This window comes from Litoribrevibacter albus (assembly GCF_030159995.1).
Classification (GTDB): Bacteria; Pseudomonadota; Gammaproteobacteria; order Pseudomonadales; family Litoribrevibacteraceae; genus Litoribrevibacter; species Litoribrevibacter albus.
Genome location: NZ_BSNM01000015.1, coordinates 230,686 through 288,356 on the forward strand (window position 1 = coordinate 230,686; position 57,671 = coordinate 288,356).

At 45.2% G+C, this 57,671-nt stretch carries 50 protein-coding genes and 1 tRNA gene (2 of these 51 only partly in view); 37 read left to right on the forward strand and 14 right to left on the reverse strand.

What is annotated here, in order from left to right:
- From argF to QQL66_RS13480, 5 genes are all read left to right on the forward strand, one after another.
- On the forward strand, positions 1 to 75 hold the 3' portion of the coding sequence (gene argF, locus QQL66_RS13460) for an ornithine carbamoyltransferase (RefSeq protein WP_284382070.1). It extends 927 nt beyond the left edge of the window; only the last 75 of its 1,002 coding nucleotides appear in the window; its start codon lies off the left edge, out of view; its stop codon occupies positions 73 to 75.
- An 8-nt stretch (positions 76 to 83) separates the two neighbouring features.
- Positions 84 to 881 carry a PhzF family phenazine biosynthesis protein gene (locus tag QQL66_RS13465; RefSeq protein ID WP_284382072.1) on the forward strand — a complete coding sequence of 266 codons (798 nt, stop codon included), beginning with the start codon at positions 84 to 86 and terminating at the stop codon, positions 879 to 881.
- Positions 882 to 1,366: 485 nt separating this feature from the next.
- Positions 1,367 to 1,849 carry a DUF3015 domain-containing protein gene (locus QQL66_RS13470; protein WP_284382073.1) on the forward strand — a complete coding sequence of 161 codons (483 nt, stop codon included), beginning with the start codon at positions 1,367 to 1,369 and terminating at the stop codon, positions 1,847 to 1,849.
- A gap of 156 nt (positions 1,850 to 2,005) precedes the next feature.
- Positions 2,006 to 3,844 carry an Lnb N-terminal periplasmic domain-containing protein gene (locus QQL66_RS13475; RefSeq protein ID WP_284382074.1) on the forward strand — a complete coding sequence of 613 codons (1,839 nt, stop codon included), beginning with the start codon at positions 2,006 to 2,008 and terminating at the stop codon, positions 3,842 to 3,844.
- 54 nt (positions 3,845 to 3,898) lie between these two features.
- Positions 3,899 to 4,741, forward strand: coding sequence for an alpha/beta hydrolase (locus tag QQL66_RS13480; protein ID WP_284382075.1), 843 nt, complete (start codon positions 3,899 to 3,901; stop codon positions 4,739 to 4,741).
- A 215-nt stretch (positions 4,742 to 4,956) separates the two neighbouring features.
- Here the strand turns inward: QQL66_RS13480 and rimO are convergent, their stop codons facing one another.
- Positions 4,957 to 6,297 (reverse strand): 30S ribosomal protein S12 methylthiotransferase RimO, encoded by a 1,341-nt coding sequence (gene rimO / locus QQL66_RS13485; protein ID WP_284382076.1) that lies wholly within the window; start codon positions 6,295 to 6,297, stop codon positions 4,957 to 4,959.
- Positions 6,298 to 6,839: 542 nt separating this feature from the next.
- Between rimO and QQL66_RS13490 the strand changes: the two genes are divergently transcribed.
- The 9 genes from QQL66_RS13490 (at position 6,840) to choV (ending at position 17,737) form a co-directional block, all read left to right on the forward strand.
- The gene (locus QQL66_RS13490) at positions 6,840 to 7,673 is read left to right on the forward strand and encodes an HDOD domain-containing protein (RefSeq protein ID WP_284382077.1); all 834 of its coding nucleotides are present in this window, start codon (positions 6,840 to 6,842) and stop codon (positions 7,671 to 7,673) included.
- A 194-nt stretch (positions 7,674 to 7,867) separates the two neighbouring features.
- Positions 7,868 to 9,601, forward strand: a complete 1,734-nt coding sequence (gene argS, locus QQL66_RS13495; RefSeq protein WP_284382080.1) for an arginine--tRNA ligase — start codon at positions 7,868 to 7,870, stop codon at positions 9,599 to 9,601.
- A 221-nt stretch (positions 9,602 to 9,822) separates the two neighbouring features.
- Positions 9,823 to 10,338: a chalcone isomerase family protein gene (locus tag QQL66_RS13500; protein WP_284382081.1), complete on the forward strand. Its 516-nt coding sequence runs from the start codon at positions 9,823 to 9,825 to the stop codon at positions 10,336 to 10,338.
- Positions 10,339 to 10,703: 365 nt separating this feature from the next.
- Positions 10,704 to 11,282, forward strand: coding sequence for a transcriptional regulator BetI (betI, locus tag QQL66_RS13505; RefSeq protein ID WP_284382082.1), 579 nt, complete (start codon positions 10,704 to 10,706; stop codon positions 11,280 to 11,282).
- A gap of 83 nt (positions 11,283 to 11,365) precedes the next feature.
- A complete protein-coding gene (gene betB / locus QQL66_RS13510) occupies positions 11,366 to 12,829 on the forward strand; it encodes a betaine-aldehyde dehydrogenase (RefSeq protein ID WP_284382084.1) in 1,464 nt (487 codons plus the stop codon).
- A gap of 9 nt (positions 12,830 to 12,838) precedes the next feature.
- The gene (gene betA / locus QQL66_RS13515) at positions 12,839 to 14,560 is read left to right on the forward strand and encodes a choline dehydrogenase (RefSeq protein ID WP_284382086.1); all 1,722 of its coding nucleotides are present in this window, start codon (positions 12,839 to 12,841) and stop codon (positions 14,558 to 14,560) included.
- A gap of 88 nt (positions 14,561 to 14,648) precedes the next feature.
- Positions 14,649 to 15,590 (forward strand): choline ABC transporter substrate-binding protein, encoded by a 942-nt coding sequence (locus QQL66_RS13520; RefSeq protein WP_284382088.1) that lies wholly within the window; start codon positions 14,649 to 14,651, stop codon positions 15,588 to 15,590.
- Positions 15,591 to 15,673: 83 nt separating this feature from the next.
- A complete protein-coding gene (gene choW / locus QQL66_RS13525) occupies positions 15,674 to 16,501 on the forward strand; it encodes a choline ABC transporter permease subunit (RefSeq protein WP_284382089.1) in 828 nt (275 codons plus the stop codon).
- 57 nt (positions 16,502 to 16,558) lie between these two features.
- Entirely contained in the window at positions 16,559 to 17,737 is a 1,179-nt protein-coding gene (gene choV, locus QQL66_RS13530) for a choline ABC transporter ATP-binding protein (RefSeq protein ID WP_284382090.1), read from the forward strand.
- A gap of 19 nt (positions 17,738 to 17,756) precedes the next feature.
- Here the strand turns inward: choV and QQL66_RS13535 are convergent, their stop codons facing one another.
- Positions 17,757 to 17,948, reverse strand: coding sequence for a hypothetical protein (locus tag QQL66_RS13535; RefSeq protein WP_284382092.1), 192 nt, complete (start codon positions 17,946 to 17,948; stop codon positions 17,757 to 17,759).
- Positions 17,949 to 18,024: 76 nt separating this feature from the next.
- Positions 18,025 to 18,210, reverse strand: coding sequence for a hypothetical protein (locus QQL66_RS13540; RefSeq protein WP_284382094.1), 186 nt, complete (start codon positions 18,208 to 18,210; stop codon positions 18,025 to 18,027).
- 228 nt (positions 18,211 to 18,438) lie between these two features.
- On the opposite strand from QQL66_RS13540, the gene QQL66_RS13545 reads away from it, so the two are divergent.
- Entirely contained in the window at positions 18,439 to 18,690 is a 252-nt protein-coding gene (locus QQL66_RS13545) for a YkgJ family cysteine cluster protein (RefSeq protein ID WP_284382095.1), read from the forward strand.
- Between the two features lie 26 nt (positions 18,691 to 18,716).
- On the opposite strand, the gene QQL66_RS13550 is transcribed toward QQL66_RS13545, so the two are convergent.
- Positions 18,717 to 22,118: a proline dehydrogenase family protein gene (locus QQL66_RS13550; protein ID WP_284382097.1), complete on the reverse strand. Its 3,402-nt coding sequence runs from the start codon at positions 22,116 to 22,118 to the stop codon at positions 18,717 to 18,719.
- Positions 22,119 to 22,216: 98 nt separating this feature from the next.
- Here QQL66_RS13550 and QQL66_RS13555 point away from each other — a divergent pair, with 98 nt between their 5' ends.
- Positions 22,217 to 22,987, forward strand: coding sequence for a sulfite exporter TauE/SafE family protein (locus QQL66_RS13555; RefSeq protein ID WP_284382099.1), 771 nt, complete (start codon positions 22,217 to 22,219; stop codon positions 22,985 to 22,987).
- Between the two features lie 15 nt (positions 22,988 to 23,002).
- On the opposite strand, the gene QQL66_RS13560 is transcribed toward QQL66_RS13555, so the two are convergent.
- A tRNA-Arg gene (locus QQL66_RS13560) sits at positions 23,003 to 23,078 on the reverse strand.
- Between the two features lie 230 nt (positions 23,079 to 23,308).
- Between QQL66_RS13560 and arsS the strand changes: the two genes are divergently transcribed.
- From arsS to QQL66_RS13575, 3 genes are read left to right on the forward strand one after another with little or no spacing between them, the layout of a single operon-like run.
- On the forward strand, positions 23,309 to 24,277 hold the full coding sequence (gene arsS, locus QQL66_RS13565) for an arsenosugar biosynthesis radical SAM (seleno)protein ArsS (protein ID WP_284382101.1): 969 nt from the start codon (positions 23,309 to 23,311) through the stop codon (positions 24,275 to 24,277).
- Positions 24,222 to 25,010, forward strand: a complete 789-nt coding sequence (locus QQL66_RS13570) for a TIGR04283 family arsenosugar biosynthesis glycosyltransferase (RefSeq protein WP_284382103.1) — start codon at positions 24,222 to 24,224, stop codon at positions 25,008 to 25,010. The genes arsS and QQL66_RS13570 overlap by 56 nt, the downstream gene beginning before the upstream one ends.
- Positions 25,011 to 25,013: 3 nt before the next feature.
- The gene (locus tag QQL66_RS13575) at positions 25,014 to 25,691 is read left to right on the forward strand and encodes a TIGR04282 family arsenosugar biosynthesis glycosyltransferase (protein WP_284382104.1); all 678 of its coding nucleotides are present in this window, start codon (positions 25,014 to 25,016) and stop codon (positions 25,689 to 25,691) included.
- 91 nt (positions 25,692 to 25,782) lie between these two features.
- Here the strand turns inward: QQL66_RS13575 and QQL66_RS13580 are convergent, their stop codons facing one another.
- The 4 genes from QQL66_RS13580 to flgA form a co-directional block, all read right to left on the reverse strand.
- On the reverse strand, positions 25,783 to 26,493 hold the full coding sequence (locus QQL66_RS13580) for a flagellar brake protein (RefSeq protein WP_284382105.1): 711 nt from the start codon (positions 26,491 to 26,493) through the stop codon (positions 25,783 to 25,785).
- 127 nt (positions 26,494 to 26,620) lie between these two features.
- Positions 26,621 to 27,106, reverse strand: a complete 486-nt coding sequence (locus QQL66_RS13585; protein WP_284382106.1) for a flagella synthesis protein FlgN — start codon at positions 27,104 to 27,106, stop codon at positions 26,621 to 26,623.
- 73 nt (positions 27,107 to 27,179) lie between these two features.
- Complete coding sequence (gene flgM / locus QQL66_RS13590; RefSeq protein WP_284382107.1) at positions 27,180 to 27,479, reverse strand: flagellar biosynthesis anti-sigma factor FlgM; 300 nt, start codon at positions 27,477 to 27,479, stop codon at positions 27,180 to 27,182.
- Between the two features lie 119 nt (positions 27,480 to 27,598).
- Positions 27,599 to 28,375, reverse strand: a complete 777-nt coding sequence (gene flgA, locus QQL66_RS13595; protein WP_284382109.1) for a flagellar basal body P-ring formation chaperone FlgA — start codon at positions 28,373 to 28,375, stop codon at positions 27,599 to 27,601.
- Between the two features lie 278 nt (positions 28,376 to 28,653).
- Between flgA and QQL66_RS13600 the strand changes: the two genes are divergently transcribed.
- Positions 28,654 to 29,607 carry a chemotaxis protein CheV gene (locus QQL66_RS13600; RefSeq protein ID WP_284382111.1) on the forward strand — a complete coding sequence of 318 codons (954 nt, stop codon included), beginning with the start codon at positions 28,654 to 28,656 and terminating at the stop codon, positions 29,605 to 29,607.
- Positions 29,608 to 29,640: 33 nt separating this feature from the next.
- Entirely contained in the window at positions 29,641 to 30,477 is an 837-nt protein-coding gene (locus tag QQL66_RS13605) for a CheR family methyltransferase (RefSeq protein ID WP_284382112.1), read from the forward strand.
- Here the strand turns inward: QQL66_RS13605 and QQL66_RS13610 are convergent.
- Positions 30,374 to 30,898, reverse strand: a complete 525-nt coding sequence (locus QQL66_RS13610) for a hypothetical protein (protein ID WP_284382113.1) — start codon at positions 30,896 to 30,898, stop codon at positions 30,374 to 30,376. The two genes, QQL66_RS13605 and QQL66_RS13610, sit on opposite strands and share 104 nt — an antisense overlap.
- A gap of 137 nt (positions 30,899 to 31,035) precedes the next feature.
- Here QQL66_RS13610 and flgB point away from each other — a divergent pair, with 137 nt between their 5' ends.
- The 10 genes from flgB to QQL66_RS13660 all read left to right on the forward strand — a co-directional run bounded on the left by flgB (position 31,036) and on the right by QQL66_RS13660 (position 40,553).
- Positions 31,036 to 31,431 carry a flagellar basal body rod protein FlgB gene (gene flgB, locus QQL66_RS13615; RefSeq protein WP_284382115.1) on the forward strand — a complete coding sequence of 132 codons (396 nt, stop codon included), beginning with the start codon at positions 31,036 to 31,038 and terminating at the stop codon, positions 31,429 to 31,431.
- Positions 31,432 to 31,441: 10 nt separating this feature from the next.
- Positions 31,442 to 31,882 (forward strand): flagellar basal body rod protein FlgC, encoded by a 441-nt coding sequence (flgC, locus tag QQL66_RS13620; RefSeq protein ID WP_284382117.1) that lies wholly within the window; start codon positions 31,442 to 31,444, stop codon positions 31,880 to 31,882.
- Between the two features lie 64 nt (positions 31,883 to 31,946).
- Positions 31,947 to 32,624, forward strand: coding sequence for a flagellar hook assembly protein FlgD (locus tag QQL66_RS13625; RefSeq protein ID WP_284382118.1), 678 nt, complete (start codon positions 31,947 to 31,949; stop codon positions 32,622 to 32,624).
- 168 nt (positions 32,625 to 32,792) lie between these two features.
- Positions 32,793 to 34,793, forward strand: a complete 2,001-nt coding sequence (locus QQL66_RS13630; RefSeq protein ID WP_284382121.1) for a flagellar hook protein FlgE — start codon at positions 32,793 to 32,795, stop codon at positions 34,791 to 34,793.
- Positions 34,794 to 34,967: 174 nt separating this feature from the next.
- Entirely contained in the window at positions 34,968 to 35,714 is a 747-nt protein-coding gene (gene flgF / locus QQL66_RS13635) for a flagellar basal-body rod protein FlgF (protein ID WP_284382122.1), read from the forward strand.
- A gap of 124 nt (positions 35,715 to 35,838) precedes the next feature.
- Positions 35,839 to 36,624, forward strand: a complete 786-nt coding sequence (gene flgG / locus QQL66_RS13640; RefSeq protein WP_284382123.1) for a flagellar basal-body rod protein FlgG — start codon at positions 35,839 to 35,841, stop codon at positions 36,622 to 36,624.
- An 87-nt stretch (positions 36,625 to 36,711) separates the two neighbouring features.
- Positions 36,712 to 37,419, forward strand: a complete 708-nt coding sequence (flgH, locus tag QQL66_RS13645) for a flagellar basal body L-ring protein FlgH (protein ID WP_284382124.1) — start codon at positions 36,712 to 36,714, stop codon at positions 37,417 to 37,419.
- A 123-nt stretch (positions 37,420 to 37,542) separates the two neighbouring features.
- On the forward strand, positions 37,543 to 38,631 hold the full coding sequence (locus QQL66_RS13650; protein WP_284382428.1) for a flagellar basal body P-ring protein FlgI: 1,089 nt from the start codon (positions 37,543 to 37,545) through the stop codon (positions 38,629 to 38,631).
- A 10-nt stretch (positions 38,632 to 38,641) separates the two neighbouring features.
- Entirely contained in the window at positions 38,642 to 39,802 is a 1,161-nt protein-coding gene (gene flgJ / locus QQL66_RS13655) for a flagellar assembly peptidoglycan hydrolase FlgJ (RefSeq protein WP_284382125.1), read from the forward strand.
- A 52-nt stretch (positions 39,803 to 39,854) separates the two neighbouring features.
- Positions 39,855 to 40,553 (forward strand): glycosyltransferase family protein, encoded by a 699-nt coding sequence (locus QQL66_RS13660; protein ID WP_284382126.1) that lies wholly within the window; start codon positions 39,855 to 39,857, stop codon positions 40,551 to 40,553.
- A 132-nt stretch (positions 40,554 to 40,685) separates the two neighbouring features.
- Here QQL66_RS13660 and QQL66_RS13665 read toward each other — a convergent pair whose 3' ends face one another.
- Both QQL66_RS13665 and QQL66_RS13670 read right to left on the reverse strand, forming a co-directional pair.
- Positions 40,686 to 41,018: a PBPRA1643 family SWIM/SEC-C metal-binding motif protein gene (locus QQL66_RS13665; protein WP_284382127.1), complete on the reverse strand. Its 333-nt coding sequence runs from the start codon at positions 41,016 to 41,018 to the stop codon at positions 40,686 to 40,688.
- Positions 41,019 to 41,135: 117 nt separating this feature from the next.
- On the reverse strand, positions 41,136 to 42,641 hold the full coding sequence (locus QQL66_RS13670) for a DEAD/DEAH box helicase (RefSeq protein WP_284382128.1): 1,506 nt from the start codon (positions 42,639 to 42,641) through the stop codon (positions 41,136 to 41,138).
- 424 nt (positions 42,642 to 43,065) lie between these two features.
- Between QQL66_RS13670 and flgK the strand changes: the two genes are divergently transcribed.
- From flgK to cysQ, 3 genes are all read left to right on the forward strand, one after another.
- Positions 43,066 to 45,726, forward strand: coding sequence for a flagellar hook-associated protein FlgK (gene flgK, locus QQL66_RS13675; protein ID WP_284382130.1), 2,661 nt, complete (start codon positions 43,066 to 43,068; stop codon positions 45,724 to 45,726).
- 14 nt (positions 45,727 to 45,740) lie between these two features.
- Entirely contained in the window at positions 45,741 to 46,979 is a 1,239-nt protein-coding gene (gene flgL / locus QQL66_RS13680) for a flagellar hook-associated protein FlgL (RefSeq protein WP_284382131.1), read from the forward strand.
- 119 nt (positions 46,980 to 47,098) lie between these two features.
- Positions 47,099 to 47,893, forward strand: a complete 795-nt coding sequence (gene cysQ / locus QQL66_RS13685) for a 3'(2'),5'-bisphosphate nucleotidase CysQ (protein WP_284382133.1) — start codon at positions 47,099 to 47,101, stop codon at positions 47,891 to 47,893.
- Between the two features lie 147 nt (positions 47,894 to 48,040).
- Here cysQ and QQL66_RS13690 read toward each other — a convergent pair whose 3' ends face one another.
- Positions 48,041 to 50,107 (reverse strand): class I SAM-dependent methyltransferase, encoded by a 2,067-nt coding sequence (locus QQL66_RS13690; protein ID WP_284382135.1) that lies wholly within the window; start codon positions 50,105 to 50,107, stop codon positions 48,041 to 48,043.
- A 522-nt stretch (positions 50,108 to 50,629) separates the two neighbouring features.
- On the reverse strand, positions 50,630 to 52,897 hold the full coding sequence (locus QQL66_RS13695) for a flagellin N-terminal helical domain-containing protein (protein ID WP_284382136.1): 2,268 nt from the start codon (positions 52,895 to 52,897) through the stop codon (positions 50,630 to 50,632).
- 440 nt (positions 52,898 to 53,337) lie between these two features.
- Here QQL66_RS13695 and QQL66_RS13700 point away from each other — a divergent pair, with 440 nt between their 5' ends.
- The 3 genes from QQL66_RS13700 to fliD form a co-directional block, all read left to right on the forward strand.
- Entirely contained in the window at positions 53,338 to 55,536 is a 2,199-nt protein-coding gene (locus tag QQL66_RS13700) for a flagellin N-terminal helical domain-containing protein (RefSeq protein WP_284382138.1), read from the forward strand.
- An 87-nt stretch (positions 55,537 to 55,623) separates the two neighbouring features.
- A complete protein-coding gene (locus tag QQL66_RS13705) occupies positions 55,624 to 56,055 on the forward strand; it encodes a flagellar protein FlaG (RefSeq protein WP_284382141.1) in 432 nt (143 codons plus the stop codon).
- A 160-nt stretch (positions 56,056 to 56,215) separates the two neighbouring features.
- Positions 56,216 to 57,671 carry the 5' portion of a flagellar filament capping protein FliD gene (fliD, locus tag QQL66_RS13710; RefSeq protein WP_284382144.1) on the forward strand. Its footprint extends 623 nt past the window's final position, so 1,456 of the gene's 2,079 nt are visible here — the first part of the coding sequence; it begins with the start codon at positions 56,216 to 56,218; its stop codon lies off the right edge, out of view.

The following is a 57,671-nucleotide window of genomic DNA, read 5'->3' on the forward strand; positions in this document are numbered from 1 at the left end:
TCTATTGTCTTTGATCAGGCGGAAAACAGAATGCATACCATCAAAGCCGTTATGGTTGCTACTTTAGGGGATTAAGATAAGTCATGAGTAATTGGTTAACGATTTATCAGGTTGATGCCTTCACTAATCAACTGTTTAAGGGTAATCCTGCTGCTGTAGTTCCGTTGACGGAGTGGTTGGATGATGAGCTATTACAAAAAATAGCTGCTGAAAATAACCTGTCAGAGACGGCTTTCTTTGCTTTAGATGAGCAAGGCGAGTTGCTTTTGAGATGGTTTACTCCCACCAGCGAAGTAGAGCTTTGTGGTCATGCAACCTTGGCTACGGCCCATGTGCTTTTTGAAGAAATGGGCTTTGGTGATGATCAGATTACTTTCCAAACCAAATACAAAGGTCCACTGACTGTGACTAAGGAATCGGAAGGCTACAGTATGGCATTTCCGAATCTAAAGCCGGAAGCTGTGGCAGAGGTTCCTCAGGCTATTTCTTCAGGCCTGCAATTAGAAATCTCCGAGACTTTGGTTTCTGATGATTATCTGGTGGTTTTGCCTTCGGAAGAGGATGTACGTGCAATATCTCCTGACTTTAAAATCCTTGCTCAACTGGATCGACGAGGAGTCATTGTGACTGCACCAGGAAAAGATGTGGATTTCGTATCTCGCTATTTTGCGCCAGCGTTTGGCATTGATGAAGATCCTGTGACGGGGTCGGCGCACTGTGTGTCAGCACCTTTTTGGGCGGAAAAACTGGGTAAGCAGACGTTAACAGCCCGACAGGTTTCTGAGCGGGAAGGTGAGTTAGCTTGCATCGTGTCAGATCAGGTGGTCACTCTAAAGGGTGATGCTGTGTTGTATATGAAAGGCTCCATCCTGGTAGCCTAGGTAAATCTCTAAAGCGTGTAATTACTCCTGTGTAGGTAATTTGTATTAGTCCGGTTTTCTGTTTCTTAGAGCCGGACGTTGCTTTTTACACGCTAATATCTATTTATCAAACCAGCTTTTTTGTTGAATTATTCTTAGTTAAGTCAATAAATTAGCTATTGATGTCATGTTTTTGTTAACTCCGTCTAATAAAAAAAATCAAAGATTCTTGATTTAGGAATCAAGTTTTATTTTAATCGGGGCTCGCTCCATACTTGTAACCTTGTATAAACAAAGTTGTAATGTTGAGTATTGTTAGTGTTCGTGTGGATATATGAACTCTAAAAATGGAATCTGGTTCTTAAACGAGTGTTTACTTTTTGAAACAAAGATTTTTATCTCATTTCTGAGATTTTTATCTAAAGTAGAAAAGGTTCGAATCAAAATTTGAAATTCTATGTAGTCATTTTTAAGACGAATAGATTAAGTTAGTAAGAGGAATTACTATGAAAAGATCTTTATTGGCAGCAGGTTTCTTGGCAGCTTCTTTCTCAGCTTCAGCAGTAGTACCTGGTGGTGATAGCTGTGGTTGGGGTAACATGTTGTTCGAAGGCCAGTCTGGTCTACCTATGCATGTTGTTGCTTCAACTACAAACGGTACTTCAGGTAATGCGTCATTCGGTATGACTTCTGGTACTAACGGCTGTTCTGCTGACGGTACTTTGACATACGGTGGCAAGCCTATGATCGATCTTGGCGCTATCATGGATGAGTTCTCAGAAGACGTTGCTCGTGGTCATGGTGATGCACTACGTACTGTTGCTGTTGCATTGAACATCGAAGCTCAAGACCGCGCAACTTTCGACGAAGTAATGCACGAAAACTTCGCAGTTATCTTCCCAAGCGAAAACGTAACTGCTGAAGAAGCAATGACTGCTGTTCTTGATGTTATGAAAGCTGACGCTCGTCTAAGCAAATACGCTGCTTAATTGAGTGGTTATAAAGAATGCCTCCTTGAGGCATTCTTTAGTTAGATTTTTTATCCTGTCCTACTCTTATTTTCCCTCCAAAAGTTGTCCATTAGTTTCTTAAATATGCCCCATTTTATTTTCCTGGTTCTGGGTGTTTTCCTTAGTACAGGCTTAATGTCTTCGTATGCTCGGGCCAATGACAATCAATATCTTGTTCAGTTAAAAGAACAAGCAATCAAAGCAAAATTGTCTGAAGACTCTACCTGGCGTGCTTTATTGCATTATCACGAAGATTCATTCTCTTCTTCGGGGTACAGCAGTTATGTGGATGATGCCGATTTTTTCTATGCGGAAGACGGGGATACAAACAGTGAGGCTGAGTTATTAAGTACTTTGGAACAAGTGTTCTCTACTCAAACTCAAGGTAATGATCAGGCGCAATGCCGTTTTGTTTATCGCTTTAACTGGTTGTCTGAAAAGTTATCTATAGATTCTGATAAATTGCCGAAGGCCACTTGTTCTGACTATCAGATGTGGCGAAAAGAAGTAAATGCCTATTCTGCATCTTTGGTGTTTCCTGCCAGTACCTTAAATAGTCCTTCCTCCATGTTTGGTCATACGCTTTTGCGATTTGATCCAAAAGACATTGAAGAGGGATCGGATTGGCTTTCGTATGCATTGAATTTTGGGGCCAATGTCGACAGTGGTGATAACTCGATCTTTTTTGCCTATCGTGGTTTGGCCGGAGGTTATCCAGGCGTCTACAACATGATGCGCTATTTCGAGAAGATTAAAGAATACAACCGCATGGAAAATCGAGACATGTGGGAGTACAAGCTTAACCTGACGCAGAAAGAAGTGGATTTAGTTCTTCAACATGTATGGGAACTTAAAGATATTAACTTTGATTACTTCTTTTTGGATGAGAACTGTTCTTTCCGTCTATTGGAATTATTGGAATTGGTTCGACCTGAGGTCAACCTGACGGATCAGTTCAATTATGCTGTGATACCTACGAATACGGTTCGAGTGGTGATTGATCAAGGCATGGTCGATGAAATTCGATTCAGGCCGTCAGAAGTGAGTGTGTTGCGGACCCGCATTAAATCCTTATCTTCTGAGAGTCAGATCTTAGCGAGGGAATTGGCTGATGACATCGACGTGATGGAACGCCCGGAATTTCAGGCGTTAGAAGACAAAGAGAAAGCGGATGTCATTCAATTAGCCTACAGCTTTTTACGGTATCAGCAGCGTAAAGTGCAGCGTAGCAAAGAGATGGCAAAGCGTAGCCATCGTCTGTTATTGGCATTGAATAAATTGCCGTCAGAAGAGTTGGTTGTGAAAGAACCCGCATCGCCAGAGACAGGTCATGAAACCAGCATGCTTTCTTTTGGGCTGGGTGAGCGTAACGATGACTTTTATCAGCAAATTAATTTCAGGGTGAACTATCACGATCTTTTGGATAATGAGCAGGGCTATCTACGCGGTGCTCAAATTATGTTTGCTAATACCGAACTTAGGTATTACGAAGATGCAGGGTTGAAGTTTAATCGTTTTGACTTGTTGGATATTAATTCAATCTCCAAACGAAATCGCTTTTTGACCCCTTTGTCCTGGCGAGTGAACGTTGGTTATGAACGAGTATTCAGCGAATACGATGATACGGGCGTTCTTCAAGTGAATGCCGGTGCAGGGCATACCTACGAAGTGACCGATGATATTGCTGCCTATGGATTACTGACTGCTCGATTAGAGCACAATAAGGATTTTGAGTATTTTGCAGAGCCTGCGTTTGGTGCTGCATTTGGTGTGTTGAATAACACCACTTTTGGCGCTCAGAAGTGGGACATCAATGGCTATAAATTTTTGAATGGTGAATACCGGATTAAAGGCTCATTCGATCAAAACATTAATTTATCTGTGAATCATGCGCTTCGTTTTTCTCTTGGTTATGAGTGGCATAAGCAAGATACCTTTATGGAAGCGTTTGCGAGTTATCGTTTCTATTTTTGATAAACGAAATTAGACCTCTCAGGGATCATGAGATATTAATACAGAAGAGTGCGTATGTCGGGCTTAATGCAGGTTATAAAGTTAGTCGGGATAACAGTGTTGTTTTTGATGATGGCAGGATGCCGGTCATTAACAACGCTCTACTTTTATCCGAGTACTCAATATGTTCATGACCCCAAGGATCATGGCCTTTCTTATGAAACTATCACTTTAACAACCTCTGATGGTGAGACACTGAGCAACTGGTTGTTTCACCCACAAGGAGAGGTGAAAGGACGAGTTGTTTTCTTCCACGGAAACGCCGAAAACATCAGTACTCATTTTGGAAGCATTCACTGGCTGCCTAAAGAAGGCTATGAGGTATTGGCGGTTGATTATCGTGGATATGGTAAGTCTACCGGAGTTCCGATTCTTCCTGAGATTCTTTCAGATATGCAGTTGGCGTATCAATGGATGTTGGCTCGTTCGGAAAAGGATAAATTGCCTGTGTTTGTCCTGGGGCAAAGCATTGGGGCGTCTCTAACCACCATGGCTGTAGCCCAGCTGGAAGAACAACCGGAGTGTATTGTGTTGGATGCAGGCTTTGCATCATTTAGCGATATGGCTCGAATCAGCTTTCAACGATCCTGGTTATTTTGGCCTTTTGCGTATCCTGCCAGTTGGTTATTACCGTCGGACTTAAATCCAGAGGATTACGCTGGTCAGATCCAATCGCGTGTACTGCAGTTCCACTCGCCTGATGATCAGGTTGTACCCTATGACCAAGGGCGATTGTTAATGAATCAGTTTCCGAAGGTAACCTGGGTTGATTCTTCTGGCCCTCACATTACAACCTTTAATCATACGGTGAATAGAAAGACACTGCTGGATTTCTATGGTGCTTGTGGTGCTCATTAATGTTCTCAGTGATTAATTCGCTCAGTGATTAATTCGCTCAGTGCTTAATTCTCTATGTGTTTAGCTCTTCAGTTTGTTAAACAAGTTCTTAAGACGTGATCTATGAGTGCTGGGTTGTTGGAAAGTGTCAACTTATTGCAGGACGGGTCAGAAGTAATAAAAAAGGGGATGTGTGACATCCCCTTTTATGTGTAATGGTGTGTAGGTGGTTTTGATTACACCAGATGACCCCACATATCGTATTCGTCGGCTTCTTCGATTTCGACGGTAACGATCTCACCCGGTTTAAGGTGAACCTGGTTATCAAGGAATACTTGGCCATCAATTTCCGGTGCGTCACCAAATGAACGACACACGGCGCCTTCTTCTACCACTTCGTCAACAATCACATCCATGATGGTGCCTACTTTCGCTTGTAGCTTTGCGGCACTGATGCGTTGCTGGACTTCCATGAAGCGCTCCCAGCGCTCTTGTTTGATTTCTTCATCTACCTGATCTGGAAGCTCGTTAGCTGTAGCGCCTTCAACCGGCGAATACTTGAAACAGCCGACACGATCCAACTGAGCTTCTTCCAGGAAGTCTAACAACATCTGGAAGTCTTCCTCTGTCTCGCCAGGGAAGCCAACAATGAACGTTGAACGAAGCACAATGTTCGGGCAGATCTCGCGCCACTTCTTGATGCGCTCCAACACTTTTTCAGAATGAGCAGGGCGCTTCATGTTTTTCAACACTTTAGGTGAGGCGTGTTGGAATGGGATATCCAAATACGGAAGAATCTTACCTTCCGCCATTAACGGAATCAGTTCATCAACATTCGGGTATGGGTATACATAATGCAGGCGAACCCAAATCCCGAATTTTGCCAGTTCCTCACATAACTGGGTTAGACGGGTTTTAACCGGACGACCTTCCCAGAAGTCTAGTTTGTATTTGGTGTCTACGCCGTAAGCACTGGTATCTTGAGAAATAACTAATAATTCTTTTACACCGGCATCCGCAAGACGCTTGGCTTCATGAAGAACTTCGCCAACAGGGCGGCTAACCAAATCACCACGGAACGATGGAATAATGCAGAAGGTACAGCGATGGTTACAACCTTCAGATATTTTAAGATAAGCGTAATGTTTTGGTGTCAACTTGACGCCAGTATCAGGAACCAGGCTTTCAAATGGGTTGTGAACTGGTTTCTCAACCACTTCATGAACCTGGTTCATAACTTCATCGTAGGCATGTGGACCACTTACGGCCAAAACATTCGGGTGAACTTCGCGAATAACGTCTTCTTTGGCCCCCAAACAGCCGGTCACAATGACTTTGCCGTTTTCCCGAATGGCTTCACCGATGGTATCCAGGGATTCCTGGACCGCGCTATCAATGAATCCACAGGTATTTACCAGAACAACATCCGCATCATCATAGCTCGGGGAAATCTCGTAGCCCTCGGTTTTTAGCTGAGTCAGAATGCGCTCGGAGTCTACGGTATTCTTAGGACAGCCTAAGGAAACAAACCCGACCTTTCCTTTGCCAGATGCAGTGTTGGTTTTACTATCGCTCATCAAGTACTTCTTAAATTGGTTGATTGAAAATTGATCGGCATACTAACAAAAAAGCAGCGTAAAACATAATAAAATGCATGCTGCTTTTTGTTGTTTTTAAGTAGTTGTTTTTATCGCTTTTTAGGTAAGGTATTGAGGCCCTGGAATATGGGTAAATGTAAGTGATTCGTAACCTATCTTGATGTCAATGTGTGGGTGAGAAGCATTCTTGCTGATAATTCTAAAAAATTCCTTTATATCTTTTTGTTATTTTTACTGTCTTGAAATTTAAAACTCTTATTTATTAATGGGTTAGTTTGCTTTTTATAGTGACGGTAACATTAGGTTAACGAAAAAAATCGGTAGATGTCCTGGATACTGTCTACACTCAAATGTGTGGATCAGAAAGGGTCCTGAGAATAACAAGGTTCTAAGAAGTAACTCTCGTCTAACCGAATTTGGTGTCATGATTTCATGCCTGTTTCGGTTGGTGTGATCATCGGGTTTTGCTCTGATATTGAGGTGCCTGGTGATCGGCGGGAATCGTCTACATGAGGATGTATATGGAATTAGCAGCCATTTTCGATAGTTCAAAACAGCTCCCAAATATTCCAAAAGTGGTTCAGGAATTAATTGAAAGCTTTAAGGATGAAGACTCCATTGATATCGATGATATCGCGGATAAAATTTCGAAAGATCAGGTGCTCTCAGCGAAAGTGTTGAGAATTGCGAACTCGGCAAAATTCAGTTCTTCAAGAGAAGTTAAAACCATCAATGATGCTGTTGTGTTGTTGGGGTTGAGCATGTTGCGAACGATGGTCTTGGCGTCAGGGATTTCCGGCGCCGTAACTGTACCTCCGGGCTTTGATCGAAAGGCGTTTTGGAAAGACAGTTTTGCTGTGGCTGAGTTATCACGATGGATTGCCAACTATACGGATACCAACCCTGAAACGGCATTTACGGCAGGTATGCTATATTCCATTGGTATCGTTCTGATGCATACAGTTTACCCTCAAGAAAGTGTGGGGGTAGAAGCTATGGTGAAAGAAGGTAAGGATCGCAGAGAAGCTGAGCAACAGGTTTTTGGGTATGACTATGCTCAGGTGGGGGCCGAATTAGCAAGAAGATGGCGTTTCCCTGACGAAATGTGCGAAGGAATTGCCAGTCATTGTGATCCGTTGGCCGATAGCGAAGTTTCTAACATGGCCGGAATTATTAATATTGCAATCTTTTTGCGTAAGGCACATCAGGAGAAACTTAGCGAAGAAGAGATTATTCAACAGTTCCCTAATCAAATTGCGGATGCAGTGGGGATGGATCATCCGAGAGCGCTTCAGGAAGTTCAGAGTACCGTCGGGGTTGAAGAAAGCCTTGAAGCTCTTTTGGAGGGATTATGACCTAGTCATAATTCCAACCTCTAACCGGCTTCGGCCGGTTTTTTTATGCTCGGAATAAGGTTTGTGGATGTCTGTCGAAGGCAATATCGGTGAGTGCTTTGTACTCAAAGCTGGGTGTTGTAGAATAGCGCCTCTTTTGAAGATCTCTTCAAAGTGCTCATATTTCTAACTCTCCATTGTTTAAAGGTTGATAAATGAATCTTCGTAATTTTCTAGATCAAGCGTTTTCAAAAGCTTTAGTTGCTGCAGGTGCTCCCGAAGGTACTCAGGGGATGGTGCGACCAAGCGCGAAAGCAAATTTCGGAGATTATCAATCAAATGGTGTGATGCCTGTTGCTAAAAAGTTAGGGATGAATCCGCGCGAGTTTGCTCAGCAGGTGGTTGAGAAAGTTGCATTGGACGGCGTGATTGATAAGTTGGAAATTGCCGGCCCAGGTTTCATTAATATCTTCTTAAACAAAGATTGGGTAGCGGATCAGCTAAAAGCATTTGATGAGCGTTGCGGTGTTGAGAGTCAGCAGTCACAAACCGTTGCGGTGGATTATTCGGCACCGAACGTTGCGAAAGAAATGCACGTTGGTCATTTGCGCTCAACGATTATCGGCGACGCTGTAGTGCGTGTGCTTGAGTTTCTTGGTCATAAGGTAGTTCGTTGTAATCACATTGGGGATTGGGGTACACAGTTCGGTATGCTGATCGCCCACTTGGAAGAGTTGATGCGTGATAACCCGGACGTGCTGGAATCTGAACTGTCCGACCTTGAAGAGTTTTATCGTCAGTCAAAACAAAAATACGACTCGGATGAAGAGTTTGCCGAGCGTGCTCGTAATTACGTTGTTAAATTGCAAGGCGGGGATCAGTGGTGTAACGACATGTGGCGTAAGCTGGTGGATGTCACCATGGAGCAAAACCAGAAATCCTATGATCGCCTTAATGTGACTTTGACCCGTGATGATGTCATGGGTGAAAGCCAGTACAACGACATGCTGCCAACCGTAGTAGCCGATCTGAAAGAAAAAGGATTGGCGGTAGAAGATGAAGGCGCGGTTGTGGTCTTCCTTGAAGAATTCAAAAACAAAGATGGCGACCCAATGGGTGTGATCATCCAGAAAAAAGACGGTGGTTTCCTATATACAACCACCGACATTGCATGTGCTAAGTATCGCCATGAAGAGTTGGGTGCTGATCGTGTGTTGTATTTCATCGATTCTCGCCAGGCTCAGCACTTACAGCAAGCCTGGACGATTGTTCGTAAGGCTGGATACGTACCTGAAACGATGTCATTAGAGCACCACGCCTTCGGTATGATGTTGGGTAAAGATGGCCGTCCATTCAAAACGCGTTCAGGTGGTGTGGTTAAGCTTTCTGACTTGTTGGATGAAGCAGAACAGCGCGCAACTGCGTTGATCGAGTCAAAGAGTTCCGATCTGACCGACCAACAGAAGCAGGATGTCATCGATGCTGTGTCTATCGGTGCTGTGAAATACGCAGATTTATCTAAAAACCGTACAACAGATTACATTTTTGAATGGGACAACATGCTGTCTTTCGACGGTAATACGGCTCCATATCTTCAATATGCTTACACTCGTGTGGCAAGTGTATTCCGTAAAGCTGAGGAATCTCTTGAATCGTTCTCTGCAGATATTGTTCTTCATGATGAGGCAGAGCGTACTTTGGCAATGAAACTTATGCAGTTTTCTGAAGTCGTAGATGCGGTGGCCAAAGAGGGTGCTCCACACCTTCTGTGTACGTATCTCTATGAACTTTCAGGCAATTTCATGACCTTCTACGAGGCGTGTCCGATCAATAAAGAGGGTGTTGAAGCGGAAGTTCGTGCCAGTCGTTTAGCTTTGTGCAAACGCGTGGCAAATGCGATGTGTACTGGCCTGAACTTGTTAGGTATCAAGGTTGTTGATCGTATGTAATGGGCCAGCTATTATGCTGTTTGTCGCCTTTTAACATTTGGCGGCTTTATTCAAAAAAAGTGTAACACAGTCCACATTTTTGTGGTGCCCAAACCAGTACACTTGACCGCGCACAGGGTGAGATACCGAACCGGCTGTGTACTGGACGACTAACAATAACAATATGGGATCAGAGATAAATGTTTAAGAAAATCATCGCATGTGGCGCAATGGTTTGCGCAATGTCCGCTTCAGCTATGCAAATTGCTGACGTTGAAATTCCAGATCAACTAAAAGCTTCTGGTAGCGATCTTGTACTGAACGGTGCAGGCATTCGTGACAAGATGTTTTTGGATCTATACGTAGCCGGTCTATACCTTCAAAGCAAAGGTTTGACTGCTGATCAGGTTTTAAATGCTGATCAACCAATGGCTCTACGTTTGCACATCATTTCAGGTCTAATCACTGCTGAGAAAATGGTGAACGCTACTAACGAAGGTTTCGAGCTTTCAACTGGTGGTAACACTGCAGCTATCAAGCCTGAAATTGAAAAGTTCATTAACGTTTTCCGTGAAGAAATCAAAGAAGGTGACATCTTTGACTTGGTTTATGTTCCAGGTGAAGGTGTGACTGTTACCAAGAACGGTGTGAAGAAAGACACTGTTAAGGGCGTGGAATTCAAGAAAGCGATGTTCGGTATCTGGTTGTCTGATAACCCAGTACACGACGGCCTGAAAGCTGAGCTTCTAGGCAGCTAATCTTCAAAGATTTCACAAAAAAAGCGAGCTACGGCTCGCTTTTTTTGTGCCTGAAATTTACGTTAACTCTATAGTGTTCTATGAAAATTATTGTAACTCTCTGTCGTGCAAAAGAAATAATTCTTAGATGACTATGTAAATTTGATTTTCATTGGCTGGTTGTAACTTATTGAATATGAAGTAATTATTGAGTTGCTTTATGGTTTGTTGTTTATCATTGTCTGTTTTTTATCTTTTGTTTGTGTTTGATATTTACAGCTCTAACAATTACTATTCTTTTTATATTGAATGTTCATTTAAAAAAGATGAAAAATTAATGCAAACCCAGTGTTTGTCATCTCATGGCTTTTGTCGCGAGGTGTGTGATGCCTAAAGTCGGGATGAAACCGATCCGACAAGCTCAGTTAATTGAAGCCACTTTGGTTTCGGTTGCACGCTTGGGATTGCACGGTACTACAGTTAATAGCATTAGTAAGATTGCTGGCGTTTCCGCTGGAGTGATCAGTCATTACTTTGGTGGGAAGCAGGAGCTGTTGGAAGCAACCGTTCGTTTTTTACTGCAATCTCTGCAAGATGAACTGTTTGCTCGTTTGAATGAGGTAACGAAGCAAGACCCTTTAGCGAGGTTGGATGCCATCATTGATGCTAACTTCTGTCAGTTTCAGATTGACGATGATAGTGCGAAAACCTGGATGGCGTTTTGGTCTCAGGCAATGCATGAACCTGAGCTGGCAAGATTACAACGCGTCAATGAGCGCCGATTGCATTCAAATCTTAAGTACTCGCTTCGTCCTTTATTGGACGCAGATCAGGTGGATGATGCCGCCGAGAGCATTGCAGCGATGATTGATGGATTATGGCTGCGTGGGGCATTAAGTGAAAAAACATTGGATGGTCAACATGCCGCAGATTTATGCAAACGATTCTTGCGAGCGCTGCTCTAGTGTTTAGTCGAGGCAGTTATTAGTAAAGACTGTGTTTAACGAAATTATATTTGTACCAAGACATTTATTTGAATCAAGACATTATGAAAAAACCAGTATATAGATCCTTTATTCACGGCGAATACGTTGCTAACGCTTCGGGTGAAACTTTTGATGTTTTTAATCCAGCCACCGGAGAGGTTATCTATGCGGTTGAGCAAGCAGATGCGGATCTCGTAGACAAAGCGGTTCAGTCGGCACAGTCAGGTTTCGAGCAATGGTCAGCGATGACTGGCATGGAGCGTGCGCGCATCCTTCATAAAGCGGTAGCCTTATTACGGGAGCGCAATGATGACTTGGCTCGTATTGAAGTGTTGGATACAGGTAAACCGTGGCAAGAAGCATCTGTTGTTGATGTTGTTACCGGTGCTGATTCGATTGAGTTCTTTGCTGGCCTGGCGCCTTCTATTGAAGGAAATCAACAAGATTTGGGCGGAGATTTCTACTATACCCGCCGTGAACCTTTAGGTGTGTGTGCCGGCATAGGTGCCTGGAATTATCCTCTTCAAATTGCATGTTGGAAATCTGCTCCAGCGTTAGCCACGGGCAATGCCATGGTCTTCAAACCGTCAGAAGAAACACCCTTGGGTGCACTGAAGCTGGCAGAAATCTTTATTGAAGCGGGTGTTCCAGCAGGCGTTTTCAATGTCGTTCAGGGTGACCATCGGGTAGGAGAACAACTGACGGGGCATCAAGGTATTGCCAAAGTTTCTTTCACTGGCGAAGTTGGCACTGGTAAGAAAGTCATGGCGAATGCTGCGAGTAACCTCAAAGAAGTCACGATGGAACTCGGTGGGAAGTCGCCGTTGATTGTCTTTGAAGACGCCGATCTTGACGAGGCGGTTTCAGCGGCCATGTTAGCCAACTTCTATACCCAAGGTGAAATTTGTACCAATGGTACGCGCGTGTTTGTTCACGAAAGCGTGATGGCACAATTCCAAGAGAAGTTGCTTACTCGTATCCAAAACAACATCAAAGCGGGTGATCCGCTCGATCCTGATGTGAATTTTGGCGCGCTGATCTCCAAAAAACATCATGAGTTGGTCATGGGGTATATCCAACAAGGTAAAGCAGAGGGGGCAACTCTTTTAACTGGGGGGTGTGCCTTATCACCAGACTCTGCTCCGAATGGCTATTTTGTGGCTCCGACCGTATTTGCTGACTGCGCTGATGACATGGCAATTGTACGTGAAGAGATCTTCGGGCCGGTCATGTCCTTGCTGTCGTTTACCGATGAGCAGGAAGTCATTGCACGAGCAAATGACACTGAACTGGGATTAGCAGCAGGAGTGTTCACTCTCAACATCCAGCGCGCGCACAGAGTTATTCATAAGTTGCAAGCCGGTATCTGCTGGATCAACGCTTATGGAGCATCGCCAGCGGAAATGCCTGTGGGTGGATATAAGCAATCGGGTATCGGTAGAGAAAATGGTCTGGCTACCTTGAATCATTACACCCAATTAAAAGCGGTGTACGTGGGAATGAATCCACTGGAGAGTCCGTTTTAGGAAGGTTTGATGAGTAAAGGTTACGACTACATTATCGTTGGTGCCGGGTCTGCGGGTTGTGTACTGGCCAATCGTTTATCGGAAGATCCGAACGTTTCTGTACTTCTGTTGGAAACGGGTGGCAGCGATCGAAGCATTTTTATTCAAATGCCAACGGCGCTGTCTATTCCCATGAATACGGAGAAATACGCATGGCAGTTTGAGACGGACGCCGAGCCTTATCTTGATAACAGAAAGATGCATTGCCCGAGAGGTAAAGTATTGGGCGGTTCGTCTTCGATCAATGGCATGGTGTATGTCCGGGGACATGCTAAAGATTTTGATGAGTGGGCTGAGCATGGGGCTCAGGAATGGGATTACGCTCATTGCTTGCCGTATTTCAAAAAAGCGGAAACCTGGGCGTTTGGTGGGGATGAATATCGAGGCGATAGTGGTCCTTTGGCTGTGAATAACGGCAACCAAATGAAGAATCCGCTGTACAAAACCTTTATTAAAGCTGGGCAGCAAGCCGGTTATTTCTTCACTCAGGATTATAACGGCAAGCAGCAGGAAGGCTTTGGTCCGATGCATATGACGATCAAAGACGGGGTGCGCTGGTCTACGGCGAATGCCTATCTTCGACCTGCAATGAAACGTTCCAATCTGACCGTGATTACTCATGCCTTAGTGCATAAAGTTTTGTTGGAAAATAAATCAGGGTTGGAAAACAAGGCTGCGGGGGAAGGTAAGGCCGCCGTTGGTGTTAAGTATGAGCACAAGGGCTCCGTAGAAGAGGTCCGCTGTTCGAAAGAAGTGATTCTTTCGGCTGGTTCGGTTGGCTCTCCGCACATTCTTCAGTTATCAGGTATTGGTAACAAAGCCGTGCTTGAAAAAGCTGGCGTTCAGGTTACTCATGAATTGCCGGGCGTGGGTGAAAATCTTCAGGATCATTTGGAGTTCTACTTCCAATTCAAATGTAAGCAGCCAATCACTCTGAACAGCAAGTTGGATTGGTTTAATAAGTTTTTGATTGGTGCACGTTGGTTTTTCAAACGTGATGGCTTGGGAGCTACCAATCACTTCGAGTCATGCGGTTTTATTCGATCAAAAGCGGGTGTGGAATGGCCGGATTTACAATATCACTTCCTACCAGCCGCCATGCGATACGATGGTCGAAGCGCCTTTGCGGGCCACGGTTTTCAAGTACACATTGGTCATAATAAGCCGAAAAGTCGTGGTCGTATTCATATTACCAGCGCTGATCCGAAGGCTAAGCCAAGTATTTTGTTTAATTATCTTCAGCATGAAGATGACATCGAAGGCTTCCGAGACTGTGTCAAACTGACTCGTGAAATCATTAATCAGCCTGCTTTCGATGAATACCGGGATGGAGAAATTCAACCGGGTGAACAGGTAAGAACGGATGAGGAAATCGATCACTTCGTACGACAGAACGTAGAGAGTGCCTATCATCCATCGTGTTCTTGCCGAATGGGGGAAGATGACCTGGCTGTTGTGGATTCGCAAACAAGAGTACGAGGCATTGATGGGCTTCGTGTCGTGGATTCATCCATCTTTCCAACCATTCCAAATGGGAACTTAAATGCGCCCACCATCATGGTGGCTGAACGTGCCGCTGATCTGATTAAAGGGGATGGAACCTTGGCTCCGAGCAGTGCGGAAGTCGGTATGGAATCGGATTGGCAAACCAAGCAACGTAGTCAGCAACCGGAGCGAACGCTCAAATACTGACTGTGTTATGGCTTTAGCAATTCAGGTCATAAATACACGTAAGCATTAGCTAATAATAAATACACTCGATAACAGGAAAGCATAGGCCATGAAACTAAAATCTTTACTTTACTCGGTGCTGCTCTCGGCAGCGACCTTGTCCGTATCCACTACGGCTACTGCGAATCAATGTGAAACTGTTCGTTTTTCAGATGTGGGTTGGACAGACATTACAGCAACAACGGCGATTACTTCTACTTTGCTGAAAGGGATGGGCTACAAAACCAAAACGCAATTGTTGTCGGTTCCTGTGACTTATAAATCGTTGGAAAATAATGACATTGATGTCTTTCTGGGAAACTGGATGCCAACTATGGAAGGGGACATCAAAGCCTATCGCGAGCGTGGAACGGTTGAAACCATTCATAAAAATTTGGAAGGTGCTAAATATACCTTGGCAGTTCCAAAGTATGTTTACGATGCGGGTGTAAAGACGTTTGCTGATATCGCCAAATTCGCTGATAAGTTTGATCACAAAATCTATGGTATTGAGCCGGGCAATGATGGCAACCGTTTGATTCAGTCTATGATTGACCAAAATGCCTTTGGGTTAGAAGGATTCAAAGTGGTTGAATCCAGTGAGGCTGGAATGTTGTCTCAGGTGAAGCGTAAAACCAAGCGTGATAAGTGGATTGTCTTCCTTGGTTGGGAACCACACCCGATGAATGCAAACTTTGAACTGGCATATCTAGAAGGCGGTGATGACTTCTTCGGTCCTAACTTGGGTGGAGCAAGTGTTTTCACAAATGTTCGTAAAGGCTATGCCCAGGAATGTAAGAACGTTGGTAAGTTGTTGACCAATCTGACCTTCACTCTGGCTATGGAAAATCAGGTGATGTCCGCTATTTTAGATGAAGGTAAGAAGCCGGAAGCAGCAGCCAAAGCCTGGTTAAACAACAATATCTCTGTACTATCTTCTTGGTTGAGTGGCGTAGCGACACTTAACGGTCAACCGGCAGAAGCCGCAGTTAAAGCTTATCTTAAGAAATAATTTTCTTATAGAATTCAAACTATTATATGAGAGACACAATGTATTGTGTCTCTCCGCATCTTGTGACTGTCTAACTGAGTTTTATGAATTGGATTACAGAAAATAAATTACCCGTGGGTGATTGGGCTGAAGAATCAATCGATGTTCTGATTGAGCACAGCGGCGCCTTCTTTGATAGCTTGTCTATCGTGCTTGAGACCATGATTGAAGGCTTGGTTGATGTGCTGAGTATGATGCCTCCCTGGTTGTTGATCCTGGTGATTGCTGCGTTTGCCATTTGGCGACAGCGGCATTGGGGTACGGCGTTGTTTTCTACTGTGTCGTTGATTCTGATATGGAATTTAGGGTACTGGCAGGAAACCATTGAAACCTTATCACTGGTTCTGTTTGCCACGGGCTTCTGTGTTTTGATTGGTGTGCCAATTGGTATCGCAGCGGCTCACCGACCCTGGCTGTTTAAGATTCTTCGGCCGGTCCTGGATTTGATGCAAACCATTCCGACGTTTGTGTATTTAATTCCGACTCTGACTTTGTTTGGCTTAGGGGTTGTTCCCGGCTTAATCTCTACCATCGTCTTCGCCATTGCAGCGCCGATTCGATTGACCTATCTGGGAATCAGTGAAGTACCGCAAGAGTTGTTGGAAGCAGGGCAGGCGTTTGGTTGTACCAAGCAGCGTTTGTTAACGCAGATTGAAATTCCTGCGGCAATGTCCAGCATTCGTGCCGGTATTACTCAGTGCATCATGTTGTCGTTATCTATGGTGGTTATTGCTGCGCTGGTCGGCGCGGACGGCTTAGGTAAGCCGGTAGTTCGTGCGCTGAATACGGTAGACATCGCGACGGGCTTTGAGGCCGGATTAGCGATTGTATTGCTTGCGATCATGCTCGATCGCCTGTTCAAAACCAAATAGATACACACAAAAGACACCGAAACCAGCCCGTTAATTCAGTACGGTAAAGTAGTAGATATGATTGAATTTAAGAATGTTGATGTCGTTTTTGGAAAGCAGCCTGAGCGAGCTTTACCTTTGTTGGATCGGGGGCTGAGTCGATCTGAGATCCTGGATGAAACGGGTCTGACGGCCGGTGTTCGAAATGCCAGTTTGTCTGTGGCAAAAGGTGAAATTTGTGTGTTAATGGGTCTGTCCGGTTCTGGGAAATCCAGCTTATTGCGTACAGCCAATGGATTAAATTCGGTGGCTCGCGGAGAAGTCCTGATCGAAACAGACGATGGCATGCAGGACTTTATGAGCCTGACCGAAGCCGAGCAACGCAACATTCGAATGAATAAAATCACTATGGTGTTTCAGAAGTTTGCCTTGATGCCGTGGCTGACGGTTGCTCAAAATGTTGCGTTCGGGTTGGAGCAAAAAGGCTTATCGAAGAAAGACATTCGTGAGAAAACCAAAAACCAGCTAGAACTGGTTGGTTTAACTCAGTGGGCTGATATGAAGCCTTCCGAGCTGTCCGGTGGGATGCAGCAGCGAGTAGGTTTAGCCCGTGCCTTGGCCATGGAAACGGACATTATTTTGATGGATGAACCGTTTTCAGCGTTAGATCCTTTGATCCGGGCACAACTTCAGGACGAATTATTGAGACTTCAGGAACAGTTGCAGAAAACCGTGATTTTCGTCAGTCATGATCTCGATGAGGCATTAAAACTGGGCAATCACATCGCGATCATGAAAGACGGTGAAATTGTTCAACATGATACGCCGGAAAATATCGTTCTGAACCCAGCTAATGATTATGTGAAAGACTTTGTTGCACATACTAATCCCACGGAAGTGGTTAAGGCAGGTTCTTTACTGCGACCTTTGGATACGTTGGATCAAGTAAATGGTGAATACCTGCTTAGTAAACGCCATGATTATTGGTTGAAGGAAGGTTCATCGCCAGTGGAAAGCCAGGTTCGTTATGGCGATAAAGAGTATCCGTTACAGCTGTGGGACGGCTTACAGGCTATCGAGACCTTGGAAAAGCTGCCCGCCATTGTATCGTCTAAGGTCTCTATGAAAGAGGTCATGGAGATTCGCTACTACACTGGGCATGGTGTCTTGGTTCAGGAAAACCAGAGGGTCACGGGTTATATTGGTGATAAAGACATTTATCATGCGATGTTAGGGAAATTACTAGAGGAAGATTAATGCCCTAGGGCATTAATGATCAGGCCACGTCTTTTTCTCTTAACACGTAGAAAAGGTGGCCGTTCTCAGAACACTGCCAAATGTCTTTATCAACGCTCTGCGCTTTAGCCATTGCGGCTTTTGCTGACACATAAAAAGTCTGATCTGAATCTCGAAGAATCAGCTTTTCGTTTTTATCACGCCAGGAATTAATTTTTTGTAGATATTGCATGCTTGGACCACGTTAGGCGAGTTCTATATTGAGATTATAGCTTTTAAAAAGCGTTTGTCTCGATTTGCCACGTATTTTAGTCCGGTGATCTAAGCATGACAAACTCAAAATCGCCTTCCGAACACCACCAAACATCGGCTCTTTCTTTGTGTGCAATCTCTCGTATGCTTTTAAATGAAATCCAGTTTCGAGTGTTTTCGTTGTCTCTGAAAATGACCTTTTGTTCAGATGGAAACCAGCTAATTCTTTGAAGATACTTCATTGTTCTTCCCTCTACTTCTAACAGCCGTTGTACTTGCAGTTAATAACTACGGCACAGTTCTAGCTTTATTGATTTTTTTATCGTTCTGAATGTTTAAAAACGTTTGTGATTATTCAGTATATCCAGCCCTCGACAGACGCCACTCTGAAAGAAACGCGAGTTGATGTAGAATAGTGCCCTTATGTCGTGTAAGCCTTCTTACTTTGAATCCTGTGTGAGTGTTGAGTTATGGAATGTCGTTTAGGGTGTGGTGCCTGTTGTATTGCACCTTCTATTTCCAGTGCGATTCCCGGTATGGAGGATGGGAAACCTGCCGGTGTTCGTTGCATTCAATTGGATGAAAATAACTTATGTAAGTTATTTGGGTTGCCGGAACGCCCGAAAGTTTGCCTGGAATTTGCGTCCGTGGACTGGGTGTGTGGTAAGAGTAATGAAGAAGCTCTCATTACGTTGACAGAGATTGAAGAAGCAACCGCGTAATTGATCCTACCTCTATTGTTAATCTGTTAATTTAATCCTGATTGAGTCACAAGTAGTACGTTCCCGCCAATTGCAGCAATGTTCTCTGAAATGCATTGTTCATTGACGAATTGAAGTAAATAATTTGGTCCACCTGCTTTGAATCCTGAGCCTGACTTTTTATGACCGCCGAAGGGTTGCGCTGCTACTTGTGCGCCTGTGATGTGTCGGTTGATATAAATATTCCCCATGTTTAAGCGGGAACAGAGGAAATCAATCCAATGTTTGTCGCGACTGTGGATTCCAAGTGTAAGCGCGTAATCGGACTCTTCAATATCCTCAATGAGCTGATCTATTTCGTTCGATTGATATTTAATAACATGTAAGATCGGACCAAAATGTTCACCATTTAACTCACTAAGCCGGGTTAATTCGATCAAGGCTGGGGCGAAAAAGTAGCCTTCAGTGTTGGTCAGCGGTTGCTGGAATAACACTTTGTTTTCGGCGCTTCGTTCGTCAATATAGGTTTTAAGGCGCGTCAGTGCACTGTCATCAATAATTGGCCCCAAATCGGTGTTGAGCTGTTTGGGATGATCGACAGTGAGTTGTGACATCACGCCTTTGATGGCTCTGATGCTTTCCTGATAAATGCTTTCATGCAGAAATAGTACTCTGAGCGCTGAGCAGCGTTGACCGGCCGAGCCAAAGGCTGACGAAACCACATCCTTCACCATCTGTTCCGTTAAAATGGAGTCGTCCGTAATCATGCAGTTTAAACCGCTGGTTTCTGCAATCAACGGAATAGGGTAGGAACGCTGATCAAGTAATTCTTTTTGAATTGTACGTGCGGTCTGCAGTGACCCGGTAAAAGCTACGCCATCAATGCCCCGGTTACCAACCAATTGTTGGCTAAGTTGATTGGTTGCCGGAAGGAAATACACACTGTCTTTTGGTACGCCACAGTTGATTAACAATTCATAAATTTTGTGGCCGCATATTCGGGTTTGCGGTGCGGGCTTTATCAAGGCCCGATTACCAGGTAACAGAGCAGCAACAACTTGTCCCACCAAAATAGCTATGGGGAAGTTCCAGGGACTGATGCAGAGAAAATTACCTTTGGACTTGTAGCACAGTTGATTTCGTTCGTTAGCTGTATGCGGTAATGGAACTGGTTTGCTGAGAGTATCGTACTGTTGCGCGTAATAATGGCAGAAGTCGATGGCTTCTCTCAGTTCTGCAATCGCGTCTTGCCAGGTTTTACCTGCTTCATGAATGCAAAGAGAGATTAACTCATATTTGTTGTTTTCAAGGCTGTTGGCGAACTGTCGGATGATGTCTATACGTTGTTCCGGTGGGTATTGCTGCCACTTGGGTGGTTGCTTGAGGGTTTCGTACAGTGCTGACTGATCAATGTGATTAAGGGTATGGCAAAGACCTATTCTGAAGTGTTGTTGATCTGGCGAAAATATTGTCTCTACATCTTCTTTATGATGAATATGATCAGGGATTTCCGGTTGTACTTTGTATAGCTTATCGAAAAACTCTCCACTTTTTGTTGCCAGCATTGCTTGATGATTGGGGTGATTCACATTCATCCCTAGTGAGCCATCTAACCAGGGTTGGTATATATCATTGGGTAAAGGGAATTCAGGGCGAAAACGATCGTATTGAATGATTCCGTGAATTGGAAGTTTGTGGAAAATATTTTCATCGTCGATGGAAGCAGAGGGCAGAGGTGAATATTCGTTTGGCGTCTCAATGGCCGGTTTGTCGTTCACTTGATCTTGCGTGTGTTTATCCTCTGGGCGGAGCTGCAAGTCGGCTTCAACTGATGAAGACGTAGGATGATTCTCCGTAAAAACAGTGTTCGTTATATTCTCATTTGAAAGGCTTTCGTTTGAAATATCATTGCTTGCAAGTTCAGGGTGGTTAACTTTGGTTTTGGAACGATTAAGGGTGTTTAAAAAGGATTGATTGGCTCCATTCTCCAGAATTCTTCGGATCAAATAAGGAAGCAGTTCTTGGTAGGGGCCGACGGGGCAGTAGCTTCTGCAGTAGTAGTCTTTGCCTGGCTTCTTGTAACCACTGAGTGCGCTGTAGATGGTTTCCCCCATACCGTGTAATCGCTGAAATTCAATCGGAAAGAGATGTTGATGCTCAGGATCAAGGTCTTCAGCTAAGGTCACTATTGATGCTATGGATACGGCATTATGCGTGGCGAATTGTGGTTTGATCCAGCCTCCTAATTGTTGTTTTAGCAGTAATTGGCAGCAGGCTTGGTAATTTAAATCCGTCGCCGATTTTTGTGTAAAAACCGGATATCCAGACAATCCCATTTCTTGCGCTTTATGAATTTCTGTATCCCAGTAGGCCCCTTTCACCAGCCGAATAGAGATGGTGGTATTGTGTTCTTTGGCAAGTTCAGACAAATACAAAATGGTTGGGATCGCCCGGAAACCATAAGCTTGCACGGCAATGCCCAGTTTTCCCCAGCCTTTTAGGCCAGGAAGGTGAAATAGATGATTAAAGACTTTCAACGACAGTTCGAGTTGATCTGCTTCCTCGGCATCCAGAGTGATTGCCACGGACTGTTCATGGGCGGCTCGCAGAAGCTTCTCAATACGAACCAGAAACGTTTTTTGAAGCTCTGGAGTTTGGTGTCGATAATTGAACTTGGGTGTCAGTGCAGACAGCTTAATGGATATGCTGTGTTGATTATAAGAGGCATTACTGGCGCTGTGTTTGCTTTGGTGTAGCCCAACCGAGTTAATGGCCGAAAGATAGTTTGCCAGATACTGATCAGCGTCTTCTTCCGTCAGTGCTGCTTCGCCCAACATGTCAAACGAACAACAATGCTGGGTGTGATCCTTTGGTTTAGCTAAAGCAGACTCTATGGTTGAACCTTTAATGAAGATGCCGGCTAATTTGTTAATCAGCAATTTCAGGGCTTCTTGGGCCAGATAGTTTTTACCGGCTGTTAACCAGTAATTGAAGGGCGTTCGTTCGGAAGAAGCGCTAAGCCAGTGCTTGAGAAGCAGTAGCCCTTCGGTAGCAAGATTTACACTACTATGATCGCTCTTATGTTTGTGGGACTCCCAGTCGCCACTCATAACCTTGTCTTGAATGAAGCGATAGGCTGTGTCCGGGCTTTTGATGCGCAGCAGACCTTCAGCCAGCGCGAGAAGCTGAACGCCTTCTTTTTGATCCAGCTGATATTCAGAGAGTACCTGATTGATCAGTGGAATATGCTTGCTTTCCAGCGCAACAGAGATGAGCGTCTGAGCCAATTGCTCAATGCTTTGTTCGTTGGTCGGAGATACATGTGCAAAGACTTTTAACTGTTCGACATAATCTTTTTCATCGTAAAGGTAGTAATCCCCAATGACATCGTACAGTGGTGTAGAGCCTATTTGTTGGTATCTTTCCAGCAGGTCTCTTAGTATAAGCATTGCACCCTCACTCGCGATCCCGGCGTTGAACGGGCTAAAGTCGTGTTAACGTATAACTAAAAATAGCCGCTCTTCAATATCTTAGAAAGTAAATGCTTATGATGGATCATGCTTTTCTCAACTCTTTTTTCCACGTTTCCCTTTCCTATATGGACATTGCTGTTCTGGTCTTTGCCAGTTTCCTAGGATCATTAGTTACTGCATCGCTGGGTGTTGGTGGTGGTGCTTTCTTAATAATCGTGATGGCTGAATTCCTTGCGCCAGTCGTGTTAATTCCTGTTCATGGCCTCGTTCAGATGGCCTCAAATGCAGGCCGGGCATGGCTTACCCGCTCATCGGTTGACTGGGATTTAGTGAAGGCATTTCTTTTAGGCGGGGTATTGGCCTCGTTATTAGGAAGCTTTGGACTGCACTTGGTGCCTGAAACCGTCATTCAGTGGTGTATAGCGGTTTTTATTCTATATAGCTGTTGGGGAAAAGTGCCTGAAGTCGGACTGTCAGCCTCTTTCTCAGGCCGAGTGGGCGGCGGCTTTGTCACCACCTTGGCTACCTTGTTTGCAGGGGCTACGGGCCCGCTCGTGGCCAGTTGGTTAAGAACCAAGAGCATGGATCGCTTCTATTACACAGCGAACTTCTCAACCTGTATGACTTTGCAGCACATGTTGAAAATTATGGTGTTCAGTTTTGCCGGATTCTCGTTTGCACAGTGGTTTGGCTTGTTGTTTCTTATGGTGATCTCCGGCTTTATTGGTACCAAAGTCGGTCTGAAAGTCCTGGGGAAGTTGCCAGAAAAACAAATGAAACTTTTGTTTAAGTGTATTTTGACGTTGCTAGCGGGACGTCTGATTTATCGGTTGCTGGTGGCATAAAACATGAAAATTAAATGGCCTCCCCACGAGGACTCGAACCCCGATCACTCGCTTAGGAGGCGAACGCTCTATCCTGTTGAGCTATGGGGAGAAGCCAACGAGATTCTAACGTCCTTATAAAGGGATGTCACCCGTTTCGATCGTTTTTAAGATATTGTTTAATAAGGACTAATAGTCTCAATGGTGTACCAAATTGCTCCATTAAGTCGTTGGAACTATTTTACTGAAGTGTGGCTCCAACTAAAGGACACTGAACTGGTGTGGTCTGGCTTTTGAATTTCTGAGCTGGAATTAACTATAAATGAAAAAAGATTAGCGCTGATGCAAGATACCAAACCTCTATTAATCACCACCGATTTTCCGTCGATCAAGCGGCATTCTTTAACGACTCTTCAAGTCAATCTTGGCTATTTATGTAATTTAAGTTGCACCCATTGTCATGTGAACGCTGGCCCTAACCGGACGGAACTGATGTCTGAAGAGGTAGTGCAGCTCATTATTGATTGCATTGATCACTTGGGCATTCAGACTTTGGATCTAACCGGTGGAGCACCAGAGATGAACCCGCATTTTCGTTGGTTGGTGGAAGAAGCTAGAAAGCGGAATGTGGAAGTTATCGATCGCTGTAATCTGACAATTTTGTTGGAACCGGGTTATGAGTGGTTGGCCGAGTTTCTGGCAGAACATCAGGTTGAGGTGGTTGCCTCATTGCCTTGTTATCTTGAAGACAATGTGGACGGTCAACGTGGTAAAGGGGTGTATCAAAAAAGTGTCGAGGCATTGAAACTGCTGAATGCTCACGGCTACGGAAAAGGTAAAAATCATCTGCCGTTAAGTTTGGTGTATAACCCAACCGGGCCTTTCTTGCCGCCGCCTCAGCAAGCGTTGGAACAGGATTATAAGCGAGAATTACAGACACGCTTTGATATCAGTTTCGATAATCTTTACACCATTACCAACATGCCAATCAGTCGTTTTGGTGCCGTTCTTCTGGCTAAAGGTCAGTTTACTGAATACATGACGCTATTGCGTGATAACTTCTCGCAGAGCAATTTAGATAATCTGATGTGTAAGTCGTTGGTTAGTGTCGATTGGCAGGGCTATCTCTATGATTGTGACTTCAATCAGATGTTGGATATGCCGCTGAATGCAACCAACGAAGAACGACCACATGTTAGGGATTTATTGGCCCAGTCAATTGATGGGCAGCTTATTAAAGTAGCGGATCATTGTTATGGCTGCACAGCAGGGCAGGGCAGCAGTTGTGGTGGTGCCTTGGATGGTGAATGATCTGCCTGCCAAGATCAGTGTCATCATTCCTGTCTATCGTGATGCAGAACCTCTTGCGTTGTTACTTGAGGACTTAACGTCGCTTGATGAATTCATAGCTGACATTGTAGTTGTGGATGGTGGGCAGGATGTTGATTTAGACACAGCGTCTGAGTTAGATGGACTTGCTGTGTTAAACGATCTGGTTTCGAAATACGCCAAAGCCCGCTTGGTGCGATGTGCGCCGCAACGCGCAGGTCAAATGAATTATGGTGTCCGGTTCGTGAAAGGCGAGGTGTTATGGTTCCTCCATGCTGACACTCGTATTGAAGAGGATTTGTCGGAGGATCTTCATGGCTACCTCAAGCAATCGCAATGCCGTTGGGGGCGATTCAATGTCCGTCTCGATCAGGATATGAAAACGCTTCGAATGGTGGCGTTTATGATGAACTGGCGAAGCCGCTTAACTTCTATTTGTACTGGGGATCAGGGGATGTTGGTAGATGCTGATGTTTTCCTTCAAGTTGAGGGATTCCCAAATCAGGCGTTGATGGAAGACATTGAACTGAGCAAGAAGTTAAAGCGTGTTTCAACGGCATTTATTCCCAACAAGCCGATCGTTACTTCCAGTCGAAAATGGCTCACTCATGGTGTCTTCAAGACGATAAGAACTATGTGGTATTTGAGGTTGATCTATTGGCTTGGTGCATCCCCGCAAAAGATTCATCAGCTGTATTATGGGCGAAAAGGATGAAGCATGATGTCTGAAGATCAGGTGAAGAAATCTGCCTCTTGTGCGCTGGTGATCTTTTCCAAAGCGCCTATTGCGGGCGAAGTGAAGACTCGACTGGCAAAGGATTTGGGCAACTCGGCTGCGTTAAATGTCTACCAAGCCATGTTGAAGACGATTTGCCGCACGTTAACTCAATCAAGTCGTTGGGACTGTTTTCTAAGTGCCTCCAAACATTTGGATCACCCTTTTTTTACGAGTTTGATTAAGGCATATGGCCTAAAAACGCATCTTCAATGCGATGGAACTTTGGGTGATAAAATGAAGTCCACGCTTGAGGTGTTACAGAGCGAATATGAGAAGGTCATTATTGTCGGTGGCGATGCAATTTCTATCAGCGAGTGTGTTGTTGATACTGCTTTTAAGGCGTTGGATACTTACGACTCGGTGCTTGTGCCTGCTTTGGATGGTGGGTATATCGCGATAGGTGCTACAACCACTCATGAGCAAATGTTCACTGGTATTGAGTGGGGAACCGAACGTGTATTCGCTCAGCAAAAGGCCCAGTTTCAGTCGATCGGTTGGCGTTGTTGGTTCGCTGAGCCTTTGTGGGATTTGGATGAATTGGCTGACTTTGAACGGGCCAAGTCTGAGCCTGAACTGCATCAGAAGCTGTTAGATGCCGGATTAAATCAGGCGTTATAGCTTCTGAGAGGGGGTAGCCGCTAGTCTTGCTCAATTGATTATTGATTTTTGGAGGCGGTCTGGAGGTCGTTGATTAAGAACCTGAGCCGGCTTATTCGAATTTCTGCTTTCGGGCGTCTCGTTGTAGCTCGTTTACAAACCGTTCCATCGTACGGTGTCCCAAACCAAACAGTTCTTTTAGTTCAATGCCAAGAAGATAGCTGCCGTCTTTCTCGTCTTGCGCTACAAACCTTAATTCCGCTTGTCCTTCTACCTGAACGCTTTTTGAAATTTTCAGCATAAACATCGGCAAAATTTCTCCTTGAACAAAAGGAGGTTCCGGCATTTGTTTGAGTCTTACACGACAACCTGTGGCTGACACATCTAATACCCTGGCATGGCTGGTGGATTGATGTTCATCGCCTCGAATTTCGGCGTACACTTCACTGTCTTCGGGAAGATCGACGCGAAAAGCGTGGCGTCTTTGAAGGTACAGAATTTCTTCCGGAAAGGTTAACTTGTAGAACGTACCGTCTTCGGATTTTCCAGCCCCTACAATCTGAGCGCCTTTGATGATGATCTCGACGCCATTAAGCTTGGTAATAATATCGAAGCTTTCTTTTGATGCGGCTAGCTTATGCCCACTGGGTGGCTTGAGTTCATCGATGAAGAAACAGCGATTTTTAATGTCTGCCTTGATGACTTGGGTAAGATAATCCTGATCATGAGAATGAAATGATAGGGTGGTAGGGTAGCGGTTGTCCTGGATGGTACGAAGTACCGAGTAATGCTCTTCAGGTGTTTTAAGAATTCTATAGGTCATTCAGTACTACCCATTACTTCCTGTGCTAATTAATTTATCCAAGTGAATAAATTAATTAGCTCTTGGTAAAAGGTCAAATGTTGTGATCACATTCTGTCTGTAGGCTGTTGGCCCGGATCACTTACATTTACGCTTCACCGATTAAATTCCCTGTAATAACAGCTGCTGTACTGCCTAAAGGATTGTATAAATTTGGCTTTTCAGACTTGCCTTGAATGATTTTTAGGATGTGCTGCATGGAATGACGAATTCTCGACGCAACCTTGCTGTTGATCTCATTGGCGTCCTGACAAGCTTGTAATTCAGCTTTCAGTTCTGACCATGCTTGATCGAGGCGGTTTCGCGGGGCTCCTTCAAACAGCGTGTATATGCCGGTTTCGTCATTATCCAAGCCTAACGAAGCGAGAACTTCTGATCTCTGATTCGCACGCATGGTGAGCACATCCGTCAGTTCAGCTTTTTTAACACTGATTTGCTTGATGGTTTCTATGTCTCGATTCTCAAGCGCAGAGCGTTCATCAGAAAGCAGGGTTTTCATTTCTGATAACGTGATTAGATCATCATCAATTCCGTGTAGAATGATGTCACGTGCTTTCTCAATATTCTCAGACATTAATTCGATCCTTTCATGGATGAGTCTGATTGCTCTGTGTGAACGAGGTGCATATCAGTGAATACGCTGACCGTTAACCCAGAAGGTCATCAAACTCGATAATGTTGTTCGCTAATGCTTCGTCGTCGATGACAAATTTGCCTTCGGCGATATCGGCTTTAATGCGTTCTACTTTTTCCACATCAAAATCTGGTTCTGCTTTGATGGATGCTTCCAGATCTTTCAGTGCTTTACTTTCTGAACTGATGAATACAGTTTCACCACTTTCAGGTTGAGCTTTCTCAGTAGAAACCTTGCTTTTGCCAGATGTAGACCCATCGGCTTGCTTAGCCTTATGGCTACTGCTATTAATATTAAGGTTGTTGATTTCCATAGTGTTCTCCAGCCTTTCCGCGAAATTGAATTACCTTCACTCGGTTATATCGGCAGCTCTACTGTTAACTTTAGTGTTAAAGTCAGTTTTTTCTAAGGTTTACCACGATAATTTGGGCATCAGTATAACATCACAACAACCGTGTCTTTACTCTTAACTTTTGCAATGATTTCTCTGTCTGATTTGATGTTTCTAACTCGTATGTTTTCACCCAGCCGACCGTGACTTAATGCCTCGCCTGCGGTACTGACTGTCATCGCTTTTCCGACCGCCTGAATTATGACACCGTCACCCCGTTCGATAAGCTTGGGTTGCTCAAACTGTTGAGCTTTTAGGATCTGACCTTGCCGTATTGGACGTTTAGCGGACAGACCCAGAATGGAACTTGCATCTGTCAGGCTGTTGCCTGTGATTTTGGAGCGATCCATGCGCGTGATCTGTAAGTGTTCCTGAGTAATGATTTCATCTTTCGAAATAGGAGAGGCGGCGGTTAATACTTGCCCATAGGCTTTAACCGTGACACTGCTGTAAAAGCTCCAGTTGGGTGTGGCGCAACTCACCTTAATGGTGTTGCGGCCATAAAAGCTGGTTTTTGACCCTTCTTTGTAGAAATCTAGAGGCGCTTTACAGTTCGGTAATTTCAAGCGTTGGCTGATTTTTTGTGGGTAAAAGTCGAGATCTGTGGTGTTAATGCCTGCTGTTGTCATCTCGTTAGTAATGAAGTTCACCATTAACTCCGGGATAACCTGAACGTCTTGTGTCTGATAGCCCACTGTGCCGGCGGCTAATGTCGATGTCGAGAGAGAAAGTAAGACCATCGCACACGATGCGCCTGTAATTTGCTTTGCCTTTTCCAGGAATCGGCTAGACTTTATTACAAGTAGTTTGTGAAGCATAGTTATACCAAGTGTCATCTTTTTGCCGCTTTGTTTTTGTTATGTTTAACCAAGCAAGCCTTATGCCACGGTTGAGGTGTGAATCTTATAAAATGAGGGGCATCTTTACCGGGTAAGTACAAAAAACTCGATGTTAAATGTTTCTTTTGTACATTAAATTTCAAGAATCGAACCAGACTGCCGATAGCGATGAATGAACATAATCGTTTAGTTTCATAGCTTTTGGGGTATGCTTACTATGATTAAGCCGTTCGATTCTTATTGGGAGAATTAAATTAATGGCCGGTGTATTAGACACAGTAAATTCCAGAACTCAGATGGTTGGTCAGAACCGTCTGGAATTGCTGTTATTTAAATTGGGTACATCCCAGGTTTATGGCATTAATGTATTCAAGGTTAAGGAAGTGCTTCAGTGCCCTAAGTTAACAATGATGCCGAAGTTAAACCCTGTTGTCAGAGGAGTTGCTCATATTCGCGGTGGGACGATTCCTATTCTCGATTTGAGTATGGCAACTGGCGCAGCTCCCTTGCCAAATGTCGAAAACAGTTTTGTTATTATTTCGGAATATAACCGTACGGTTCAGGGATTCCTGGTGAGCTCTGTTGAGCGCATCGTGAACACTAACTGGGAATCGATTCATCCGCCTCCATCAGGTACGGGTAAAGAAAGCTATCTGACGGCGGTTACCGAGTTGGATGGTAAATTGGTCGAAATCATTGATGTGGAGAAAGTAATTGCTGAGGTGGTACCTTCTGGTGATGCTATCAGTGATGAAATTCTTGAAGAGATTCCTCAGGAAGACGATGAAGATCTAGGCCACATTCTGATTGTGGACGATTCCTCCGTTGCTCGTAAGCAGGTTCAAAAATGTATGGAGTCCGTAGGTTTAGAGACGACATTATTTAAGAACGGGGCTGAAGCCCTTGAGCACTTGAAAGCTCTGGTTGAGCAAGGGATCAATCCGGCAGATAAGTACATCATGATGATTTCGGATATTGAAATGCCCGAAATGGATGGTTACACCTTAACGTCAGCGGTGAAAGCTGACCCTAATATGAGTGAGTTGCACATTATGTTGCACACATCGCTCAGTGGGGTGTTCAATCATGCGATGGTTGAAAAAGTCGGCGCAGACGACTTTATGGCGAAGTTCAGTCCTGATAGCTTGGCCTCTAAAGCCGTTAATGTGCTTAAAGGTGATTACAATCCTGTGTATAAAGGGGGAGAGTAGACTCTCCCTTTTTCTTTGTTTCTGAGGTAGTGGATGTCAATATCTGGCTCAATACGTTTTGAAAAGAACGACTTTGATCAGTTCAGGCAGTTTCTTGAAAATGAGTCCGGCATTGTGCTGGGTGACAATAAACAATACTTGGTTGCTAGCCGTCTAAGAAAGATCATGCAAGAAGCTGATTTGCATGATTTAAAAGATTTACTTTCTAAGGTTAAGTTTAACGGTCGACTTAAAGAGCGTGTCATTGATGCAATGACAACGAATGAGACCTTATGGTTTAGAGATAAGCATCCCTATCGTATTTTGAAAGAAATCATTTTTCCTGAGTTTGTTTCTCAAAAGAAAAGTAGCCTTCGCATTTGGTCGGCGGCGTGCTCTTCAGGGCAGGAACCTTACTCCATGAGTATGATGGTGGATGAGTACAATCGTACCAATCCGGGGAAGCGGGTGAATCAAGCTCAAATCCTCGCGACGGATTTGTCTTCTGAGATTCTGGAGCAGGCGAAACGTGGCAGTTATGAAAAATTGGCTCTTGCTCGTGGCTTAGATGCGGATCTTCAAAAGCGGTATTTCACCGAAAACCCGGATGCTTCCTGGACAGTTAATCGGGATATCAAATCCCGGGTCGATTTTCGTTCGCTTAACTTGTTAAGTTCGTATGCCAGTCTGGGTAAGTTCGATATTATTTTCTGCCGGAATGTGTTGATTTATTTCTCGGCAGAACAAAAGCAGGATATTTTAACTCGTCTGGGACGCCAGCTTAATCCTAATGGGTATTTGGTGATTGGGGCGACAGAATCTCTGACCGGGTTGAATCACATCTATGAGATGATCCAGTGCCGCCCTGGTCTGATCTATAAGTTAAAGTAGCTGTATTAATTAATGTAAATAGAGGGTTGCGTAGAGTTTCTACGCAACTAACTTTATCCTGCTTCCTGCTTCCTGCTTCCTGCTTCCTGCTTCCTGCTTCCTGCTTCCTGCTTCCTGCTTCCTGCTTCCTGCTTCCTGCTTCCTGCTTCCTGCTTCCTGCTTCCTGCTTCCTGCTTCCTGCTTCCTGCTTCCTGCTTCCTGCTTCCTGCTTCCTGCTTCCTGCTTCCTGCTTCCTGCTTCCTGCTTCCTGCTTCCTGCTTCCTGCTTCCTGCTTCCTGCTTCCTGCTTCCTGCTTCCTGCTTCCTGCTTCCTGCTTCCTGCTTCCTGCTTCCTGCTTCCTGCTTCCTGCTTCCTGCTTCCTGCTTCCTGCTTCCTGCTTCCTGCTTTCTGCTTTCTGCTTCCTGCTTTTTATAAATCTCATATTGCCGCCTTGCCTCTTTTGCCGTCCTAAAATTGCTGAAAAATAATTAAGTTATTGAAAATAAAGGATTTATATTTTTGGCACGGTAATTGTTTGTTAAATGGAAAGTTTAAGAATTGCAGTTTGAGGGCGGCAGCATGGCAATATCATTCGACAATGCATTGGGGATTCATCCTTCGGCACTTGGGGTTCGTGTTCAACGAGCTGAAATCATTGCTAATAACTTGGCAAATGCAGACACGCCGGGGTTTAAATCAAGAGACATTGATTTTCGAGCCATCCTGAATGCAGAGAGCGATAAGCTGTCATCAGTGAAACTGGATAAAACGGACGACCAGCACATCGATGGCTTATTGAGCCCGGATGAAGGGTTGAAGTTCCGTAATCCGCATCAACCGGCAATCGACGGCAATACCGTTGAGACTCAGGTTGAGCACACTGAGTACATGCAAAATGCCATGCGTTACCAAGCAACCTTCCAATTCTTAAACAGCAAATTCAAAGGCCTGTCGGGCGCGATTAAAGGCGAGTAAGGAGTAGCGTATGTCATTAGGAAACGTATTTGATATTGCCGGAACAGGCATGATGGCTCAGAGCTTACGCCTGAATACTACCGCCAGTAATATCGCAAACGCTGAGGCTGTTAGCAGCAGTATTGATGAGACCTATCGTGCCCGTCATGTGGTGTTCTCTCAACTCCACAAACAAGAGATGGGGTATGCCAGTGACAATGTTAACGTCAATGAAGACATTGGTAATGGTGTGTCGGTATTGGGTGTCGTGGAAAGTGATGCTCCGCTCGAAGCTCGTTACAACCCGGACCATCCAATGGCTGATGACAAAGGCTACGTTTACTACCCCAATGTGAATGTGGTTGAAGAAATGGCCAACATGATTTCTGCGTCGCGCTCCTACCAGACCAACGTAGACATCATGAATACGGCTAAAACTATGATGCAACAAGTTCTGACTTTGGGTCAGTAAGTTAAACCGCCTGGAGCCTGTAACTATAGACATCAGGGCTCAGAGTAACAAAAGGTGAATCACAATGAATGATATTAATTCTTCAACCCAAACCGATGCGTTATCGGCGTACAGAACGCAAAACACGAATAGTACCTCGTCCAAAAATGATTTGGGTCAGGATGCCTTTCTGGAGTTGTTGGTTGCTCAGTTAAACAACCAGAACCCATTGGACCCACAGGATAACGGCGATTTTATTGCTGAGTTGGCTCAGTTCAGCTCGGTGGAAGGGATCGATAATCTGAACTCAAGTGTGGATTCTTTATTGAGTGATTATAAATCCAGCCAAGCGCTTCAGGCTTCTGCTTTGGTAGGGCGCCAGGTGGTTGTGCCGAACAATGAAGTGTACTGGTCTGGTGAGGGTACGATTCCAGCAACCGTTGATGTTTCTGATGGTGCGACCAATGTGATGTTCAGTATTACTGATGATGCAGGGCAGTTGGTGGCTCAGATCCCAATGACTGGTGCGTTGCCTGGTGAAAACTCAGTGCTATGGGATGGTAAAGACGCTGAAGGAAATACTTTGCCGGCCGGCAAATACAAGTTTACGGCGACCGGTGTGGTGAATGAGAAGTCTGAAAGTTTTGTGGTGTATGGCTCGGCCCGAGTTAATAGCGTCACATTAGATGATGGAAACACATTACTGAATGTAGCGGGTATTGGCCAGATTCCGTTGTCTCAAGTGAGAGAGATTTCTGAATAACAGTTTGTGGTGATGTTTTTCACCAGAGCAGAGTAGTGCCAAGACAGAATAGTACCAGAACTGAGTAGTACCAAAACAGGGTATTGCCTGGGCTGGGTGTAGAGAAAGAGTAACGGATTTTATGGCTTGTCGGTGCGTCCGATGAGTGAAGCTAGAGAGGATAACGATATGTCTTTTGGAGTTGGCTTAACGGGTCTGAAAGGGGCTCAAACAGATCTGGATGTGACAGGTCATAATATTGCTAACGCAGGTACTGTGGGCTTTAAGCAGTCTCGTGTAGAGTTTGGTGACTTATATGCCGCGAACGTCAGTGGTAATTTCTCTGCTGGTCAGGGTGTCGCCATTAACCAGGTATCCCAACAGTTCAATCAGGGGGACATTACCTTTACCGAGAATAACCTCGATTTGGCGATTAATGGTGAGGGTTTCTTTGTTGTTCAGAACACCTTGGGTGAACAGTTTTATACTCGTTCCGGAATGTTCGGCTTGGACAATGAAGGCTTTATCGTGACGAATACCGGTGAGCGCGTTCAGGGCTTTGGTGTACCAGAAGAGCTGCAGTTGCAGCCTCAACCAAATCCGGCTCGACCATTGGGTGATATTCAGGTTGATGATGCTGATATGGCACCGAACCGTACTACGGATGTGGAGACTGATTTTAACCTGGATGCGCGTGTTGAGTATGCGACCGGTGGCTTGCCTGCGTCTACTAATGGTACAGGTGTCAGTGTTCCTCAGGTGGGCACTACCAACGGTTATTCTGCCACAACAACGACAAGTACTGTTCAGATCGTAAATGCTTCTTTTACACCGAATCAGGTGGTGTCTGATCTAAGCTGGACGGCCAATGACTCTGCGTATGATATTGCGACTGCAATTTCTCAGGTGGATGGTGCGACGGCTTCCGCTTCTACAACCACTCAGATTGATGCAGGCATTTTGACTGCAACGGATGTGGTTTTGAATGGTAATTTGTTAACGTCAACGGCGACCGGTACTAACACGGGGGCGGCGCTAGCGGCAGAAATTTCCAGTTTGGCAAACTTCTCTGCAAGTTTTGATGCTACTACGAATACTCTTACCGTGGTAAATGACCTTGGTTTTGACGTTCAGTTAGACAGCGCTGCTGGTACCTTTGGGGTAACGGGTGTTGCTAATGGTGTGGCTCAGGGGACAGCGACTGCAGGTGCAGGTACAACTGTCACCACTGGTGGTTATGTCGATGTGACTCTTGATCCAGGGTTGTACATTGTTAACAACGATTCTACCACTGCACCTAATGACGTGGTGTTTGGTGCAACTCCGACCAATGATACGTCTGTGATTCGTCCGTTCAGCCCAACGGATTCAGAAAGTTACAATCACACAACGTCGGTCACAATTTACGATTCCTTGGGGAATCCGCATGTGATGACTCAGTACTTTGTGAAAGAACCACCAACTTTGACGGCCACCAACGAGAATACCTGGACCATGTATGTGTTGGTTGATGGTTATCAAATTGGTGATCCGAACCCGGCGTATGACTCAACTCAGCCAGAGTCTTTGACGAACAGTCCAAACTTGCCGTTATCTCAACAGATTGTATTCGATAACTCTGGACAAATTGCTTCTACCAATCCATCAACGCCATTGTTGGTCGATGATTGGCAGCCAAGAAATGCTGCGGGCAACCCCAACGGTGCCGATGGTCCTACCTCGGGGGCTCAGCCGACAGTTCCTCCGACCAGCTCGAACTTCTTAATTGATGTTACTGGCTCAACACAGCATGCCTCTCAGTTTGCCATCAATGGTTTGGCTCAGGACGGTTTCTCAACCGGTACGTTGGTGGGCTTGGATGTTGGCACTGACGGTCAGGTTGTTGGTCGATACACCAATGGTGAGACGCGTACCTTTGCTTACGTGGCAATGGCGAACTTTACCAATGAGCAAGGTCTGGTTCCGGTTGGCGATACCATGTGGCGGGGATCTACTGCCGCGGGGGAGGCAGTAATTAACCTTCCTGGTACGGCTGCACTTGGTCGAATTCAGTCTGCAGCCCTTGAAAGCTCTAACGTTGACCTATCGGATGAGCTTGTTGGCCTGATCATTGCACAACGTAATTATCAGGCGAATGCCAAGACAATCGAAACTGAAAATACCATTTCACAAACCATTCTGAATATCTAATGGTAGGTGATGACTGAAGAGGGATTATCCCTCTTCAGAGTACCAGTTCAGGGAGGATGACCAACCTCCAGCCGCAAGTCGCACAGGGAGTAGTGCGGCGACTTTGAGCGGAACTGAACGACATCTTCTATCGAGATGGGGTGTGAATGGTAGGCTATATGGCTGGAGACCATTATGGATAAAGCACTTTATATCTCGATGTCAGGCGCTAAGCAGAACATGTTTGCTCAGCGTTCTCACGCAAACAACTTAGCGAATGCGAATACCACAGGCTTTAGGGAAGACTTTGCGCAAGCACGCAGTCAACCGGTATGGGGGGATTACCACCCAACCCGAGCCTATGCAATGACAGAACGACCTGCCAGTAACTTTAAGCCGGGCGCATTGATTGAAACCGGTCGTGATCTCGATGTGGCCATTCCCGACCGTGGATTCTTCGTTGTACAAGATCCTGAAGGCAATGAGGCCTTAACACGTGCAGGTAATTTTGTGCGTGATGTTAATGGTCAACTGCTTACTCCTCAGGGCTTGTCTGTAATGGGTGAAGATGGACCTATCTTTATTCCGCCGGCAAGCACCGTCAATATTTCTAATGATGGCACCATCTCTCTTGTGCCTACCGAAGGGCAAGCAACCGATATCGTGGAGCTTGGTCGTCTTAAGTTGGTTAATCCTGACTTATCAACCATGGATAAAGGCACGGATGGTTTGTTCCGAGTGAAGGATCAGCTGGGTGTGGTTTTTGAGCAAGATCCAACGGTGCAGGTGACTTCTGGCTTCCTGGAATCCAGCAACGTTAATACGATTACTGCAATGACAGAAATGATGTCACATCAGCGTCAGTATGAGCTTCAGGTCAAGATGATGAAGACGACTGAAGAAAATGCTGAGAAGGTGGCAAGCTTATTGCAAATTCAGTAAAAGACTAATGATTAGAGTAAGATTTTGACTAATTAGTGGCGTTTGAAAGGCAAATATATGCCAGCAAGATCTGGCAAACAGCGTCCTTCAAATACCATCTGATTTAGTGCTGGAGGTTAGAACTATGCACGGCGCATTATGGGTAAGTAAAACAGGTTTGAGTGCTCAGGATACTCAACTAACAACCATTTCAAACAACTTGGCAAACGTTGCAACAGTAGGCTTTAAGCGTGACCGCGCAGTCTTCCATGACTTGATGTATCAAGTACAGAAGCAGCCAGGTGCACAGTCCGCACAGGATTCGCAATTGCCGTCAGGCTTGCAACTGGGTACCGGTGTGCGAGTTGTTGGAACTCAAAAAGAACATACTCAGGGTAATCTGCAGATCACTGATCAGCCGTTGGATATGGCGGTCAATGGTCGAGGCTTCTTCCAAATTACTTTGCCGGACGGCACCACGGGTTACACCCGCAATGGTCAGTTCCATAAAGATGCGGACGGCAACGTAGTGAACCCTCTGGGCTTTCAGTTAGAACCTAACATCGTTATTCCTCAGGATACGACGTCTATCACCATTGGTCGTGACGGTACGGTGAGTGTGACCCAAGGGAATGAAACTGAAGCAACTGAAATTGGTAACATCACTTTGGTTAGTTTCGTAAACCCGGCTGGTTTACAGGCGATCGGTGATAACTTGTTTGTTCAAACCAATTCAAGCGGCGACCCGGTAGTGGGGGAGCCAGGTTTGGATGGTATCGGTAGCATTCTTCAAGGTTCTCTTGAGAACTCCAACGTAGACACAGTGGAAGAGTTGGTGAACATGATTACCACTCAACGTGCCTATGAAATGAACTCCAAAGTAATTTCAACAGCGGATGAAATGCTTGGATTTATTAGCCAGACACTTTAGTTGATGTCCCATGATTAAGCGGCTTGAAACGCCGCTTAAGAATCAACTGAGGTTTAGCTCGAAGCAAGACTATTCGGGAGACGGATAATGAAAACCAAGATTTTAACAGCGCTATCCCTGATTGGTGCCTTGATGTTGTCAGGGTGTACCAAAGAGATCATCAAACCTGACGATCCTATGTATGCGCCGATTCAACCAACGGCTTTGGTACCGCCAGAGCGTCAGGACGGCTCTTTGTATCAGTCCCGATATAACATGGGCTTGTTTAATGATCGTCGTGCTCATCGTATAGGTGACATCATTACAGTGGTACTTCAAGAGAAGACGAATGCTAAGAAATCGGCGTCGACTGATCTGACTAAAGAACAGGATATCGACTTTGATCCGAGTATCATTCTTGGTAAAGACATGAGTAATGAGATCTCAAGCACCATTCCTCTATTAAAGAATATTGGGTTATTGACCAGTCTTTCTCAGAAACGTGAGTTTGCTGGTGAAGGTGACAGCGATCAGAGCAATAGCCTGAGCGGACAGATTACCGTGACGGTTTCCAATGTGATGCCGAACGGTGTCCTTGAAGTGCGTGGTGAGAAGTGGATGACCTTTAACCAGGGCGACGAATACATCCGTATTAAAGGGTTGGTTCGCCCGGATGACATTTCTGATGACAACACCATTATGTCGAATCGAATTGCTGATGCGCGTATTACCTACAGTGGTACAGGTGATCTTGCGGATGCTAACCGTCAAGGTTGGTTAGCTCGATTCTTCAGTAGTGAATATTGGCCGTTTTAGGGGTGCTTGATTATGTACGTGGCTGGAGTAATTAAGTTCTTAAAGAAACAGGTTGTTTTGACTAAGTCAGCGATGGCTATGTCTGTCATGTCGATGTCTGTCATGTCGATGTCTGTCATGTCGATGTCTGTGATAGTTGTGTTGCTGTCTATGCTGTCGGCACCTCAGCTGGTGATGGCGGAACGCTTGAAAGACATTGCCTCTGTAGCTGGTGTTCGTTCAAACCAACTGGTGGGTTATGGTTTGGTGGTGGGTCTCGATGGAACGGGGGATAAGGCACCGTTCACTGATCAAACCTTCCGAAACATGATGAGTCAGTTTGGTATCACAATCCCGTCAGGGACGAATCCAAAACTAAAAAATGTCGCGGCAGTAGCCGTTCATGCTGATTTGTTGGCTTTTGCTAAACCGGGCCAGAACATGGACATCACGGTATCATCGATTGGTAACGCCAGCAGTTTGCGTGGCGGTACGCTACTAATGACGCCATTAAAAGGGGCGGATGGGCAAGTCTATGCCGTAGCGCAAGGTAGCCTGGTTGTCGGTGGTTTTGGTGTTGAAGGTAACGACGGATCGAGTTTAACCGTGAATGTGCCGAGTGTCGGACGCATTCCAAATGGTGCCATCGTTGAACGCGCTGTGCCTACCTCATTTAACCAAGGGGATTCCTTGGTGTTCAACCTCAATAGCTCTGACTTTACTACGGCGAAGCGTGTGGTTGATCGAGTGAATCAATTGCTAGGTAAAGGCATGGCTTCAGCGATGGACAGCACATCCATTCGAGTGACTGCGCCGCGTGATCCATCCCAGCGTGTTTCCTTTATGTCGATGCTGGAAAATCTGGAAGTTGATCCTGGTGAAGATCGTGCCAAAGTTGTGATTAACAGTCGTACCGGTACGATTGTTGTGGGTCAGCATGTGAAGGTTGATCCCGTTGCTATTACTCATGGTAGTTTGACCGTCAGCATCAATGAAAACTTCGATGTGAATCAGCCAAACGCTTTGGGGCAGGGTGAAACGGTAGTGACGCCTCGTACCGAATTGAATGCTCAGGAAGCCATTAATCCGATGTTCATGTTCCAAGGGTCTACCTCATTGCAAGAGATTGTTTCTGCGGTGAACCAAGTGGGCGCTTCGCCATCGGATCTGATTGCGATTCTTGAAGCCATGAAAAAAGCCGGTGCCTTAAAGGCCGACTTGATCGTACTGTAGGGGTGATGAAATGAAATCGAATTTCGATACCTCCAGCTTAGGTAACTATCACGATCTGAACAGCCTTCAGAATTTGAAGGCTAAGTCTCGCGAGTCTGATGAGGGCAAGCTAGAGGCGATTAAGAACGTAGCCAAGCAGTTTGAGAGTATGTTTGTTGGCATGATGTTGAAGTCCATGCGTGATGCCAACGCGACGTTTGAAGAAGACAATCCGCTGAACAGTTCCGAAATGAAGATGTATCGGGACATGTACGATCAGCAGCTATCAATGCATTTGTCTGAGGGGCGAGGTATTGGTATTGCGGATTCTCTGGTACGTCAATTGAGTCAACAGATTCCTGAACTGTCTCGCTTGAATGTGGATAAGGGGCGAGACGGTTCTGGCATGGAAGCTGGCCTGGAAGGCCAGATGATGGACGCCTTAGGCAAGGACGCCTCTCTTTCTGGTGATCGTTCTGGGTACGAATTAAAAAAACCTGAGCCGTTTGGTATCAAACTGGATTCAGTGACCGGGTTGCCATTCAAAAACCAGGAAGCATTTTACGGCTCACCGGATTCTCCTCAGGCGAAACGTGTAGCAAACGCGGTTAAGCAGTACATGGACAGTCAGAATATCCAAATGTACGCTGAAGATGAAAAAGCACTAAAAGCCGGAGTAGAGCAGGCCCGTAATAAGCGAGATGCCTTTGAATCGCCAGAAGACTTTGTTTCTACTTTATGGCCAGTCGCACAAGTGGCTGCGCGCAAATTAAATGCCGACCCTAAAGCGTTACTGGCGCAAGCTGCCTTAGAAACTGGGTGGGGCAAGAAAGTGCCGCAAGCGGCCGATGGACAAAGCTCGTTTAACCTCTTTGGGATCAAGGCTGATAGAAGCTGGCAGGGCGATAAAGTCAGTACAGAGACCACTGAATATGACGGTGGCATTGCCAGAAAAGAACAAGCCGACTTTAGGTCTTACGGCTCTTATGTAGAAAGTATGCTGGATTACACCAGTTTCCTTCAAAGTCGTGACCATTATCAGGCGGCATTAAAGCAGGCGGAAGATGCTCAGGAATATTTGTCTGAGCTTCAGAATGCAGGCTACGCTACTGATCCAAACTACGCGACAAAAATTGTTCGAATAATGAACGGAAATTTACTAAAGGATTTGTCGGGTCGTGCCGATATCTAAATTAATCATTCATTACGATCGCTTTTAGGAAGCGGTAACTTGGGGAATTGTCATGATTAAAGTCTTTGTTGGTTACGACCACGCTGAAGCAGTCTCTTTTAATGTGCTGTCTCATAGTATCCAAAATAACTCGTCTGTTCCTGTGGCAATTATTCCTGTGCGACTGAGTCAGCTTGAAGGTGTGTTTAATCGTGATCGCAATGCACTTCAGTCCACAGAGTTCTCTTTCTCTCGTTTCCTTGTTCCTTATCTTTGTGATTACGAAGGTTGGGCGATCTTTATGGATTGTGACATGTTGGTCAAAGCCGACATCAAAGAGCTCTGGGATCAACGTGATGAGCGTTATGCCGTACAGGTTGTGAAGCACAACCATCAACCGGAAGAAACCGTGAAGTTCTTGGGTGCTGTACAAACCAAGTACGAGAAGAAAAACTGGTCCAGCGTGATGATGTTCAACTGTAAGAAGTGCAAAGCGTTGACACCTGAGTATGTGAACACCGCTTCTGGTTTGGAACTTCATCAGTTTAAGTGGTTGGAATCAGATGACCAAATTGGTGACATCACCAATGATTGGAACCACTTGGTGGGTTACGACAAATACCGTGAGGATGCGAAGTTAATCCACTATACCGTGGGCGGTCCGTACTTCGAAGAGTATCAGGATTGTGATTACGCAGAAGATTGGTTTGCCTATCGTGATGACATGCTACATTGCTCTCAGCGTGGCGATGTCCAGAAAAAAGTAGGCTAGTTTCGCGTTTCTATTTGAGCGTAATACTCGGATTACAAACAAAAACCCCAGTTGTTGCGACTGGGGTTTTTGTGTTTCTAGCGGGCAAAAATCAAGTCTTTGCTTTGCTTTGCTGAGCCGAACTAATTCAAATTAGCCACAGCACTTTTTGAATTTCTTGCCGCTGCCGCATGAACAAGGATCATTTCTGCCGGGTGTTTTTTCTAACACCGTAGTTTTAGGCGTGTTGATCAAGGCATCCAGTTCACTGGTGTCTTCAGCCTCGTCAATATTTACTTCAATAACCGCAAACAGTTCATGTTCTTGCAGCAGTGCTTCAATGGTATTTTTTCGTTCTTCATTGTTCACTCGGATAGACAAGGGCGCATCTTCGGTTCCCGGGCGTGTTTCACGATTGGTACTGAAACCGTAGCTGGAGTGTTTTGGTTTTTTCTCTATTTTTCCTTTGTAAAAGAACTTAGACATATTGAAACCTCTGTTGCTGTTCCTTAATCAGAACGAGTGATGTTAGATGCGTATGCACGTATGCAAAAGTATTAGTCAGATAGGTCAGGCTATTCTGACCTATCTGTTATCTTGACCTTAGCGATTACCCCAAGGGTTTTCTTGTGTGTTACGTTTTTTGGGTTGAGCAGGACGTTTTCTCGGTGAGGTGTTTGTTTGCTGCTCACTTGTTTGCGAAGAACGGTTCTTTTGCTCGTTGTTCTTTTGCTGGTTGTTCTTTTGATTGTCACCTTGGCTATTCGAATTCGCGCGATTCGGCTTTTTTCGGGCGCCGTTTGATGATTTTGATGCCGGCGCTTGATTGCGTTTCTTTTCCGCCTGCTTACTGCCGACCGAACGCTGACCGTCTTGGTGACTCTGTTTCGGCTTCTTGGGCTTTTTAGGTTTCTTTGGTTTGATCGGACGGGTATCCAGCTTTGTTTCCGGGATTGGGTTACTGGCTTTGTAGCCCTTGATGTCTTGTCTTGGCAGTAAGGTTTGAATCAGGCGTTCGATGTCTTTCAGTTGTTGGAATTCATCAATAGATACTAAGGAAACCGCTTCGCCTTCTGCACCAGCACGACCGGTTCGACCAATACGGTGAACATAATCTTCGGCTGTATTTGGCAATTCGAAATTCACTACATGGGGCAATTCTGTAATATCGATACCCCGAGCGGCAATGTCCGTGGCGACCAAAACCGAGATCTCATTCGATTTGAAGTTTGCCAGGGCTTTGGTTCTTGCCCCTTGGCTTTTGTTGCCATGTATGGCCGCAGCGGTAATGCCTGCTTTATTTAACTTCTCGGTCAAACGGTTTGCACCGTGTTTTGTACGCGTAAATACAAGTACTTGTTGCCAATCATTGTCTTTAATGAGCTTGATTAACGCCGCTGGTTTTTGGCTTTTATCTACCGGACTGATCCACTGATTGACTGTTTTAGCCGTGGTGTTGGGCGGAGCAACAGACACCTCGATCGGGTCTATTACAAAGTCTTTTGCCAGCTCTCTGATTTCTTCTGAAAAAGTCGCGGAAAAGAGCAGGGTTTGTCGACGTTTTGGCAAGAGTGCAAGAATCTTTTTGATGTCACGCAAGAAGCCCATATCGAGCATTCGATCCGCTTCATCGAGTACCAGCGTCGTTAAATGATCAAACTTCAACGCGTTTTGATTATAGAGATCCAGCAAACGCCCGGGGGTGGCAATCAGAATGTCTGCGCCACCACGAAGTTTCATCATTTGAGGATTAATTTTCACACCGCCGAAAACCACCGCTGATTTGATCTTCAGGTACTTACTGTAGGCTTCTACATTATCAGCAACCTGAGCGGCCAATTCACGTGTTGGTGTAAGCACTAAGGATCGCACTTGATTATGACGACCTGCTTTGGCGGTTTGTGCGTTTGGATCTAATACCAAACGATTTAACAAAGGAAGCGTAAAACTGGCGGTCTTACCTGTACCCGTTTGTGCGGCAGCCATGACATCTCGTCCGTCCAATACGTGAGGGATGGCCTGTGCCTGAATAGGAGACGGGTGTTCGTAGCCTTGATCGGAAACGGCTTGTAGAAGTTCAGGTAATAAACCTAAGTCAGTAAAACTCATAGCTTCTCTTTTTCTGCTGTGATGATTGAGCGCAATAGTGAACTTGGATGAAAAGTGATCATTATCGGACGGGGCGTGCAGCTTACAGTAAGTCCTCGTCAATCGCCATGCTTTTCTTTGTGAGGATCTATATGGGCTGGGTTTATATCCTTTTTATGACTTTCCTTTTTCGGTGTGAAGTTTGCTACTACTCAAACTCATCAAAGATTGCTTGTTGTTAGGGGCGCTTAACTTGTCATCAGTGTTTCTTAAACTGTGTGAGGAAAAGCTGATATATACTCGTCCTTGGAGTGTATGCCTTTCTAGTTAAAGTATTGCAGCTGAGAGAAAGCCAGTTGGCATACAAATTGAGTAGTACCTGGTAATGACGAATTTTTTCCGCTGATTTGGTTAAAAAAGCGGCAAACTATTACCGGGTGATCTTATGGGACTAATCGATTTAGGTTTAACAGGAATCCATGCCAGCCAGGCAGCGCTCGATACTACGGGCCACAACATCACGAATGCCAATACGCCAGGGTACACGCGGCAACGTGTTGAACAGTCGGCAAATACTCCCCGGTTGGAAGGCAGTAATATCATTGGCCAAGGCGTTAAGGTTGATGAGATTTCGCGTATATATAACCAGTTTATTAACGATCAGATTCTGCGTGATACGTCGAATTTCAACGAATACGATACCCATTTAGATTCGATACAGCAGGTGGACAAACTCTTGTCTCAACCTGAAACCTCGATCCTAACTGAGTTGTCGGACATGTTTGATGCCTTTCAAACATTGGCCGATGATCCTTCTTCTTCCAGCATTCGTTCAACCGTATTAAATGATATTGAAGATGTGGTTATTCGCTTCAATCAGCTTGCTGCGCGTTTGGACGAACAGCAGTTAATTACGGTTGATCAGATCGAGAATTCAATTACCGAAGTGAATACCTTGGTTTCAACGATCGCTGATCTGAATAAACAAATTCTGGAGTTTGAAGGTGGCGGCACGGCTGCTGCGAACGACTTACTGGATCAGCGTGACCAAGCGGTACGTGAACTTTCCGAGTTCATGAGTGTTAGTGTGGTTGAAGAGAGTTCCGGTGCGATCAATGTGTTCTTGTCAGGTGGGCAGAACCTGGTGGTTGGCTCAATTCCTTATGCACTTGAAGTGACAGATAACGAATTTGACCGTACTCAGAAAAGCATTTCCGTGAACGTCAACGGGACGTTACAAGAGGTGGAAAGTCAGATTTCAGGGGGCATCCTGAGCGGTTTGCTGGATTTCCAAAACGAGACGTTGGGTAAATCTCTAAACGAACTGGGGCGTGTGGCAATTGCGATTGCGGATCAAATGAACGATCAGCACCGATTGGGGATAGACCTTTCCGGACAAATAGGCGGTTTAATTTTCGCTGATGTGAACGATGCAGATGCGGCCAGTAACCGTTTCCTAACCTCGGCCAACAATGCGTTACCGAATGATCGTGTGGGGAATGTGACTATTCTGGATTCCTCGGAGATGACGGCAGATAACTATGTGTTGGATTTCACTGGCCCTGGGAATAACAACTATCAAATCCGTCGAGAGTCGGATGATTCCATTGTGGTCCAAGGGGTATTACCTAACGGTGTCCCTGCAAGCATTGAGTTTGAAGGAATCAGCGTAAACCTCGAAAGTGGCACCTTCCAGATTGGTGATGAGTTTTTGATTCGTCCGACACGATTGGCCGGTTCTGAAATTGATCGTGAAATTACCCGTGGTGATGAGTTGGCGTTGGCTTCTCCGGTTCGTACCGGATCAAACATTGGTAACGTTGGTACAGCTCAAATCGATGAAGGCACTATCCTGGATCTCTATGAGCAGTATCCAAACGACACAACGCTGCTGTCGACCTTTGCTACATCAGGGCAGCTATCACCACCGGTGATCATTAAATTTACCAGTGAAACCACCTACGACATTCTGGATAACTCTGACCCGGCCAACCCGGTGAGTTTGGTTCCTCCTATCGAAGATCAGGTGTATATACCGGGGATTAATAACCCGATTTTTCCTGACGATCCGGGATTAACCATCATTGAAACCACAGGTGCAAACATCGGGCAAGTTGTTGCCGGGACAACTAATGGATATGGCTCGGAAAATCTGACGTTTACCTTTACTGATCCAGATACCGGGGCGGTAACGGTTCGTCCGACCGTGACATTACCGGCCAATGCGTCAGCGCGAGACATAGTGAATGTCCTGAATCAGCAAGACGGTGTCGAAGCAACTGCTAGAACAACGATGTTCTTAAGTAACTTTGTTGATGATGGTGCGGGGGCGCCTCTGGAAATTGACATTAATGGCGAGACGTTGGTGATCAGTTCTCCTGATTTGGTCGATGCAGATACAGTGGCTCGTGAAATTAATGCAAACGCTAATTTGGGTCTACAAAACATTCGGGCGTATTCCGACGGAACTCAGGTTCGTATCGAGTCTTACATCGGTGTTGATCTAACGGCAACGGTAAATGGTTCAGCTGGTGACAGTATCGATGTGACGGATTCGTCTTCGAATACTTTGACGGTAACGGGGCCAGGCAACTCGGCAACCATTGGTGGTTCGGTTGATGTTCAGATGGCGGATGGCCTTCAAATGAATTCGGATAATGCGGGGGGTGTTTTCGCAGCCTTTCCTGTCGCGCAATCTGCGTTTATGGGGTATCAGGTCAACATTGATGGTATACCGGGTGAAGACGATTATTTCACGGTCGATTTCAATACAGATTCAGTATCAGACAACCGCAATGGTATTAATTTGATTGATCTTCAGCGTGCCAAAACCGTTGCAACAGATGGAAAGGGTCTCACCTTTGATGAAGCTTATGCGGGTCTTGCTTCTGAGATCGGAGCGGACACTCAGTCATTGAGCATTAATAAAGATGCGGCAGAGAGTGTGATGAAGCTGTCTGTATCATTGCGGGAGTCGATTTCCGGGGTGAACCTGGATGAAGAAGCGGCCAACTTGATTAAGTACGAACTACAGTACAACGCATCGGCTCAGGTGATTCAGGTCGCGCAAGATATTTTTGATGCCCTGCTTGCGACATTCAGATAATAGGAGATTGAATTATGGTTAGGGTATCGTCCCAACAAGCGTTCCTTGGCTCAGTCGGAGAAATGATAGATCTGAATAGCCAGGTATTAGATACACAAGCAAAAATTTCTTCGGGCAAAGAGGTGTTAACCGCAGCGGATGACCCTCTGGCGGCCAGTCGTATTTCTCAGTTAACTCAGGGGATTTCGTTACGAGAACAGTATACGAAGAACTTAACTACCTTGGAGGCGGCGCTTCAGGCGGAAGAGTCTGCACTCAATAATATTGTCGCAAGTATCCAGCGGGTGCGTGAGCTGACGGTAAAAGCGGGTAATGGTTCGTACAGTATTGAAGATCGACAATCGATCGCCATTGAATTGGATCAGCGATTGAACGAATTGGTGGCGCTTGCAAACACCAAAGATGCCAGTGGTGAATATATTTTTGCTGGCTTTCAGGGTGATACGATTCCTTTTGCGGAAGTGCAAGATGGAACGTACGTTTACCAAGGGGACGAAGGGCAACGCTTTATTAAAGCTGATGAGTCAACGAATGTAGCTAGAAACGATAATGGTAAGCGGATTTTCTTTGAGATAGAAAGTGCCAATAATACGGTCTTTACCTATGCCAACCCGTTAAATACGGATCAGACCTCTTATATTTCCAGTGGTAAAGTGACGGATCAGGAAATTTACGATGCCTTCTATCCGGAAGATATGGTGATTACGTTTAACCCGGAAACCAACATCGTACCGAACGGGCCAAATTACACCATTGTAGAGAAGAGTACAGGGAAACCGGTTATTACTGATTTTGCTCATGTTCAGGGCGCGCAAGTCACATTTAACGGCGCCTCTTTTACTATTTCTGGAAGTCCAAATCCGGGAGATGTATTTACCGTTGAGTCCAGTAATAAACAGGATATCTTTAAAACGGTTAAGAATCTTACTGACGGGCTTAATTCATTGGCTGATACGCCTACCGATAAAGCTCAGTTGGAAACCTTGCTGAACGATACCTTGATTAATCTGGATAACGCCCTAGAGTCTGTCGTTGAAACTCAGAGTGATGTAGGTGGTCGTCTGAATGTGGTGGATACTTCACGTGATACCCAGGAAGAAATTAACCTGGTGAATCAGACGGTGCTCTCTGGTATCCGTGACTTGGATTACGCTGAGGCGGTGTCACAGTTAAGCTTTCAGACCTTTGTTCTGGAAGCAACTCAGTCTACGTTTACACGAGTGTCGGGGCTGTCGCTATTTAATAAGCTATAAATACACAGTACTATCGTTGATTGAAGTGGTTGCCGACGTCTTGGCAGCCGCTTGATCTACAATTTGAAAAGGCGGTATTTTTACCGCCTTTTTTGTGCCTGAAGGTTGAGAGAGAACGTATGGATTCCTATGTAAGTGAAGACACTCTGGCTGTTGTTAAAGACATTGCTATCAAGGCAGGTCTTGCAATCATGGATATATATCAGCAGGATTTTTCTGTGTATGAGAAGAGTGATGAAAGCCCGCTTACAGAAGCCGATTTGGCTGCTCATAAGATCATTTGTGAGCAGCTCAAACAGGCATTTCCGACACTTCCTATATTGTCTGAGGAATCCACTGATATCACCTATGAAGACCGAAAAAACTGGCAGACGTTTTGGTTGGTAGATCCTCTAGACGGCACGAAAGAGTTCATCAAAAAGAACGATGAATTTACCGTCAACATTGCTCTGATAGATCAAGGGCGACCGGTGTTAGGTGTGGTGTATGTACCTGCCTTGGGCGTTGTTTATCTTGGTGCTGAAGGGCTTGGAGCCAAGAAGGTGGAGGCTGGTGAAGAAACAGCTATTAAGGTTAGGGAATATCCAAAAGAGCAATGGATTATCCTGGGGAGTCGGTCGCATCAAAGTGAACACATGGTGTCTTATCTGCAATTATTTGAACGCTATGAGTTGATCAGTCGGGGAAGCTCGTTGAAGTTTTGTATGATTGCCGAGGGCGCTGCTGATCTCTATCCCCGATTGGGGCCAACGTCAGAATGGGATACGGCGGCAGCACATGCTGTGGTGGTGGCCGCTGGTGGAGTGGTGAATGATAAAGACGGTAATCCGTTGCGTTACAACAAAGAGAATATCCTCAACCCTTGGTTTTTTGTTCATCATAAAGACCTGGAGATACCAACATGCTCGGAATAAGAAGGTTCTCTGAATAAAAAGGTTCTCTGAATAGCGTGTTATTTGGCGAAAGAGTTATCTGATCGGAGAGGTTTTGAGTAATTCAACAAATTTTAAGCAAAAAAAAGGTGGCTATTTAAGCCACCTTTTTAACGCCTGCTGTCAGCGCTATTTACTGCAATAGAGCTGGTACATGCAGTTGAACATTTGAGGATTTTCCTGCTCAATTTGATCCCAGTTTTCTAAACTGGATCGAGTCTGATCCAGAGGGAAGGCCGCATCAAATTGTGATTTGTATTGATTGGATACACCGATAAAACCTAGGAAGTTCAGGCTAAACTGCTCCAGCAATGCGCTCACCTTCGGTAGAGTGTACAAATGCTCAATTGGGTTGAACAATAAATCTCGACAACCACTTGATGTATAGAAATCCGGACGGCTGACAATCTCGCTGTAGTCACCATCAATTTCCTTATTCATCAGCATCGCTCTGAACTGTTGAATATTTTCAAGCGTTGGCTTGATCTCATTAGTTTCAATGATGTCTTTTGTTGCCGTAATCTGCTGGCGAGCTAGTTCACTGTACAACCCTATCTTGATAAGACCGTGATCGGCAAGAACATCATACAGTGCTTGAAGACCTTCTTGCGGGTTCGGCATGTGATGCAGAACACCCGAGCATTCAATGACATCGAAGGTTTTACCTAGGGCTTTAACGTCCAGCAGGTTTCCTTCAAAGAACTCAACGTTGTCTACCCGTAGTTTCATGGCCATCATGCGTGCATACGCAACAGACGCTGGTGATAGATCAACTGCAGTTACTTTGATGTTGTTGAAGTATTTGGCCGCACGAATGGCTTGTAACCCTGTACCGCAACCGGCAACAAGGAACTCCAACGTCTTGCCTTTCAGCTGGTGTGCTGGTTGGAAGTGAGGTAATTCGGTATGCAACGCTTGTAGGTAATCCGTTGGCGCGTGATAGCCAAGAGACGTCCAGCGAGGATACGGAGATTCGTTGTAATGCTCACTGATTACACTTGAACCGCCGTTGTTGGCATTCTTGTTCTTGCTGCTGAGTTTTGGATTTTCAGACGCCAGTTCTGCCAAATACAGGTTATCGAACAAGGACTTCTCGACGATCGGTTGCATGAAGTCAGCCCAATCATTGATGGATCTCTCTGAGATATCCTCAGAAATACCCAGCGATGAAATTGGTTGATACATGGTAACCAAGACCAATGCGCCAGCAATGTCGTTTGGCTGCCAGGTTTTGTCCGATACAAAGCCATTCAAAAGCATAATCAAGGCTTCAAGCCCTTGCTGTTCATCTGGCTTAACTTCCATCACGTATTCGTTGTTTGAGCTGTAAAGGCTGAGAGCAACCGCAAGGTTGACTAGCTCATCACGAATTCGGGTATTGTGAAGGCTGTCAGCAAGTACACAGTAACGAAGCGAGCGCGCCAGCTCTTCAATGGACTGAGATGGCATTTGAATGTTGCTCAAGCACTGCAGTAAAAAGTGATCGTTTGCCAACTCATCAAGATCCAACTGACCGTCTTCGTTGCTTAGTCCATATTTATGATCCAGTAATGATATGGCCAATGTTGCGAATGCTTCCGGGTTGACTTCCGGTAGTTTCATGAAGCTTTCAACGTCTGATTGAAGCTGAGGGTCAAAGGCGTCCGCTTTAATCATTGGTGCGGCTTGAGCAAGACCTGATTGAATGGTTTCATCGATCATGCCTTGTTTGATTAAGGCGCGATAGGTTTGAAACGCTTCAATGTAATTGCCGTGTTGAAGCTTTGTGTAAGCTAACACTTTCTGGGCTCTAAGATTGTTTGGATCAAGCTTCAATACATGATTCAAACATTTCTCTGCATGCTCCGGTTTACGGCAGATCAAATGAAGATAAGCCATGTTGATCCAGCTGGTGATCATTTCAGGATCGGCTTTCAGTGCTTTGGTCAGCAGTACCAGTGCGGAATCAAAGTCCATTTCGTCCATAGAAATACGACCCATGATATTCAGCATATCAACTTGGTCCGGTGCTTCCGTCAGTACTTCCAGGCAGATTTTCTTTGCTTTAAGGCGTTCTTTAATGCGCTCTTCCACCGATAGGTCGGCTTGAACAGAACGATTGTAATATTCATTAGCCAGAACTAAGCGAGAAGCGCCATCAATTGTCTGGTTAAACTGAGGGTGTTTATCTTGAATCTGTTGGCTTATTGCGTTCATGACTAATCCTTCTTAAAAAATCATGGTTTAAACAGTTAAAGCAATTGCAGTGCCAATAGTTAAATTTATTTAAAATCAATAGGTTATATTGGTTTTTGTTGCTGTTTTGAGGCGGGCGGAAATAGAGGTTTGCCATAAGAGGCAAAGCTTGTTGTCTATCTGGAAAGCGTTTGGCAAGTTTTCGCCGTGGGTGGCAAGAGGGCATTTTCTAATGACGTACATTTAGCTAACTGTGAGTGTTGTGATGAAGGAGGGGATTAAAATGGGGTGTAAGAGAAGGTGGTTATGTTTATTAACTTGGGAGGGCACAGTAAGACATGAATCGTGCTAGAGGCAGCATGAAGAGATAATACTTCACACTTTGGTCAAATTAACCACGCTTAAGGGCTTGTGGCTTGTACATAGGTTCCCAAGGTATTGAGAAAAGAGCGGCTTAGCCCAGACAAACAAAACCCCAGCATAAATAGCTGGGGTTTGTTCGTAGTCTGAACCGGCATCTGGCCGGTTTTAGCTTTGGCTCTTCTATTGTAGAAGGGACAGAACCTGTTCTGGTTGAGAGTTAGCCTGAGAAAGAACGGATATCCCCGCTTGTTGCAGAATATTTGTTCTGGAAAGCTCTGCCGTTTCCTGAGCGTAATCTGCATCTCGAATTCGAGAATTAGATGCGCTTAAGTTCTCGTTGTTGATTTGAAGGTTTTGAATTGTGGATTCAAAACGGTTCATATAAGCACCGAGGTCTGCTCGCTGGAAGTTAACTGTATCAATTGCGTTGTCCACAGCCGCGAGAGCTTCAAGTGCACCCTCTACTGTTGAAATGTCAACATCTTCAAGGAACTGACCATCGGTTGCGCCACCATAGAAACCGACACGCAAGCCTGTATTTGTTTCGATATCTCCAGTGGTTGTTCGTAACTCAAACTCTTTGGCTGCAGATAGTTCAATCGCTCCGGTAAATACGGCAGGTTCATCTGCGACTGCATGACCGTTAATACCAGTGGCTAACCTTAAGGTAGGGTCGCTCAGTTCGATGACGACATTTCGACCATCTTCCGCGATAAGTCGGATACCTTCATCGGGAGAACCAGTATCAACTGCAACAACGCCTGTTTGACCTGCAATTGAGTTAATAGCGTTTACCGCAGTCAGACGATTTTGCTCAGCGTTAGATTCATCCGTTGAGGATACACCGGTATTGGTATCCAAGGTTGAGATGGTTATCGATACGCCATTGATGGTGATATCCCCACCTGCAACTGAAGCAGTACCGCCTGGTAGGTTTTGATCGAACCCGACGATGATATTTTCCAGCGCTCTCGCGTCAACACCTGTTTGTTCTGATGCCTTATTGATCGCTGCAGCTTTTGCGATAGCTGATGCAGCTACCCAAGAGCTGTCAACATCGGCCGCGCTCGAAATGGTTCCACCAGAGAACGAGAATTGATCGTCAGTCGCTGACGAAGCAGGGATAGTTACCCCATTAATTACCAGGTCGCCGCTTTGCAGTGAGGTCGCAGCTAGTGATGCAGCGCCCGCATTTGTCAGGTCTGAATTATTTGGTAATGAGGTTACACCTGCAATATTGGCGTCGTAGGTACCACGGTTCAAACCAGAATTGTCTGTTAGGTCATTATCACCATCGATAACGATGTCTTCACCAGTAATACTGTTAAGAACAAAACCGCCTGTGGTAGTGACAGCAGTTGCAGTACCTGCGCCAGCTGTAGAACCATCACCAACTGCGCCAGACCCTAGGCCAAGATGAGAGGCATCAAAGGCTGCTGTTGCTGCCGGACTTGCACCGTCCGTCATTTGTAATGTGATATTGCGGCCGTCTTCAGAAACCAAACGAATGCCGGTGGCATCATTACCTGTATTTACAGCTTCTACGCCTGTTAAGCCAGCAACAGCATTGATCGCCGCTACTACGCTTTCACGGTTCACTTCGTTGTTTACTGCGGAGCTTGTGGATACAGTCACTTCAACACCATTGATCTGGAATGTGCCTGCGATGTCGGTAAAGTTACCGCCCGTACCACCAGTGACTGCTACCCCTTGAAGTTCGTTAGGAATGACTTCTGCGGTAACTCCGGTTTCTTCAGTTTTGTCATTGATGGCTGCCACTTTAGCTATGGCACTGGCACTCTTATCGAATGCTGAAGCCGTATCGTCTGCACCAGAAGAAGTGCCGATTGTGGTTCCGTTAATGATTAGATCGCCTGTAGACAGGGCAGTAGGGCTTCCTGTTTTACCGAGGGCACTTATACCTGCCGTATCGCCAGCACCCAGAACATCTGTGGTCATCTGGCCGATACTGATATCAATGGTATCGCCATTGTTCGGACCAATCTGGAATGTTGTTCCCTCGAAAGTTCCGTCAAGTAATGGTTGCCCGTTAAAGGTGGTGTCTTCGGCAACACGTTGGATTTCACTGATCAGCTGTTGAACTTCCAGATTCAGTGCTTCACGGTCGGTTGAATCGTTCGTGCCGTTTGCAGACTGTAATGCAAGTTCACGAATACGCAGTAGCGATTCAATAACCGTATCCAATGCACCTTCAGCGGTTTGGGCTAATGAAATACCGTCAGATGCGTTGCGGGTTGCTTGTTGGGTCCCTTCGATTTGAGCGTCAAAACGCGTGGAAATCGCAAGACCCGCAGCATCATCTCGGGCACTGTTGATTCGCAGACCAGAAGAAAGACGTTGAAGTGCGGTCTGGTTTTCTCTCTGCGACTCATTCAAGTTACGTTGCGCATTAATCGACGCAATGTTGGTGTTAATAATCTGAGGCATGGATAACTCCTTCTCATTTTCTCAAGAATTTGAATGAGATGGCAGGACAGCTAGAACCGCATAGGTATTCCTTGCTTACCACTGTCACTGCAAACTCTTGCCGTTAACTTGACATTGTTTTTGGCTTGCCTGATACAAGGCAGAAGCTGGGCCATTTTTTTAAAAGTTCTTATTTTTCAGTTTGTTAGTTGTTGGGTGTGGGGGCTTTTTGACGTAGGTAAGAGGGTGAGGGGCAATTCGTCGCCGATAATTTGAATAAAAGTTAAAGACTTTCAGTCAGTTGCCGATATGAGGTTTATTGGAGAGTAATTCTTAGGCAAATTTTTTCTAAAGCCTGAAAAAATATGGCCGATAAAAACTCTGAGTCGGGTTGTTTGCCACTTAAATGTCAACCCGGATCAATTCGTCAAACGACGAACAAAAAATACGGAGAATGAACCATGCCACAAATTATTAATACCAACATTGCGTCTTTGAACGCTCAGCGTAACTTGAACAGCGCTCAGAATGCGAACGATACAGCATTACAGCGTTTGTCTTCAGGCTTACGTATTAACAGTGCTGCGGATGACGCAGCTGGTCTTTCAATTTCTACGCGTTTCGATGCGCAGATCAATGGTAGTAACCAGGCAATTCGTAACTCTGCTGATGGTGTGTCATTGGCACAAACAGCAGAGGGTGCGTTGGATTCTATTACAGATAGCTTGCAGCGAATTCGTGAGTTGGCTGTTCAATCTGCGAACGGAACCAATAACTCTATTGACCGTGAAGCGTTGAACTTGGAAGCTCAGCAGTTAATTGATGAAATCGAAAACGTTTCTGAAACTGCGAACTTTAACGGAACATCTCTATTAGATGGCTCTTTTAATGGAATTCGATTCCAGACAGGGGCAAATGCTGATAACTCTATTGATGTAACCATCAATGAAATATCAACGAATACCCTAGGTGTTGCGAAGACTGCGGGTCTTAGTGCATTTGGTGGTGCTACTAATGAAACTACAGACACAGCAGGTACGGTTCTATCAACAACTCAGGTTGATACCTCAGCAAATGCTTTGTCAAATGGTGATTTAGTTATTAATGGCGTAGCAATTCAGGCATCTTCTGGTGGCGATGACAGTGCTTCCTTCAGATTGCAAGATGCTAGTGCGATTGCAAAAGCGGCCGCGATCAACGAGAAATCTGACGAAACCGGTGTTACCGCTGTTGCTCTTGAAACGGAAGTGGCTGGTCAGGCTGCGACATATCTTGATACAGCAGGTTCGTTTGAGTTGAACGGCGTTAGTATTGACGTTGCAACTAACTCTGCTAACAGCAACGATGCTAACCGTGAGACTATTGTGGCAGCTATTAATGCTGTGTCAGGTCAAACGGGTGTGGTTGCAACTAATACCGGGAATGATTCAACGGGTATTACGCTAACAGCGGAAGATGGCCGTAATATCACCTTGAGTGACTTCAATGGCTTCGCAGGTGCTTCTAACTTGGCACTAGGTGGGAACGCTGCAGGCTCTGATGGTGCGGCTACTACTGTAGTTAGTACGGTTTCCGCTGGGATTTTACTTCAATCAAATGATGGCTCAGACATTGTTATTGGTGAGGGTACTGGTGATCTGGCTAACTCAGGGTTTACTGAGGGGGCTAAGTCAGGCCAGGCTGCTCAAATTTCTTCCGCTCAGTTGAGTGGTTCGGCAGGTGCTGCATTTACAACCATTGATGCAGGTGATCTGACCATTAACGGTATTTCCATTCGTGCAACTACTGAGAATGATGACACTGTTTCTTATGCAAATGGTGCGTCGACATTGCAACATGTTCAGAGTTCAGCAATTTCACGAGCTACAGCAATTAACGAAGTGTCTGATAATACGGGTGTGACGGCAATTGTTGAGGCAACAAGAAGTTCTGGTTCACAGACTGCTACAGCGTTATCGACAGCAACAGCAGCATTCACCATTAATGGGGTTAGTACATCCAATATTGACTTGTCAAATGCGGATGCGTCTACTCGTCGCCAGGATACGGTGGATGCTATTAATGCGATCTCAGGTCAGACTGGTGTAACCGCTGTTGATTCTGGTGATGGTATTGAATTGGTCGCTGAAGATGGTCGAAACATTACTATCCAGCAAGGTGCTGCATCGGCATTCGAAGCTGCGGGTATCGAGAATCTGAACTCAACAACAGCTGCAGGTCAGAACAATGTCTTTACGGGCACGATTCGTCTGGAAGCTGCAGGTGAGTTTACTCTATCTTCAGATACGGGTGATATTGCGGCCTTTGGTTTGCAGTCCGGTACTTTCGGTGCTGAGGAAGCGGGAACCTTACTTAAAGATGTTGATTTATCAACGGTGGATGGTGCGCTTTCTGCAATCACTGCTGTGGATAATGCCCTTCAGCAGGTAAGTAGTGAGCGAGCGAACTTGGGTGCAACTCAAAACCGTTTCAACTCAACCATTAGTAACTTGACGATTTCGTCAGAGAACTTGAGTGCCTCTAACTCTCGTATCCGTGACGCAGACTACGCCGCAGAAACTGCTGAGCTATCACGTACTCAGGTACTGATCCAGGCTGGTATCTCAGTATTGTCTCAGGCAAATGCTCGTCCTCAGCAGGTACTATCACTGTTGGGTTAATAGCAGAGTAAGGATGGAGCTGCTCTTTCATAAACTGGAAAAGCGGCTCCTCTGGGTAAAGTGCAAAGTAATAAGAGGTGAAATACTATGGCTGATTTAAGAATTACTGCAGGCTTTTCTGCTTCAGCTCCTCAGGCACAGCCCTCTGAATCTGCTACTAAAGGATCGGCGAAAGCAACGGCTTACAAGAGTTTGACAGACAATCAGGTGGACCAAGTGGCAAAAGACGCCGATGTGAGACTTGAACAATCTAGAAAACTTGCAGAGCAGGTCGCTGATAACTCTGAACAGCAAGAAGAACAGGTACAAGAAGCAGTTTCTAAACTGAATGATTACATCCAAAACCAACAGCGCAATTTGCGTTTCAGTGTGGACGATGATTCGGGTGAGACTGTAGTTACCGTTTTAGACGGCCGTTCGGAAGAAGTAATTCGCCAGATACCTGATGAGACGGTTCTCAGGTTGGCACGTAAATTGGATCAGGATGAACCATTGCAGTTGTTCAGTTTATCGGTTTGATTAAAGTTTAATCATTAACTGCCGATAAATAGGATAACTGACCTCTTAGGAGGTGGGGAATCCTGCAATAATTTGCAGGTCGGTCGTCGAAAGGCGGCCGGCTTTTGCCGTTTCTGAACGGTGAACTTACTAACCTTTAGTGATGATTTAGGGGTGTGATATGGGTATTACTTCAGTTGGAATCGGTTCTGGTTTTCTAACCAGTGATCTGATTGATCAGTTAGTTGCTGTGGAGCGAGGGGCAACTGAGCCTCGTCTAGATTCGAGTCAAGAGAAGCTTGAAGCTCAACTATCTGAAGTAGGTCGTATCAAATCCGCTATTGAAGATTTTCGTTTAAAATCTCGGGTTTTAACCATTGATGGCGCGTTAACCAGTACAGTTGGTAGCTCTTCTTCTTCCGCAATTAGTGTTTCAACCGAAAAAGATGCGGTTGTTGGTTCATACTCTATGAGTGTCGAACAACTGGCACAAAGCCAGTCCGTCGTTAGCTCTTCTTTTGCTGCTAAAGATACTGCTTTAAGTAATGGTGTTCTAACTATTGAGTTTGGTACCTTTACATTTGGAGATACTAACGCTACGCCAGGTGATGCTCCGGATGGTGGTGATAATGAAGATATCACCGGTTTTACTGATGATCCCGACAGTGATTCCATTAATATTATTATCACTGATGATAACAATACGTTAGAAGGGATTCGTGATGCTATTAATGATAAAGATGCTGGTATTACTGCATCCATTCTGAATGATGGTAGTGGCTATCGTTTAGTATTGAAATCAGATGCGACAGGTGAAACCTCTGCATTTCGAATGACGGTTTCTGGCGATTCTGATGGCGATAGTTCAGACACCAATGGTCTTTCTGCATTGAACTTTAATGCAACTAATCAGCACATGACTGAATCAGTCAGGGCTCAAGACGCAAATCTAACCTTTAATGGTATTTCTGTTACTCGTTCTACGAATGAAGTGGACGAATTAATTGATGGCGTGACTTTTGAGTTAAATGATACGACTACCTCTTCAACGATTACTGTTTCCCGTGATGAAGATTTAATAGTAGAGCGCCTTCAAGAATTTGCTGATGCTTATAATGAGCTTCAAAGTATTATCAAAGAAGTAACTGCTTACGACTCCGAAACGGGAACGGGAGCAGTACTTTTAGGGGATTCAACAATTCGTTCTTTGAGCATGCAGCTGAGAGGCAATCTGACACAGATAGTCCCCGGGCTTGAAGATGCTAGTGTTCGTTCGCTGGCAGAGATTGGTTTTAGTACTGATTATAAAACAGGACAAATAGAATTTGATTCTGAAGAGTTTTTAGAGCAGCTCGAAGCTTATCCTGATGAAGTTGCGGATATTTTTGGTCGTAATTTAATTAGTGATAATGATGATGTGACCTTTGCTTCCATTGGGAGTAGAACTGAACCGGGTGAGTACGATGTTGTTGTGACTCAGTTGGCAACTCAGGGCGCGTTTACAGGGTCTGTTGTTGGTGCTCCGAACAATATCCTTATCGATGGTACGAATGATGAGCTGGTTTTAGAAGTCGATGGGGTTACTTCAGGTACTTTGACCTTAACCAATCAAACTTATCTCACGCTGGCTGATTTAG

Excerpts from the sequence above, each read along its gene's own strand:
- QQL66_RS13465 (WP_284382072.1), top strand. The coding sequence starts at position 84 with ATGAGTAATTGGTTAACGATTTATCAGGTTGATGCCTTCACTAATCAA.
- QQL66_RS13470 (WP_284382073.1), top strand. The coding sequence starts at position 1,367 with ATGAAAAGATCTTTATTGGCAGCAGGTTTCTTGGCAGCTTCTTTCTCA.
- QQL66_RS13475 (WP_284382074.1), top strand. The coding sequence starts at position 2,006 with ATGTCTTCGTATGCTCGGGCCAATGACAATCAATATCTTGTTCAGTTA.
- QQL66_RS13480 (WP_284382075.1), top strand. The coding sequence starts at position 3,899 with ATGTCGGGCTTAATGCAGGTTATAAAGTTAGTCGGGATAACAGTGTTG.
- rimO (WP_284382076.1), bottom strand. The coding sequence starts at position 6,297 with ATGAGCGATAGTAAAACCAACACTGCATCTGGCAAAGGAAAGGTCGGG.
- QQL66_RS13490 (WP_284382077.1), top strand. The coding sequence starts at position 6,840 with ATGGAATTAGCAGCCATTTTCGATAGTTCAAAACAGCTCCCAAATATT.
- argS (WP_284382080.1), top strand. The coding sequence starts at position 7,868 with ATGAATCTTCGTAATTTTCTAGATCAAGCGTTTTCAAAAGCTTTAGTT.
- QQL66_RS13500 (WP_284382081.1), top strand. The coding sequence starts at position 9,823 with ATGTCCGCTTCAGCTATGCAAATTGCTGACGTTGAAATTCCAGATCAA.
- betI (WP_284382082.1), top strand. The coding sequence starts at position 10,704 with ATGCCTAAAGTCGGGATGAAACCGATCCGACAAGCTCAGTTAATTGAA.
- betB (WP_284382084.1), top strand. The coding sequence starts at position 11,366 with ATGAAAAAACCAGTATATAGATCCTTTATTCACGGCGAATACGTTGCT.
- betA (WP_284382086.1), top strand. The coding sequence starts at position 12,839 with ATGAGTAAAGGTTACGACTACATTATCGTTGGTGCCGGGTCTGCGGGT.
- QQL66_RS13520 (WP_284382088.1), top strand. The coding sequence starts at position 14,649 with ATGAAACTAAAATCTTTACTTTACTCGGTGCTGCTCTCGGCAGCGACC.
- choW (WP_284382089.1), top strand. The coding sequence starts at position 15,674 with ATGAATTGGATTACAGAAAATAAATTACCCGTGGGTGATTGGGCTGAA.
- choV (WP_284382090.1), top strand. The coding sequence starts at position 16,559 with ATGATTGAATTTAAGAATGTTGATGTCGTTTTTGGAAAGCAGCCTGAG.
- QQL66_RS13535 (WP_284382092.1), bottom strand. The coding sequence starts at position 17,948 with ATGCAATATCTACAAAAAATTAATTCCTGGCGTGATAAAAACGAAAAG.
- QQL66_RS13540 (WP_284382094.1), bottom strand. The coding sequence starts at position 18,210 with ATGAAGTATCTTCAAAGAATTAGCTGGTTTCCATCTGAACAAAAGGTC.
- QQL66_RS13545 (WP_284382095.1), top strand. The coding sequence starts at position 18,439 with ATGGAATGTCGTTTAGGGTGTGGTGCCTGTTGTATTGCACCTTCTATT.
- QQL66_RS13550 (WP_284382097.1), bottom strand. The coding sequence starts at position 22,118 with ATGCTTATACTAAGAGACCTGCTGGAAAGATACCAACAAATAGGCTCT.
- QQL66_RS13555 (WP_284382099.1), top strand. The coding sequence starts at position 22,217 with ATGATGGATCATGCTTTTCTCAACTCTTTTTTCCACGTTTCCCTTTCC.
- arsS (WP_284382101.1), top strand. The coding sequence starts at position 23,309 with ATGCAAGATACCAAACCTCTATTAATCACCACCGATTTTCCGTCGATC.
- QQL66_RS13570 (WP_284382103.1), top strand. The coding sequence starts at position 24,222 with ATGGCTGCACAGCAGGGCAGGGCAGCAGTTGTGGTGGTGCCTTGGATG.
- QQL66_RS13575 (WP_284382104.1), top strand. The coding sequence starts at position 25,014 with ATGATGTCTGAAGATCAGGTGAAGAAATCTGCCTCTTGTGCGCTGGTG.
- QQL66_RS13580 (WP_284382105.1), bottom strand. The coding sequence starts at position 26,493 with ATGACCTATAGAATTCTTAAAACACCTGAAGAGCATTACTCGGTACTT.
- QQL66_RS13585 (WP_284382106.1), bottom strand. The coding sequence starts at position 27,106 with ATGTCTGAGAATATTGAGAAAGCACGTGACATCATTCTACACGGAATT.
- flgM (WP_284382107.1), bottom strand. The coding sequence starts at position 27,479 with ATGGAAATCAACAACCTTAATATTAATAGCAGTAGCCATAAGGCTAAG.
- flgA (WP_284382109.1), bottom strand. The coding sequence starts at position 28,375 with ATGCTTCACAAACTACTTGTAATAAAGTCTAGCCGATTCCTGGAAAAG.
- QQL66_RS13600 (WP_284382111.1), top strand. The coding sequence starts at position 28,654 with ATGGCCGGTGTATTAGACACAGTAAATTCCAGAACTCAGATGGTTGGT.
- QQL66_RS13605 (WP_284382112.1), top strand. The coding sequence starts at position 29,641 with ATGTCAATATCTGGCTCAATACGTTTTGAAAAGAACGACTTTGATCAG.
- QQL66_RS13610 (WP_284382113.1), bottom strand. The coding sequence starts at position 30,898 with ATGAGATTTATAAAAAGCAGGAAGCAGAAAGCAGAAAGCAGGAAGCAG.
- flgB (WP_284382115.1), top strand. The coding sequence starts at position 31,036 with ATGGCAATATCATTCGACAATGCATTGGGGATTCATCCTTCGGCACTT.
- flgC (WP_284382117.1), top strand. The coding sequence starts at position 31,442 with ATGTCATTAGGAAACGTATTTGATATTGCCGGAACAGGCATGATGGCT.
- QQL66_RS13625 (WP_284382118.1), top strand. The coding sequence starts at position 31,947 with ATGAATGATATTAATTCTTCAACCCAAACCGATGCGTTATCGGCGTAC.
- QQL66_RS13630 (WP_284382121.1), top strand. The coding sequence starts at position 32,793 with ATGTCTTTTGGAGTTGGCTTAACGGGTCTGAAAGGGGCTCAAACAGAT.
- flgF (WP_284382122.1), top strand. The coding sequence starts at position 34,968 with ATGGATAAAGCACTTTATATCTCGATGTCAGGCGCTAAGCAGAACATG.
- flgG (WP_284382123.1), top strand. The coding sequence starts at position 35,839 with ATGCACGGCGCATTATGGGTAAGTAAAACAGGTTTGAGTGCTCAGGAT.
- flgH (WP_284382124.1), top strand. The coding sequence starts at position 36,712 with ATGAAAACCAAGATTTTAACAGCGCTATCCCTGATTGGTGCCTTGATG.
- QQL66_RS13650 (WP_284382428.1), top strand. The coding sequence starts at position 37,543 with ATGTCTGTGATAGTTGTGTTGCTGTCTATGCTGTCGGCACCTCAGCTG.
- flgJ (WP_284382125.1), top strand. The coding sequence starts at position 38,642 with ATGAAATCGAATTTCGATACCTCCAGCTTAGGTAACTATCACGATCTG.
- QQL66_RS13660 (WP_284382126.1), top strand. The coding sequence starts at position 39,855 with ATGATTAAAGTCTTTGTTGGTTACGACCACGCTGAAGCAGTCTCTTTT.
- QQL66_RS13665 (WP_284382127.1), bottom strand. The coding sequence starts at position 41,018 with ATGTCTAAGTTCTTTTACAAAGGAAAAATAGAGAAAAAACCAAAACAC.
- QQL66_RS13670 (WP_284382128.1), bottom strand. The coding sequence starts at position 42,641 with ATGAGTTTTACTGACTTAGGTTTATTACCTGAACTTCTACAAGCCGTT.
- flgK (WP_284382130.1), top strand. The coding sequence starts at position 43,066 with ATGGGACTAATCGATTTAGGTTTAACAGGAATCCATGCCAGCCAGGCA.
- flgL (WP_284382131.1), top strand. The coding sequence starts at position 45,741 with ATGGTTAGGGTATCGTCCCAACAAGCGTTCCTTGGCTCAGTCGGAGAA.
- cysQ (WP_284382133.1), top strand. The coding sequence starts at position 47,099 with ATGGATTCCTATGTAAGTGAAGACACTCTGGCTGTTGTTAAAGACATT.
- QQL66_RS13690 (WP_284382135.1), bottom strand. The coding sequence starts at position 50,107 with ATGAACGCAATAAGCCAACAGATTCAAGATAAACACCCTCAGTTTAAC.
- QQL66_RS13695 (WP_284382136.1), bottom strand. The coding sequence starts at position 52,897 with ATGCCTCAGATTATTAACACCAACATTGCGTCGATTAATGCGCAACGT.
- QQL66_RS13700 (WP_284382138.1), top strand. The coding sequence starts at position 53,338 with ATGCCACAAATTATTAATACCAACATTGCGTCTTTGAACGCTCAGCGT.
- QQL66_RS13705 (WP_284382141.1), top strand. The coding sequence starts at position 55,624 with ATGGCTGATTTAAGAATTACTGCAGGCTTTTCTGCTTCAGCTCCTCAG.